Raw genomic sequence first — 50827 nt, forward strand, 5'->3', positions numbered from 1 at the left:
AGATCGAGTCCGTGCTGCTGACCCACCCGGAGGTGGTCCAGGCGGCGGTGGTCGCCCGTGAGGACTCGCCCGGCGACAAGCGCCTCGTCGCCTACGTCGTCGCCGATGCCGACACCGACACGGCCGGAGTGCGTGACTTCGTCGCCGCGCGGCTGCCCGAACACATGGCCCCGGCCGCCGTCGTCACCCTCCCGGAACTCCCGTTGACCGCCAACGGCAAACTCGACCGCAAGGCGCTTCCGGCACCCGACTACACCGCCGGCGCCGGCGGTGCGGACACCAGGCGCAACCTGGCGACCAGCCTGGAGTACATCGTCGGTGAGGCGTTCGCCGAGGTGCTCGGGGTCGAGGAAGTCGGCTACGACGACGACTTCTTCCGGCTCGGCGGGCATTCCCTGCTGGCGGTCACGCTCGTCACGCGGCTGGCGGAGAAGGGCATCTCCACGTCCGTGCGGAATGTGTTCGCCGCGCCGACCGTGAGCGGAATCGTCCGTCAGCTGAATCTTGCGTCCGTCGGTGACTCGCTCAACAGGATCCTGCCGATCAGGACAGAGGGGGATCGGCCGCCGTTCTTCTTCGTCCACCCCGCCTCCGGCCTGAGCTGGTGCTACCGGCCGCTGGCGCGGTACGCCACCGACGGCATCCCGCTGTACGGACTGCAGGCCGCCGGGATGGACGGCGGTGAGGCGCTGCCCGAGAGCATCGGGGTGATGGCGGAGGAATACATCGAGCAGATCCGAGCCATCCAGCCGCACGGCCCCTACCATCTCGTCGGCTTCTCGTTCGGCGGAATCCCGGTCCACGAGATCGCGGTTCGGCTCCAGGCGGCCGGCGAGACCGTCGCCGCGCTGGTCGTGATGGACTCCTATCCGTCGCCGCCTCCGGGCAGTGAGCCCCAGCGCCCGCCCGGTGCGGGGGAGCCCGGAGGCCCCGATACCGTCCGGCCTCCTGAGGGCGTGGCGCCCCGGCGGCCCGAGGGCGTCGAGGACGACGAGCGGGCCGCGGGCGCGGCACCGGAGGAGCGTGACCCGGCGACGCAGCTGCGGGAGGCCGCGGCGCGGATCCGGCAGGAGGTCGGCGGGATCATCGACGGCATCTCCGACGAGGAACTGCTCCTCATCACGAAGATCTTCCGCAACAACACCACACTGCGAAGGAGGCACGAGTCCGCGGTCTTCGACGGCGATCTGCTGCTGTTCGTCGCCGAGGGCGATGGCGACAGCGACAACTCGCCGGACCTGGACGAACGGCGGCAGCGCTGGGAGCCGTACGTCCAGGGGACGATCTCGGCGGTGGGTATGCCCTGCAAGCACACCGATCTGATGCTCCCCGACATGCTGAGCCAGGCGTGGCAGGCCATCGCGGCCTGGATGGAGGCGCGCGGCACGGCGCCGGGGTCCGGGGCGTGAACGGAAGCCGCCCCGGGCCTGCGGGTCCGGGGCGGTGGTGTGCAGGGGAGACCGTGGGTCGGGCCGGGGCCCGGTGCTCAGAACGAGAAGGCCGGTGTCAGCGTCGGCAGGGCGACCCGCACCGTCAGACCGCCTCCCGCATTGGCCGTGGCGTGCACGGTGCCGCCGTGGGCGTCCGTGATGGCGGCGACGATGGACAGCCCAAGGCCCGCGCCCTCGCCGGGTCCGGTACGGCGCGAATGGAGCCGCCGGAACGGTTCGAACAGCTCCCCGACCTCTTCCGGGGGGACCTCGGGCCCGCTGTTGGAGACCAGGAGCCCGGTTTCGGGCGACAGCTCGACGAGGACGTAGCCGCCCGCGTCGTTGTAGCGGATCGCGTTCTGCACCAGGTTGGCGATCAGCCGGGTGAGCAGCACCTCGTCGCCGGCGACGGAGACCGGCTGGGTGGTGGCGCTGAGGGTGACGCCGCGGCGCTCGGCGAAGCGGAGCTGTTCCGAGATGACCTGGTCGACGGCGACCGCGAGGTCCACCGGAGCGCGGACGTTGAGCCCCTGCTCGCCCTGGGCGAGCACGAGCAGGCCCTCGATGAGCCGTTCGGAGCGCTCGGTGGCGCGCAGCAGTTCGCCGCGGATCTTGGACACCCGCTCGGGCGACGGGTCGGCCAGGCCGATCTCGATCGCGGTGCGCTGGATGGCGAGCGGGGTGCGCAGTTCGTGGGAGGCGTTGGCGACGAAACGGCGCTGGCTGGCCACGGAGCGGTCCAGCCGGTCGAGCATGGCGTCGAAGGTGTCGGCGAGTTCCTTCAGCTCGTCCTGGGGTCCCGTGAGCGCGATCCGTTCGTGCAGGTTGGACAGCGACAGACGGCGGGCCGTGGCGGTGACGTCGTGCAGGGGACGCAGCAGCCGGCCGGTGAGCCACCAGCACACCGCGAAGGCGAGTGTCACGATGACCGTGATGGCGATCAGGCTCACCATGAGCTGGGTGTTGGCCAGTTCCTGCTGGAGCTGTGCCTTCTGCATGAGGACGAACGTCGAGTTGGTGGGTGACCCGTCGACGGGCGCGGTCACGGACGGCTCGTACGGCAGCTCCGAGCACGGGGCGTCTTCCGGCCGCAGATTGCAGGGGACGCCGGCCATCTCGCCGGGTGTGACGAAGTTGTCCACCTTGCCGTCGACGGCCCACTGCTGGAACCGCTGCGCGGCGATCAGTACCGCCAGGCTGATCACCGTGAACCCGCCGCCGTAGAGCAGTGTCATCCGGGCCCGCACGGAGCCGCTGAGCATCAAGGGGATTCGCCTGAGGATCCGTAGCAGCCGCACGACCTGTACCCGCTTCCTGCGATGGTGACCATGGTGGGAGGGCCGCCGCCCTTGCCGGACCTGCCGCGTCACCTGGGAAGCCGGCGGTGACGAGCGGGCCCGATGCTCGCCGGGCCACCGCTCCATGGCCTGCTCACGCAACGGTGGCTCGGCCGCCATTATCCGCATGGTTCATTGGCTCAGAAGGCGGATAAGGACGCGGTTACCGCTTTCGGTCACCGCGCGGAAACTCCCGTCGGCCACGCACCCGGGTGACCGGGAACGCGGCGAGGCCGACGACCCGGTGGGGCCGTCGGCCTGGGAGCGGTGCCGTGGGGCGGAGCGCCGCTAACTGCTGACCTTCATGGCCTCGATGAGGCTCTTGGGCCGCATGTCGGTCCATGACTTCTCGATGTACTGGAGGCACTCGTCCCGCGGTGCCTCGCCGAACACGGTTTTCCAACCGTCCGGCACATTCACGAAGACCGGCCACAGAGAATGCTGGCCTTCGTCATTGACCAGGACCAGATAGTTTGCCTCTGGATCCTCAAAAGGATTGGGCACCGCACTGTCCTCACTTCTCGGCGACAAGGGACCGCAGCGACGGGCTATTTCACGGTGACATAGGGCGCGGGACGAATCAAGGCGACCGCGCATTGTGCTGTTCAACTGCGGCATCGCGCGGTTGAACAGCGGCGGTCGGCCGTTGACGCCCGAGCGGCACTGTGGTGATTTGGTGTCCGCCGAGCGGCGAAGAAGCGTACGCGCGACCAGTTCCTGGCGACCGGGCGGCAGCGAAACGGCAGTTGAAAGTCCTGACGGGAGGGCCAGATGCCTGAAAGCCAAGAGCGGGTATTTCTCCGCTCCAATGCGATCATCGAACCACTGGTCGACAGATTCTATGCGTGGATGCATATCGTCGCGCCGGCTCAGGCGTCCATGAACCTGGCGAACGTACAGGTGCCGTTGCTTGAGTCCTATCTGCACTCGCCGCAGGTGCATGTCGCGGCGAGCAACAACCCCGCGCTGCGCGGCGGCTACTTCATCAATGTCGAAGAGGCGCGGGCTGCGGAGATCAGCGAGCTGCTCGACACCATCAAGCGGGACCGCGCCGACATGCTCGCGTTCGCGGCCGGAGTGGCCGAGGCCGACGATCTGCTGCGGCAGAACGCCACCGGGTTCGACCTCACCCCGCTGTACCCGAAGCTGCCGTCGGCGCTGAACGGTGTGGTGGAGCTGGCCTACGACACCAGCAACCAGGCTTCCGTCCATGTCATCGAGCCGCTGCTGTACCGCAGCACGGCCTTCGACCGGCGCCGTCAGTCCGTCCAGCTGTCCCTGGACGACGGTGTGGAGCGGCCCTTCATCCTGAGCACCCCGCGGCTGCCCCAGCCCGACGTGCTGGATCTGCCGATCCCGTTCGACCACCCGGGCCTGGACGTGCTGATGAGGGCGCGGATCGAGGGCACCACCCTCGCCCGGCTGCGCGAGGCGCTCGAACTCGACGACGCCCAGGCCGCGCAGCTCGGCCGGCTGCTCGCCCCGCAGCCCAGCCTCGCGCCCGACCGGCACATCGAGAGCGGCGGCCGGATCCGCTACTTCGGACACGCCTGCCTGGTGCTCCAGAGCCCCGAGGCCGCCGTCGTGGTGGACCCTTTCATCAGCACCGACAACCGGCACGGCGACCGGTACACGCTCGACGACCTGCCCGACCACATCGACGTGGTGCTGATCACCCACGGGCACCAGGACCACATCGTGCTGGAGACCCTGCTGCAACTGCGCTCGCGCACCGACGCGATCGTCGTTCCGCGCTCCTCCCGCGGCAATCTGTGCGACCCGTCGATCGGTCTCTATCTCAAGTCCATGGGCTTCAAGGTGATCGAGGTCGACGACTTCGACGAGGTGCCGCTGCCCGGTGGCGCGCGCGTGGTCGCCACCCCGTTCCTCGGTGAGCACTCCGACCTCGACATCCGCTCCAAGTCGACCTACGTCGTACAGATCGCCGGTCTGTCGGCGTTCATCGGAGCGGACTCGTCCGGTATCGACCCCGTGCTGTACCAGTACATCCGCTCGCACTTGGGCGACGTCGACAAGGCGTTCCTCGGCATGGAGTGCGACGGCGCCCCGCTCACCTGGCTCTACAAGGGGCTGCTGACCCGGCCGGTGACCAAGAAGATGAGCGACTCCCGCAAGCTGTCGGGATCGAATGCCGAGCAGGCCGCCGCGATCATGACCGAGCTGGGCTCGGACGAGGCGTACATCTACGCCATGGGCGAGGAGAGCTGGCAGGGCCACGTCATGGCGACGACGTACACGCCGGACACCTACCAGATCAAGCAGATCGAGGAGTTCCTCTCCTGGTGCAAAGCGAACGACATCACCGCCGAGCATCTTTTCAACAAGCGTGAGTGGCGCTGGTAAGAGGGACGGAACCGGGGATGCCCTATCTGCGCGCCAATGGAATCAGGCTCGCCTACCAGTGCTCGGGGCAGGGCGAGAGCGTGCTGCTCATCATGGGTTCGGGCGCGGCCGGCCATGTGTGGGACATGCACCAGACGCCGGCGCTGCGCCGGGCCGGCTATGCCACGGTGACCTTCGACAACCGCGGCATCCGGCCCTCGGACGCCCCGCCGGGCAAGTACGCGCTGGCGGACCTGGTGGCCGACACCAAGGGCCTGATCGAGGCGCTGGACCTGGCGCCGTGCCGGATCGTGGGCACCTCACTGGGTTCGCTGATCGCGCAGGAACTGGCGGTCAGCGACCCTCATCTGATCCGCTCGGCGGTGCTCATGGCCACCCGCGGCCGGTCGGACGTGCTCCGCCGGGCGCAGGACACGGCGGACCGGCTCCTCCAGGAGAGCGGCATCAAGCTGCCGGCGAAGTACCGGGCCGTCAACTCGGTGCTGCGCATGCTCTCGCCGAGGACGCTCAACGACGACGGGTCGGTGGCCTCCTGGCTGGATGTCTTCGAACTGGCCGGCGACTCCGTCGTCGGCGGTCAGGAGTGGATCGACACCCACCAGGACCGGCGCGAGGCGCTCGGTGCGATCACCGTGCCGTGCCGGGTCATCACCTTCGCCGACGATGTCATCACCCCGCCGCACCTCGGCGCCGAGGTGGCCGACATCATCCCGGACTGCGACCTCGTGGAGATCTCCGGCTGCGGTCACCTCGGCCATCTGGAACGCCCGGAGCCGGTCAACGAGGCGATCCTGGAGTTCTTCGGCAAGTACTGAAGCCCGGCGTGTGAGGGTGCCCCCCGTCGGCGCGGGGGACACCCTCACACGCGTTCAGAGCCGGTATCCGCTTCCCGGCACCGTCACGATGACGGGCGGATCACCCAGCTTGGCCCGCAGCTTGCTCATCGTCACTTTCACCACGGTGGTGAACGGGTCGGTGTGCTCGTCCCAGGCCCGCTCCAGCAGGTCCTCCGTGCTGACGACCGCGCCCTGGGCCCGCATCAGCACCTCCAGCACGGCGTACTCCTTGCGGGACAGCGACAGATACCGTCCGTCGCGGGACGCCTGCCTGCGTGCCGTGTCCAGGGTGATGTCGCCGCACTCGAGCACCGGGGGCAGCGGGGGGCCGGCCCGGCGCGCGAGGGCGTGGATGCGCGCCACCAACTCGTCGAAGACGAACGGCTTGGCCAGATAGTCGTCGGCCCCCAGATTGAGTCCCGCGACCCGGTCGTGCACGGCGGCGGAGGCGGTCAGCATCAGAATGCGCACCCGCCCTCCCAGCTGTGCCAGCCGCCGGCAGACGTCATCGCCGTGCACCTTGGGCAGGTCCCGGTCGAGCACCAGGACGTCGTAGTCATTGACCGCGAGGCGCTCCAGCGCGTCGGCCCCGTCATAGACGACGTCGACCGCCATCGCTTGTTCCCGCAGCCCTTCGGCCACCAGGTCCGCGAGGAAGACCTCGTCCTCAGCCACCAGAATCCGCATGGCGAACATTGCCCCAGACCTGAGATAAGGGGGCGGTTAACGCAGATGGTCACCGGGCGGAAACCCACGGCGGTCCATGCTGGGTCCCATGACGTCGTGCCGCTCGTCCCAACTGCGCCGGGGGCCCTCCCACGGCAGGAGTCAGGCGGCCGCCCCCAGCCTCTGTACGGCTGCTGACGGGCCCCGGTCAGCCGGTCGTGTCCGCCGTCAGCGACAGCAGAAGTTCATTCAAACGGGTGATGAACGTAGCCGGCTCCTCGATCTGGGCGCCGGCGGTGAGAACGGAGTGGTCGAACAGGACATGCGCCCACTCGGGCACCCGCGGGTCGTCCTGGCGGCGGTTGAGCCGCTCGATCAGCGGGTGACGGGGGTCGATCTCCAGGATTGGCTGGTTCGGCAGGCCCGACCCGCAAATGCGCCGCACGACCGCGAAAACGCTCTCCGCCCCGTCGGCGAGGATGCACGCGGGGGAGGTGGTGAGCCGGCTGGTGACCCGGACGTCGAACGCCCTGCCCGCCAGATGTGCCTTGAGCCGGCCGAGCAGCGCGGCGTAGTCGGAGCCGGCCTGGTCGGTGGCCTCCTGCTCCGTCTCGTCGGCCAGCGCGCCGAAGGCCGGCGGGCCCTGGGCGATGGACTGGAGCCGGTGACCGCGGTACTCGCCCGGCGGGCCGGAGACGACGAAGTTGTCGACGGCCTCGCCGAGCGGCAGCACCTCGATGTCCTTGGCGTGAAACCCCTCCAGGTGCGGACTGGCCGCGGCGGCGGAGAGGCTCGGGGCGAGCAGGTAGTAGATCTTGTCCTGGCCGTCCTTCATCCGGGACACGTAATCCGCGAGCGAGACCTCGGCGTCCTGGGTGCCCGAACGGGTGGAGGTGAAGCGCAGCAGCTCGGTGATTTCCTCCCGGTGCGCGGGGTCGTCGGAGATCCCCTGCTTCAGCACACTGCCGAACTCCTTCCAGAATTCCGTGTACTTCGCCGGCTCGTCCTCCGCCAGCTCCTTGAACGGCTTCAGCACCCGTTTGACCGCAGTGCTCCGGATGTGGTCGACGGCTTGGCTGCCCTGAAGGATCTCGCGCGAGACATTCAGTGGCAGATCGACGGAATCAATGACACCGCGCACAAAACGCAGGTAATTGGGCAGCAGTTGGCCGGTGTCCTCCAGAATGAATACGGGCCGGACATGCGGCCGAATGCCCTGGCGCGATTGCTGGGCCCACAGATTGTGCGGTGCGCGGGACGGGACATAGAGCAGCAGCGTGTACTCGTAGCGGCCCTCGACCTTGGTGTGCACATAGGCGAGCGGATCGGCGAAGTCCTGGGTGAGATGCCGGTGATAGGCGTGATAATCCTGCTCGCCCAGTTCGCTCCTGGGGTGCGTCCACAGCGCCGACGCCTCATTGACCGCGGCATCGTCCTGCGCCATGACGATGGGCCGGCCGATGTGGTCCGAGTACCGCCGGATGATCGAGCGCAGCCGGTGCTCGTTGAGCAACTCGTCCTCGTTCTCGCGCAGTTCGAGCACGATCGTGGTGCCGCGCTCGGCGCGCTCGACGACCTCCGGCGCGGACTCGCCCCTGCCCTCCGACGACCAGCGCACGCCCTCGGAGGCCGGCTGCCCGGCCCGCCGGGTGGTCAGTACGACCCGTTCGGCCACGACGAACGCCGAGTAGAAGCCGACACCGAACTGGCCGGTCAACTCGGCGTCGCGGCGCTGGTCCCCGCTGAGCGCCCGCAGGAACTCGGCGGTGCCCGACCGGGCGATGGCGTCGGAGGCATTCGACACCAGTTCTCGCAGAATTATTTCCTTGTTGCTGTAGCGCGAATGCGCCATCAGGTCCAGGAAGATAGGAAGCGCGGCATCGCACGGTCAACCGGCCGCCGCCCGGCCGAGACGGCCCTGAAACCGGGGCCGGTCCGCTCAACCGGCGGCGCGTACCCGTTCCTCGAACTTCACCCAGCTCTCGGCGTATTGCCGGGCCAGATCGGCCGTCGACCTGGTGCAGTGTTCCGGCACCGCGGACACCAGTTCCGGCCACTCCTTCATGACAATCGCGTTGTGGTGAAGGAGCCGCAGCAACTCGCGCCCTGTCTGGTTCTGGCGCAGCGAGGGATCACGCGTCAGCTTTTCCAGGGTATGGCCGGGATCGAGCGGCTCCGGAACGGTCCGGCGCTGGGGCCTCGGCTGTATCGTTTCCGCCGAGACCGGCCGGGTGTGGGTGTCCGGCTCGGTCGAAGGCAGCGTCCCCACCGGGGGTTTGCCGACCGCGAGACGTCTCTTGACATCACTGGCCGTCGCGGGCGAGATCCCCGCGAGTCGGGCCACCTCGCGCAGCGACGCCTGCGGGCGCGCGGCGATCACCTGGGCGGCACGCAGCCGGCCTGCGGCGCTGTTCAGCGGGCGGGCCTTGCCGTCGATACCGACCCGGGCCTTCACATGCGGTGTGGACAGGGCCAGCTGGCGCCGCAGCGCGGCGACCGTCTTCGCCCCGAGTCCTGTGGCGCGGGCGATCGCACGATCCGAGATCTGCGAGTGCGAGACGACGATCCGCTCCGCGGCGGCCCGGCGGTCCGCCAGAGAAAGCGGAAGGCCATGAGCCATATTGGCTTGAACGGCACACAGGAAAGCGTCCTCCTTGCTGCCGCCGAAGAAGATCGCCCTGATCGTTTCCTCACCGCGCAGGATGGCGGCGAAGACGCGGTGCACTCCGTCGATCACCTGCATATTGCGCTTGTTGACCACGATGGGGGGGAGTGTATTTTCGGTTTCTGCCAGGCGAATGATGTGCTCTCGATCCTGGCCCTCGATACGCGGGGACTCTCCTAGGAGAAGGGTCGAGATGGCGACCGTCACGACATCCTTCTCGGGCTCTGACACGACATCCTTCTCGGATTCTAAAGGGTGTCTACGCGTCGAGCTGTTGTGAGATTCTTGCAGGACAGGGGCAGCGGTGGGGGCGTCGTCGTGCTGATGTTGCATGAGATCACCTCGCGTGCGGGCGCTGGCCATTTCGCGGGGGGCAGCCTCAATGTCACACGTGAGGTAAATCCTGTCTAGTACCACAGCCTCAGGTCCTGTTTAGTACCACAGCCTCAGGTCCTGTCTAATACCACATCCTCAGATCTTGATGTGGTGATCGGTCTGCTCGGGTTGCCGCCAGGGGCGGAGGCGGGTGGCCAGCGGGTCGCCGCGCCGGCTGTAGTGGCTGATGGTGGCCCGGGTCTGGTGCAGGGCTCGCAAGTGGTGGTGCTGGAGGTGGTAGGCGTCGCCGTGGTGGGCGGTGAGGGCGGTGGCCGCGAGGAGCATGGCGAGGGCGGGGACGGTCGGCCGGATCAGCGGAAGGCGCTCCTTCCCGCCGTCACCTGTGCTTTCCCCGTCTGCCGGGTCCGGGCCGGTGGGCTGCCCGGGGTACTCGGCCGGAGGTTCGCTTTCCGGGTCGGGGTGGCGGGCGTGCTGGACGGTCAGGAAGGCCAGGGCGAGTATCGCGCAGGTCACCTGCCGGTGCCAGGAGGTCCAGCGGCGGACCCGGTACTGGCCGAGCCCGGTGATCTGCTCGGCGGGCTCGTTGTTCTCCTCGATCTTCCAGCGGACCCGGCCCTCACGATCGCCTCGGTGACCGGGTCGGCGGCGTGGCGTGGATGAGGAAGTACGCGTACTCGTAGTCGAGACGGCCGCCGCCCAGCTGGTTCTTCCCGGTGCTGCGGGCGGATCAGCAGCCGGTGGGCGAAGCCGTCGGCCGGCGTCTGTGCGGGCAGGGCGACGATCAGCACCGATCACCAACGCTCGCCACGGCCGGCAGTGCGTCCGCAGCCGCCGGCCGTGCCGAGCACACCGGCTCAGCCCGCCGGAGCCGGAGGACCGTCCTGACCCCTGGCGAGACTCGGCGACTGGACCACCCGCTCGTCCAGCGCCTGGGCGATCTCCAGCCAGGTACCCGCGTTCTGCCGCGCCAGGGCTATCACCAGAGCGTCGCAGTGCGCCGGTACCGCCTCGGCCAGCTCGAACCACTTGTGTCCGCCGATGACATTGAACTGCAGGAGCCTCAGCAGCCGCCGCCCCAGTTCCGCGTTGCGCACGGCCGGGTCGTGCAGCAGCGGCTCCAGCAGGGACGCCGCCTGCTCGCCCGGCTCCTCCCGCGGCCCGCCGCGCCGGTGTTCCGGCTGCGGCGGCACGGCGCCCGCCGCCGGCCGCGGCGGCTCACCGACGATGTTTTCGCCGGAGAGAAGCCGCTTGCGTACATCGCTCGCCGTGGCCGGCGAGATTCCGGCCAGCCGGGCCACCTCCCGCAGGGACGCCTCGGGGTTTCGGGCGATCACCTCCGCCGCCCGCTGCCGGCCCGCCGCCCGGTCCACCGGGCGCACCCGTCCATCCCTGCCGACGCGGGCGTTCAACTGTGACTCGGAGACAGTTGAACGCCGGATCGCGGCCACGCTCTTCGCCCCGAGGCCGGACACCCGGGCAATCGCCCGGTCGGACATATGGGGATGAGAAATGACCAGCCGGGCCGCCGCCGCACGCCGGTCCGCCTGTGACAGCGGCAGACCGTGCTGCGTATTGGTTTCGACGGCGAGCAGGAACGCGTCATTCCGGGAGACGTCCACCAGGCGGGCCGGGATGGTCTCCCACCCTCTGAGGATCGCGGCCAGGACGCGGTGCGTGCCGTCGACGACCTGCATGGTCCGCCGGTTCACCAGGATCGGCGGAAGCGGTGTCTCACTTTCCGCCAGCTGTTCGGTGTATTTCTTGTCCTGTCCCCCCAGACGGGGCGAGTCGCCGAATTGCAGCAGCGCGATGGGGATATCGGTCAATTCCCCTGCCGCGGCCACCCTTCCGCTTCCGGTGGCAGCCGATCCGTTCGCCGAGTCAACGAGATCGTCATTCGATCTCGTATCTAACAACTTCTTTCCGGAATCCAGCTTTTTCACACCATCCCCCTGTGGTGTAGTGATGTGCGGGAAGAATCGACGCATACGTATCAGCGCAAAAAAATACCCGCACTGCAAGAGTGGGGTATGGGTAGTTGAACGCGTCGGATGAGAGAATGGCTGCGCGTAAACAAAAAGGATCGCTTTTTGACTGTTTATGCGGCAGCTGTCAATAATGGTTGTCCAGCCGAACACTTCTCGAATACCCCGTAGCCCCGTAACGTATGGCCGCTATGTGCGACGCCCGTTTGGTCCGATGTTAGTCGGGGTTGTTGCGATGTCAATGGCGAGGGTCGGCCGAGGGAATGGATATGGTCACTATGGAAGACGTTCTAGTTGTCGGCGCCGGATTGATTGGGACCTCGGCCGCGCTCGCCCTCAAAGCCCGCGGCACACGTGTGCATCTGCGGGACGCCGACCCGGCCTCGGTCCGGATCGCCGCGTCCCTCGGCGCCGGCACGGCGGACACCCCGCGCGGGACCGTGGACCTGGCCCTCGTCGCCGTACCGCCGACGCTGGTGCCCGAAGTCGTCGCCGGGCTCCAGGCCGAGGGAGTGGCACGGCACTACACCGATGTCGCCAGCGTGAAGGCCGGACCGCAGCGCGACATCATCGCCCTCGACTGCGACACCACGAGTTATGTCGGCGGTCACCCGATGGCCGGCGGTGAGCGCAGCGGGCCGCTCGGCGCCCGGCCGGACCTCTTCGACGGGTGCAACTGGGTGCTCACACCGACCCCGGACACCGACACCGAGACCCTGAACACCGCGCTCGAACTCGTCACGATGTGCGGGGCGGTACCCGTGATGATGGAGGCGACGGCGCATGACCGGGCGGTCGGCCTGGTCTCGCACGCCCCCCATGTAGTGGCGAGCCTGGTCGCCGTCCTCCTGGAGGAGGCCGAGGAACGCGCCGTGAGCCTCGCCGGTCCCGGCGTGCGCGACCTCACCCGGATCGCCGCCGCCGACCCGAGACTGTGGATGGACATCCTCGGCGCCAACGCGCTCGTGGTGGCCGACCTGCTGGAAGAACTGTCCGGGGACCTGGGCGACGCCGTCGCGGGACTGCGGGCCATGGCGGCCACCGACGAGGACAAACGCAGCGGCGGCGCGCGCACGGTGGAGACCCTGCTGCGCCGCGGGCGGTCGGGGCGTGCCCGGATCTCTGGCAAGCGGGGCACCCGGCCCGAGCAGTACGAGACGGTCACGGTGGTGATAGGTGACCAGCCGGGCGAGCTGGCCAGGCTCTTCACCGACGCCTCCCGCGCCGGGGTGAACGTCGAGGACGTACACCTGGAACACTCCGCGGGCCAGCCGACCGGACAGGTCCATCTGAGCGTGACCCGGGATCTCGCCGAGGTGCTCGTGGAGGCCCTTCGCGAGCGCGGCTGGCGACAGCGCTGAGCGGGTCCGGCCAACTCCGCGGTGCTCTGCGGGGCGCCGCGGAACCGTGCGCGACCGGTCTGCGCCGGCGGCGCATCACGGCACGTCAGGCGACGCACACCGAGCGGTGTTTCGGATGGCGCACTTCGCCGTCGCGCCGGGGGAGACTACGATCAGTGCGCGGCGGGCAAGGGGCCCGGGTGGTTGGCTGGGGATGTGCTTATGGCGACTGGGCGTGTGGTGCGGTTCGACAGCATGCGGGGTTACGGGTTCATCGCTCCGGAGAGCGGTGGCGAGGACATCTTTCTCCATGTGAATGATCTGCTGATTCCCGAGGACTATCTGCGCTCGGGGCTGGCGGTCGAGTTCGAGATCGCGGACGGTGACCGCGGGCAGCGGGCGTCACACATCAGGCTCGCCGAGGGGGCCGAGGTGCCCGTCGTACCCGCCCCGGGCAGGTCCGCGGCGCCCTCGCACGCCCGCATCGCACCGGCCGGGACGGCTCAGGCGGCGAAGTCGCCCGACGGGAGAGCGGCGGAGGGCGCCACGTCGGCGGACGGCGACTATCCCGTGTGCGATGTGCTCACGGGCGAGGAATTCACCCGGGACATCACCGAGCTGCTGCTGAAGGCGGGACCCGGTCTCACCGGGGAGCAGATCCTGCAACTGCGCCATGAACTCAAGAAGTTCAGTGAGAGCCACGGTTGGATCGAGGACTGAGCCGACCGGACGGGACACCAGAGGAGACAGTGACCGGACGCGGCGCCGCGTCCGGTCACTGAAGTCTTCCGCCTCGATCACCGAGCGGCGGAGGAACCGCGCCGCGAGGTGAGGGGCGGCGTTGGCCGGCGCGTTCACGCCGTGCCGTCGGTGCCGGTCCCCGGACCGTCCGCGAGCAGGGCGTCAAGCCGGCCGGCGGCGACGCCGGGGGTGAGGAGCGCCTGCATACCGGCGGGTATCGGCTCACCGCTGTACGGGGGGAAGTGCCGACCTGCTTCCGGCGCGGGAAAATGCGCTGGGCGAAGAACGCGGAGAGATTCCCGGCGCGTTCAAGTGCGTGACGCGCCAGTTGAACAACCCGGTCCAGCCTTGATCCCCCGAACCGTCCCACGCCATAGTGCGGAGGACGAGCACCTCGAATCCTGGCGGCGCCGGCTCGGCGCCCGATTGCCCAGAACCGTCGGGTGCTGGTTCTCTTCCGCGAGATTGAGGGCGCACATGGTGGATGAGCTGAGGTTTCCCCCGCAGAAGGCGCCAGTCGAGCCATTGGCGGAAAGGTCCCCTGTCCGGTCTCACCCAGTGAGATCGGTACCCGATGCGGTGCATCCGATATTCCTGCGGAATCTCATATTCCCGCCATTTCCCGTACTTGAATCGCAGGCGCGTTCCACCGAAGCGGACAGTTCCCACGGGCATTCCCCGGGAGCGCGCATCCCGTATGCACGGCAGGCGCAAGCGCCCGCACCCACGGTGCAGTACCCGCAACGGAACGCTCCCCTCATGTCCTGTCACGCCCCCGTGGCGCCCCCGCAAACCCCTGTCACGGCCGGCCGGAATTCAGAACGGCACGACGCGTTTCTCCACTTACGGCGGACCCGGGCGCCGGCAATGCTCAGCCGGCTGGGCGAAGCACTCGGCCTGGACGACGCCCAGGCGGAAAACCTGGCTGTGCTGCTGGACCAATCGGCGCCGCCAAGGCCGTACCGGCATATCGAAGGCGGGGGCCGTATCCGCTATTTCGGCCACTCCTGCCTGGTGCTGCAGACCCCCGGGGGCGCGGTGGTGACCGACCCCTTCATCAGTGCGGACGGCGGGGCGAGCGACCGCTACACCCTGGACGACCTGCCGGACTTCATCGATCTGGTGCTCGTCACCCATGGGCACCGCGACCCGATCGTGCTGGAGACGCTGCTGCAACTGCGGGGCCGTATCGGCACGATCGTCGTGCCCCGTTCCTCACATGCCCGGGAAACCCCTTCGACCGGCCTGTATCTCAGCCGCCTCGGCTTCCCCGTGGTCGAGGCCACCGACTACGACGAGTTCGCCTTCCCCGGCGGCAGGGTCGTGGCCACCCCGTTCCTCGGCGAGCGCGGTCTCCCGGACCTGCGCGGAGAGTCGACGTACTGGGTGGAACTGGCCGGCCGGTCGGCGTTCATCGGCGCCAACTCCTCGGGCCTCGACCCCCTGCCCTACCGCTGTATCCGGCAGCATCTGGGCATCACCGACTACGCGTTCCTCGCGGTAGGGTGCGACAGCGCCCCGCCGGCCCGGCTCCACCACCCGCTGCTGACCCGGGGCCGGAGCGCGGGCGACCCGCCCCGGGCACCGGGCTGGAGCGCCGGACAGGCCGCCGCGATCATGATGGCGCTGGGCGCTGGCCAGGCATACGTCCACCCCGTCGGCGCCCGTCCCGCGCCGGCGCACTTCATGTCCACGGTCCACCCCGCCGACCCGCAGCAGGTCCAGCAGATCGACGGGTTCATGGCCTGGTGCGCGGACCACGGCATCAAGGCCGGACACCTGCTGCACCAGCAGGAATGGCGCTGGTGAGGACCGGCAGGAACCCGACCGGCAAGGACCGGAGGCAACGGCGCCGGTAAGGACCGGCAGCACGACGGTCCCGGCCAGGCACCCACCAACCCACCCTCGTATCACGGCATACGCCCGCCCAGGAGGCACCCCATGGTTGTGCACGACGTCGCGTATATCGAGTTGTATACGAGCGACAGGAAGTCCGTCGTCGACTACTTCGTCTCGTCGATGGGATTCACCCACACCGCCGAGGCGGTGGGTGTCGACCGGAGTTCCGCGCTGCTGCGGCAGGGCACCGTGCAACTTGTCGTCACCACCGGGCCGGCCACCTGGAAGTTTCTGAGCGCCCATGGCGACGGCATCGCTGATATCGCCCTGACCTGCGATGACGTCAGTTTGAGCGCTCGCGCGGCCGTCGCGGCCGGAGCCACCGTCACCGGCTCCGCGCGGGGTACCACGACGGTGTCCGGATTCGGCAGCGTCACCCACACCCTGGTCCCGCGTGACGAAGCACCGCTCTCGGGCCCGCCGCCCGGCCGCAACTGGTCCCCCGTGACGGACGCACCGGGCGCCGCGCCGACCGGCCGCATCCAGCTCCTCGACCACATCGCGATCTGCCTCGAAGCCGCCTCGATCGACACCTACGGCGACTTCTACCGCGAAGCCTTCGGACTGACCAGCTACTCCTCCGAGTACGTCGACGTCGGCGCCCACGCGATGGACTCCCTCGTGGTGCGCAGCGCCTCCGGCCGGGTCACCTTCACCCTCGTCGCCCCCGACCCGCGCAAGGGGCCCGGCCAGCTCGACGCCTTCCTGGAGCGCAACGGCGCCCCGGGCGTGCAGCATCTGGCCTTCCTCGTCGAGAGCATCATCCCGGCCGTCCATGAATTCCGGGACCGGGGCGTGGAGTTCCTCACCGTGCCGGAGACCTACTACGACAGCCTGGTCGAGCGCCTGCCCGGCATGCAGGCCGAGATCGGCAGACTCCGCTCGGCACAGGTGCTCGCGGACCGCGACGAGTGGGGCGACCTGCTGCAGCTGTTCAGCCGATCGCCCTACGAGCGCAACACGCTCTTCTACGAGCTGATCCAGCGTCGCGGCTCGCGAGGCTTCGGCAGCGCGAACATCCGCGCCCTGTACGAAGCGGTGGAGCGCGACCGGCTGGCCGCCGAATGATGCACGAAGGCAGCGGCGCCGACCGCCCGCTGACCCTGGCCGACTACGCCGACCTCGCGCGCCGCCGCCTGGAGCCGGACGTCTGGGACTTCGTCGCCGGAGGCGCCGGCGACGAACGCACCCTCGCCGCCAACACGGCCGCCTTCGACCGCGTCCGGCTCCGCCCGCGCGTCCTCACCGGCGTGGCGCGGCCCCGGCTCGGCACCCGGATCCTCGGCCGCGCCTGGGACGCACCGGTGGCCGTCGCACCGCTGGCGTACCACACCCTGCTCCACCCCGACGGCGAGGTCGCTACGGCCGCCGCCGCGGGTGCGGCCGGAGTGCCGCTGGTCGTCAGCACCTTCGCCGGACGCACCTTCGAGGACATCGCCGAGGCCACCACGGCCCCCCTGTGGCTCCAGCTCTACTGCTTCCGCGACCGCGGCGTGACCCGCGGCCTGATCGAGCGCGCCGCGCGCGCCGGGTTCGAGGCGCTGGTCCTCACCGTCGACGCGCCCCTCCTCGGCCGCCGGCTGCGGGACCTGCGCAACGACTTCCGGCTGCCACCGGGGATCGGGCCCGCCAATCTCACCGACCCGGGCACGGATTCCAGTTCCGGACCGGGTTCCGGCTTCGCCTCGCCCGGCGACCACGCCCGCGCGGAGTTCGACACCGCGCTCGACTGGAACATCGTCGAATGGGTGCGCTCCGTCAGCCCGCTGCCCCTTCTCCTCAAGGGCGTCCTCACCGCCGACGACGCCCGCAGGGCGGCACGCGCGGGCGTGGACGGCATCGTGGTGTCCAACCACGGCGGCCGGCAGCTGGACGGGGCCCCGGCCACGCTCGACGTACTCCCGGAGATCGCGGCGGAGACCGCCGGCCGGTGCGCGCTGCTGGTGGACGGCGGGGTGCGTCGCGGCGGCGACGTAATGGCCGCCCTGGCGCTCGGCGCGGACGCCGTACTGCTCGGCCGCCCCGTGCTGCACGGTCTGGCGGCGGCCGGACGCGAGGGCGTCGCGGACGTGCTCGGCATCGTCACCGGGGAACTCGCCGAGGCGATGACCCTCTCCGGCTGCCCCACCGTCGCCGACGCCGCCCCCGGACTGGTCCTCGGCAGCGCGCCGACCCTCCCGTCCCGGACCCCGGCGCCGCTGCGCCGTACGGACGGCACCGGGCTGCTGAAGGAGGAACTGCACGGCAGCGTCTCCGACCCGGTGCTGGACACCATGAACTTCCTGAACGAGATCACCCAGCGCTACCCCGACGCGATCTCGTTCGCCCCCGGCCGGCCCTACGACGGCTTCTTCGACCCCGAGCAGATCCTCACCCACATCCGCCGCTACATGGAGCACCTGGAGACATCCGGCCGCACCCCCTCCCAGGTCCGCGACGCCCTGTTCCAGTACGGGCCGACCGGCGGCCAGATCCGTGAGCTGATCGCCAGGTCGCTGTGGCTGGACGAGAACATCGATGTGCCGGCCGAGTCGATCGTCGTCACCGTCGGCTGCCAGGAGGCGATGCTGCTCGCGCTGCGGGCCGTGATCGCGGGCCCCGACGACGCGCTGCTCGTCTCCAGCCCCTGCTATGTCGGCATCACCGGCGCCGCCCGCCTGCTCGACATCGAGCCCACCGCGGTCGGGGAGGGACCCGACGGGTTCCGCTGCGCCGGCCTCGAAACGGCGATCCGGGCCGAGCGCAGCCGGGGCCGCCGTCCCCGCGCCTTCTACGTCATCCCCGACCACTCCAACCCGTCCGGCGCCACCATGGGCCTGGACGAACGGCACGAGCTGCTCAAACTCGCCGCCCGCGAGGACTTCCTCATCCTGGAGGACAGCCCCTACCGGCTGGTGAGCCCCGGGCAGCAACTGCCCACCCTCAAGTCGCTCGACCGGGAACGCAGCGTCGTCCAGCTCGGCTCCTTCGCCAAGTCCCTCTTCCCGGGCGCCCGCGTGGGCTACGCCGTCGCAGACCAGCTCGTCACCGACCGCTCCGGCACCACCGGACTGCTCGCCGACGAACTCACTCGCATCAAGAGCATGGTCACCGTCAACACCTCGGCGCTGAGCCAGGCCGTGGTCGGCGGGATGCTGCTCGCGGGCGACGGCGGCGCCGCCGAGCACAACACCGACACCGCCCGCTACTACGGCGACGCCCTGCAGACCACCCTCCGGCAACTCGACGCCTCACTCCCCGAGGCCGAGCGGAAAGCGCTCGGAGTGAGCTGGAACCGGCCGAGCGGCGGCTTCTTCCTCACCGTCAACGTCCCCTTCCCAGCCGACAACACCGCGCTCGCGCGCTCGGCCGAGGAATTCGGCGTCATCTGGACGCCCATGTCCTACTTCTATCCCCAGGGCGGCGGAGAGCGCACGCTCCGGCTGTCCGTCAGTTACCTCACCCACGCCGACATCCACGAGGGAACCGCCCGCCTGGCGCGGTTCATCAGGACGACGGCCCAGCACTGAGAGGACGAGAACGTGTTCACTGCCGTACGCCGCTTGCGCAGCAAGCCCCGCATGTGGGGGTGGACCTACCGATGACCCCCACCCTCGCCACCCGCCCGGGGACGACGCTCGAACCCGAGCCGAAGCACACCACCCACCCCAGCCGGGTCATCGGCATCGGCACCGCCGTGACCGGGTACTCCTACACCCAGCGCGAGCTGCTGGACCTGTTCGACATCAGCGACCCCAGGGTCCGGTCCATCTTCCTGAACAGCGCGATCGAGCGGCGTCACCTCACCCTTCCGCCCCGCGCCGGCGACGGCTCCTTCGTCCAGGAGACCCAGAAGGACCTCCTCGCCAAGCACACCCGGCTCGCCCTCGACATGGGCGCGCGCGCCGTACGCACCTGCCTGGACGACGCGGGCCTCGACCTCGCAGACATCGACTACCTGTGCTGCGTGACCACCACCGGCTTCCTCACCCCCGGTCTCAGTGCCCTGCTCATCAAGGACATGGGCATCAGCGCCGGAACCAGCCGGGTGGACGTCGTCGGCATGGGCTGCAACGCGGGCCTCAACGCGCTGAACGCCACGGCCGCCTGGTCCTCGGCCCACCCCGGACAGGTCGCCGTGCTGCTCTGCGCCGAGGCGTGCTCCGCCGCCTACGTCATGGACGCGACCCTGCGCACTTCCGTCGTCAACAGCCTCTTCGGTGACGGAGCCGCCGCCATCGCCCTGCTCGCCGACCCGCCCGACGCCGCCGGGCCCGCTCCCCACGCACTGCCCGACGGCGCCGGTTCCCAGGCCGGCCCGCGCCTGCTGGGCTTCGCCAGCCATCTCATCACCGACGCGATCGGCGCCATGCGCTACGACTGGGACGACAGCCAGCACAAGTTCAGCTTCTACCTCGACCCCGACATCCCGTACGTGGTCGGCGCCCACGCGGAGCGCGTCGTGGACCGGCTGCTGGACGGTGCAGGGCTGCGCCGCAGCGACATCGCCCACTGGCTCGTGCACTCCGGCGGCAAGAAGGTCATCGACGCGGTCCGGGTCAACCTCGGCCTCACCCGCCACGATCTGCGCCACACCACCGACGTCCTGCGCGACTACGGCAATCTGTCGAGCGGTTCGTTCCTGTTCTCCTACAAGCGGCTGCTCCAGGAGGGCCGCGCCAGAGCCGGCGACTACGGAGTGCTGATGACCATGGGACCGGGCTCCACCATCGAAACGGCGCTGGTCCAGTGGTGAGCGCGACGGAAGCGGGACCGACCGCGCCCACCGGACCGGCTCGGCTGCGCATCGACGGACGGCAGCCGCCGACCCCGGAGACCGTCGCGGCGGTCGCGGCGCTGTGCGACGGCGCCGAGGACCCCGGCGGGCACGGCCCCATCGTTGTCGAACTGTCCGGCACCCCGGCGCGCGGCTGGACAAACGGGCTGACCGTGGGGCTGGTCAGCAAGTGGGAACGGGTGCTGCGCCGGCTGGAGCGGCTGCCCACCACCACGATCGCCGTCGCCGACGGCGACTGCGGCGGCACCGCCCTGGACGCCCTGCTGGTCATGGACCTCCGTATCGCCACCCCCTCGCTGCGGCTGGTGCCACCCGTCACCGACGGTGCCACCACCTGGCCCGGCATGGCCCTGCACCGGCTCGCCCAGCAGACGTCCGGCACGGCGGCCGTCCGGCGCGCGGTGCTCTACGGCACCCCGCTCGACGCGGAGCAGGCGCTGGCCCTGCATCTCGTCGACGAGGTCACGGACGACCCGTCGGGCGCGGTGGCGGCGGCCGGGTACACCACCGCGTTCACCGGATCCGAGCTGGCCATCCGGCGGCAGCTGCTGCTCGACGCCCGTACCGTCGCCTTCGAGGAGGCCCTCGGGGCGCACCTGGCCGCCTGCGACCGGGCGCTGCGCCGTGCAACGGCCGAGAAGCCCGACGAGTCCGGGGTGACCGCATGACGGCCGCTGCCGACAGCACACCCGCCGTTCGACGGACCACGCAACCGGAGGAGTTGCGGGCGGACCTGCCCAGGGCGCGGGCGGCACTCGCGCGGGCGGCGCGGCAGCATGCCACGTCGCCCCCCGGCCGGCTGAGAGCGCTGCGCGCCGCCTTCCTGGACACGCACACCGACGTCGTCTACGCCGAACTGACCGGGGACCGCACCCGCAGGCCCCGGCTGGAGGCGCTGGCCGCCGACGCGGAACGCGCGTTCCAGGGTCTCGTCCCGACCGCGGCCGAACTGGCCGCGGACCGGGCGCTGCCGCAGGCCGACAAGTCCGGGCACGAGATCGACCTGGGACTCTTCTTCAGCCGGATCCTGGGCTCGCCGCTGTCCGGCGGTCATCTGATGGACAGCCTGCTCAGCCCCACCGAGCGGGCCCTGCGGCTACTGGCGGACTTCACCGCCACGGGCCACGCCGACCTCGGCTCCGTACGGCTGGAACGCCGTGACGGGGTCGCCCGGCTCACCCTGTGCCGTGACGACTGCCTCAACGCCGAGGACGACCGGCAGGTCGACGACATGGAGACCGCCGTCGACCTCGCCCTGCTCGACCCCGGTGTCGAACTCTGTCTGCTGCGCGGCGGTGAGATGACGCACCCGCGCTACACGGGCAAGCGGGTGTTCAGCGCCGGCATCAACCTCAAGAGCCTGCATGCCGGAGGCATCTCGCTCGTCGGGTTCCTGCTCCGCCGGGAACTCGGCTACCTGCACAAGATCTGGCGCGGTGTCCGTGCCGACGACGACGCGTCCTGGCACACGCCGCTCAGGGCCAAACCCTGGGTCGCCGCCGTCGACGCCTTCGCGATCGGCGGCGGGATGCAACTGCTGCTGGTCGTGGACCACGTCCTCGCGGCGTCGGACGCGTACCTCAGCCTTCCCGCCGCCCAGGAAGGCATCGTCCCCGGTGTCGCCAACTTCCGGCTGCCCCGCTACACCGGGCCGCGCTTGGCCCGGCAGATCATCCTGGAAGGGCATCGCGTCCGGGCCACGGACCCCGAGGCCCGGCTCCTGATCGACGAGGTACACGACCCGGACGCACTGGACGCCGCCGTGGAACGCAGCCTCGACCGGCTGCGGGGCCCGGCCGTCACCGCCAATCGCAAGATGCTCAACACCGGGGAGGAGGACCTGGACGCGTTCCGCCGCTACATGGCGGAATTCGCGCTGGAGCAGGCGTTCCGGCTCTACAGTGCCGATGTGATCGGCAAGGTGGGCCGCTTCTCCACGCGGGCCGGCTGACCGACCCGGAGCCGGGGGAGTGGCCGGGAGTCAGTACGACGCCCCGGCCACTCCGGACCTCGGCGTGGGCTCAGCAAGTGGGCGGCTCGGGGCTGAGGGGCATCCGCGTCCGATGGTGTGCTCAGCCTTCAGCCGCCGGCGGTGCTCAGCGCGTGTGGGCGTGCAGTTCCTCGATCAGCTCGATGACGGTGGCCGGCTGGCTCAGCGTGGGGAAGTGGTTCGCAGGCGGCCAGCCGGATCAAGCGGCAGCCGGGGATCCGTTCCGCCATCTCCTCGTTGCAGCGCACTACCTCTGGCTGGTCCAGCTCGCCCAGTGCGTCGGCAAAGGCGTGCCGCAGGTGGGCGAACACGAGCCTGAGCAAGGCCGGTTTCGGCGGGCGAGGTTGCGCACGAGCGGGATGCGGCCACCCATGCCCGTGCTGCGCTGCTGCGGCTCCGGATACGACCTGCTCAGGCACTGCAGGCGCAGGTGTACGAAGAGGGTCTGGAAGTCCAGTATCTGGCCGGCTTCGGGGATGCCCGCGCTCCATACCGCGATCAACTCTCCGGTGAAGGCGTGTACTTCGCCTCCAGCGGTGCCAGGGCGGTCCGGGTCGGCGCGGTTGCGGTCATAGTGCAGGCGCCCTCGATGAGAGCGCGCTCGGCGACTTGCGTAGCAGAGGTGGCCATTTCGGAACCGATGGCGCGGCCGCTGAAGCAGCAGTCCAACAGCAGCACCTTGCGGGTCGCGCGTGTACGCAGGAACGCCTGGCGCACCTGATCGAACTCCAAAGCGGTCCACAGCCGGTCCGCACGGGTGGCAGAAATCGTTGGTTGGTCATCCCGACAAGGTCGGGTGAGCGGGTCCGCCATGATCGGCTAGGGTCTGGGCTTCTGGGCTGAGCCTTGTTCGGTGAGTGACCCGTTCGGCGTGGGGGAGTTTGTCTTGGCTGTTCCGTGGGAGCTGGTGATCTCGAGCGCGGGTGGTGTTGCCGCCACGGTCGTAGGTGTTTTCGCCGGTGGTGTTGTCGGACGGCGGGGCCAGAATCAGCAGTGGATCAGGGACAACCGGACGGCGGCGTATGCGGCCTTCTTGCAGGCGTTCGCCACGCTGGAGATGGAACTTCGTGAGGCGTTCCTTGAGGACAGGCCCCATACGGCTGATTGGGTGCCGTGGCACTCGGCTCTGACCACGATCAGTCTGGTTGCGCCGCGTGAAGTGGCGGCGGCTGCTTCAGAGCTGACGGGGGCCGTGGGACGCTTTGCGGAACTGGTCGACAACTCGCCCAAGACTCGCGGGGACTTGTGGGGGATCCACACCGCCCTGGTTGAGGGCCAGATGCGTTTTGTCAATGCGGCCCGTGCCTCGCTGGACGGATCGCAGTTGCCGCTCGACTGGCAGCTCGGAGGCCCGCCGCCGTGGCATGAGATCGAGCCGTATGCCCCAGCTCCGTCAGTGGACGGATCCGCATAGGTCAGGAGCCGTCAGGTCTGCCGTCGCTCGGACCGGCGGCGGGCCGGTCGTCGCACTCCGCCATCAGCAGCTCGGCGAGGAAGCCGCGGTAGGTCGTCTGGTCCTTGGCCGCCCGGTCGGCGATGTCGGCGAACTCGTTGCGGATCGACGGCAGCCGCAGCAGACGGCAAGCGGTGTCGATGGCGGTGGTGGCGGCTTGCTCGGTCAAGCCTCGCTGGCGGGGCAGGGTCCCTGAGCTTCTCCCTCTCGGTGGTCACCGCCGCTGGCGCGACGACGTCGGAGCAACTGGTCATGGGGCGTCACCGAGGGAAGCGGCCTGGTGTCCGGAGGAAGGTGGTGCAGCTTCCACTCGTGCAGGAAGGGCCTGGCTGACAGTGCGAGTGGCGACCACGTGATCACCGGGGCTGTGTGGACTTCTGAGGATTGCGGGATGGCCGCAACCCGCGGTATCGACCCAGCCCCGCTGGCAGGTGAGGTTCGACCAGGCCATGGCTCGTATCGCGGACCGGTTCCGGCGAGTGGAGCCGCGAGCGAGCGGATACGCAGGCGGTGCAAGCCGTGCAGCCAGGCGAGCTGAACCGCCCCGGCTTTGATGGAGGCGGCGGACTGTCTCGAGTTGGGTGGAGTCGAGTTGCTCGGGTCCAGGCTACTGGCGGGGTGGGGAGTTCGTACTCTACCGGGCTGAGCATGGGCCAGCGCGGAATGCCTGCGACGCCAGACCTTGCAGTCGCCGAAGACGCGGGTACGGCTACACGGCCAGGCAGGCCTATTGCTGTTGGCGCCGCCGAACTGCCCGGCGTGGAAGGCGTTCTTCTGTCGCCCGAGAGTTTGGACGACGAGCTGTGGCAGCGACTGACCGGGCCGACGCGGTTGTCTTCGGCACTCCGGCCTACACGGGCGGTTCGAGCCTTCCGCGCCTTCGTCGAGGCACCGGCCAGTTCTGGGGAGACAACCTCCGCTGGAGGGACAAGATCGCGGCCGGCTTCACGAACCGGGGTCGGCCACGGCTGTGTATGGCGGTGCCCTATATGAAGAGGGCGATGCTGTGTGGATCACGCCCATGGCGTTTTTGTCGTGTACGCCACAGGATCTTCGGTACCGCACACTGCGCCACGGGATCTTTCCGGGCCTCACCCCCACAGGAGGTCACTCGATGACCACGGCGCCCCCGCAGGAGCCGAAGCAGACGGTGAGCAGGGACAACTGGCCGGCGGGCATGGCGCTGCGCTTCACTGCCTTCACCGACAAGTGGCTGCCTGACGCCCTCGGCTTCGTGCTGGTGGGCACGTTCGCGGTCTTCGCGCTCGGCCTAGCATCCAGCGAGTTGCTGCTGGGCTTTCAGTCTCATCTTCACGGCAGTCCTGGCCAAGGAGATCGGGCGCCGGATCCCGGGCGTGGACTACTGGGCGCTTGGCACGATGGCCTTCCTGGGCCTCGGCACCGTATGGGCGCAAGGCCTGTCCGGGGCGGCGGCCCTCCAGGTGGTCGGCGCGACACGGCTCGCTCTGACCGGCCACACCGACGGGCTGCGGCCGGTGGCGACGACGGTGGTGGTACGGCCGGCCCGTCGCCATCACCCGCAGCAACGACCAGACGGCCCGGGTCTGGGACCTGACCACTGGTGAGCAGATCGGCGAACCCCTCACCGGCCACACCGACAAGGTGCGCCTCGGTGGTGACGGCGGTGGTGGACAGCCAGCCTGTCGCCATCACTGACACCTTCCCCGGAGTCAAATTTCGAAAATATACAGCACGGCGAGCGGCATGGCTACCTCGCACCACCCCCCACCCAGGAGAGTCCCATGCGGGCGCATTCCCCCCACCTGCTCCCAGGCTTACGGACCGACACGGTCATTGCGGTCAATCCACTCCATCACCCGTCGCCGCGGCTGACCGCCGCCGCATGCCACGCCGGCGCACTGGGCGTACTCGAACTGCCCGACGGCCGCCCCCGGCAAGCCACTGAGGTCCTCGCGCGCGCCGCCACCTGGTGCGCCGCCCGCCCCTTCGGTGTCCGCATACGCACCGGATGCCCGGTAACCGCCGCCGAACTCCCTGAGAACGCACGGACGGTGCTGCTCGCCGACCCCGAGCGGTCGCCCGCCGAGTTCCCCGGCCGCCGTGTCCTGGTCGAGGTGACGGGCCCGGCCGAGGCCGCCGAAGCCGCCACATCCGGTGCCGACGGGCTCTTGCTGCGGGGCAACGAGTGCGGCGGCCGCGCGGGCGAACTCAGCACCTTCGTGCTGCTCCAGCGCGTGCTCGCCGATCCGGATCTCACCGTACGGGTCTGGGCCTGGGGCGGCATAGGCCCGCGCACGGCCGCCGCCGCGATGGCGGGCGGCGCCGCGGGCGTGGTCCTCGACGTGCAGCTGGCACTGCTCGACGAAGCAGAACCCACCGCGGAGACCTCCGCGGCCCTCGGACCCCTCGACGGCTCGGAGAGCGTCCTCGTGGACGGAGTCCGGTTTCTGCGTCGCCGCGGGCCGGGAGCCCCCACGAGCCCCGCCGACCGGGCCGCGGCCCAGCGGGCCTTCGCCGCGGACGACCCCGGGGCGCGACTGCTGCCGGTGGGTCAGGACGGCTACCTGGCGGCCTCATTCGCGGCCCGCGCACAGACCGTCGCCGAAGCGGTGCGCCGGGTGCGGGACGCTCTCACCCCGTCCGCCGCCGACGGAGCCGCCGCGGCGGCCCTCGCGGAAGGCTCGGCGGGAGCCCGCGCGCTCGGCACCCGGCTCCCGCTCGCGCAGGGACCGATGACCCGGGTCAGCGACGAACCCGCCTTCGCGGCGGCGGTGGCCGCCGAGGGCGCGCTGCCCTTCCTCGCCCTCGCCCTCGCCGACGCCGCACGCACCCGTTCCCTGCTTGAACGCACCCGCGAGTCACTCGGTGCGGGCGCTTCCTGGGGAGTCGGCATCCTCGGCTTCGCCGACGAGCAGATCAAGGAGGCCCAGCTCACCGTCGTAAGGGAGTTGAAGCCCAGTCACGCGATCATCGCGGGGGGCCGTCCCGCCCAGGCCGCGGCCCTGGAGGCCGAAGGGATCTCCGCCTTCCTGCACGTGCCGTCGCCGGGCCTGCTGCGGCAGTTCCTCGCCGCGGGCGCGCGCAAGTTCGTCTTTGAGGGTGCCGAGTGCGGCGGCCACATCGGTCCGCGCAACAGCTTCCCGCTGTGGGAGGCGCAGACCGAGGTGCTCAGCGCCTTCATCGCCGAGTCCGGCGAACGAGCCGCCGCCGAACTGACCGTGCTCTTCGCGGGCGGTATCCACGATGCGCGCTCGGCCGCCATGGCCGCCACCGTCGCAACCCCGCTGATCCGTGCCGGAGCCGCCTTCGGCGTCCTGATGGGCACCGCCTACCTGTTCACCGACGAGGCGGTCACGACGGGCGCCATCCAACCCCTGTTCCAGCGCCGGGTCCGCGCCGCCGAACGTACCGACCTCCTGGAGACCGCCCCCGGCCACGCCACCCGCTGCGCGGCCAGCGACATCACCCGCGACTTCACCGACCTGCGCGCCGAACTGGCCGCAAGCGGCGTCCCCGACCGAGAAGCCTGGCAGCGACTGGAGCGCTTCAACGTCGGCAGGCTCCGCCTCGCCTCCAAGGGAGTCGAACGCGTCGGCGCCGAACTGCGCGAGGTCGGCGAACAACGCCAGGCCGCCGAGGGCATGTTCATGGCCGGCGAGGTGTGCGTACTGCGCTCCGGCACCACCACTCTCGCCGCCCTCCACGAGAACGTCACCGAAGGCGCCGCCGACTGGCTGCGCGAGCACAATGCCCGCCTGCGCCCCGGCACCCGGGACGAGCAGGACGAGCCCGCGCCGGCGCCGCTGCGGATCGCCGTGGTCGGCATGTCCGCGATGTTCCCCGGCGCCCAAGACCTCGCCGAGTTCTGGACCAACGTCGTCACCGGCAAGGACAGCGTCACCGAAGTACCCGCACACCGCTGGGACCCCGAGCTGTACTACGATCCGGACGGCGACGGCGAGCGCACCCCCTCCCGCTGGGGCGGCTTCCTGCCCGAGATCCCCTTCGACCCGCTGCGTTACGGCATCCCGCCCGCCTCACTGCCCAGCATCGAACCGGTCCAACTGCTCGCCCTGGAGGCGGCCCGCCGCGCCCTGGCGGACGCCGGGTACGAGGGACCGGAGGCCGACCACCGCCGTACGTCCGTCATCTTCGGCGCCGAGGCGGGCAGCGACCTGTCCAACGCCACCACCCTGCGCACCGTGCTGCCCGCCTACACCGGCACCCTGCCGCCCGGCCTGGACGAGCAACTGCCGCGTCTGACCGAGGACTCCTTCCCCGGCATGCTCGCCAACGTCATCGCCGGACGCATCGCCAACCGGCTCGACCTCGGTGGCGCCAACTACACCGTGGACGCGGCCTGCGCCTCCTCCCTCACCGCGGTGGACGCGGCCTGCAAGGAACTCGCCACCGGCACCAGCGACCTGGTGCTGTGCGGCGGCGCCGACCTGCACAACGGCATCAATGACTACCTGCTGTTCTCCTCGGTCCACGCCCTCTCCCTCACCGGCCGCTCGGCGACCTTCGACGCGAACGCCGACGGCATCGCACTCGGCGAGGGAGTCGCCTGCATCGCCCTCAAGCGGCTGGCGGACGCCGAACGCGACGGCGACCGGATCTACGCCGTCATCGACGGGGTCGGCAGCGCCAGCGACGGCCGGGCCCTCGGCCTCACCGCCCCCCGCCCGGAGGGCCAGCGCGCCGCCCTGATGCGCGCCTACCGCAACGCCCGCGTCTCCCCTTCCGAGGTCGGCCTCGTCGAGGCGCACGGGACCGGCACCGTGGTCGGCGACCGCACCGAACTGGCCGCGCTCACCGAGGTGTTCGGCGAAGCCGGCGCCAGCGCCGGCGCCTGCGCGATCGGCTCGGTCAAGTCCCAGATCGGGCACACCAAGTGCGCCGCGGGCCTGGCCGGACTCATCAAGGCCTCCCTCGCCCTGTACCACGGCATCAAGCCGCCGACCCTGCACCTGAGCAACCCCAACCCGGCCTGGGAGGAGGGCAGCAGTCCCTTCGCCTTCCACACCTCCGCCGCTCCCTGGACGGCCGAGCCCGCCGCACGCATCGCCGGCGTGAGCGCCTTCGGCTTCGGCGGCACCAACTACCACGTGGTGCTGCGCGCCCACGAGCAGGCCCCCGAAGCACACGCCCTGCACGCCTGGCCCGCCGAGCTGTTCACCTTCCGTGGCCGCGACGAGGAGGCCGCCCGCGCCGCCGTACGGTCCCTCGGCGACCTCGTCGCCAAGGGCGGCCCCTGGCGGCTGCGTGACCACGCCCGGCACGCCTCCTGGCGCAGCGACCAGGCGGCGCTGCGCGGCGAGCCGGTGCTGATCGCCGTGGTGGCCCGCGACCTGGAAGAACTGCCGGAGCTGCTGCGCCGGGCGGCTGAAGGCGAACACGCGCCCACAGAGGGCGTGCACGCCGCGTCCGCCGTCCCCCAGGAGGTACGGGAGGGCGAACTCGCCTTCCTTTTCCCTGGCCAGGGCAGCCAGCGGCCCGGCATGTTCGCGGACCTGTTCGTCGCCTTCCCCGAACTCCACCGCCACCTGCACCTCGGCGCCCGCTGGGCCGATGCGGTCTTCCCGCCCGCCGCACTCGACGCCGAGACCGAGAAACGCAGATGGGCGCGCGTCACCGACACCACCGTCGCCCAGCCCGCCCTCGGCCTGACCGCGCTGGCCGCCACCGACCTCCTCGAGGCCCTCGGCGTACGCCCCGGCATGGCGGGCGGACACAGCTACGGCGAACTGGCCGCCCTCGCCGCCGCCAAAGTCCTCACCCCCGCCGAGCTCCTCGACGCCAGCGCCGCCCGCGCCGAGGCCATCCTCGGCCGGCTTGCCGACCGGGACCCCGGCACCATGGCGGCCGTCGGCGCGCCCGCCCTGCGCGTGGAGGAGGTGCTGCGGCTCGCCGGCGTGGACGGGAACGTCGTCGCCGCCAACCACAACTCGCCCGAGCAGACGGTGATCTCGGGCCCGACCCACGCGGTTGCAGCCGCGGTGACGCACCTCAAGGACGCCGGACTTCAGGCCAAGCCGCTCAGGGTGGCCTGTGCCTTCCACAGCCCGTTGCTCGCCGGCGCAGGCGAGGACTTCGCCGCCCGCTTGGCCGAACTACCGCTGCCCGCACCGGACTTCCCCGTGTGGTCCAACCGCTCCGCCGCCCCCTACCCCGCCGAGGCGGCCGGGATCCGCGAGGAACTGGTTCGCCAGATCGCCTCCCCGGTGCGCTTCGTCGAGCAGATCGAGGCGATGTACGCGGCCGGTGCCCGAGTCTTCGTCGAAGCAGGACCCGGATCGGTGCTCAGCCGTCTGGTCACCGCCGTCCTCGGCGACCGCCCGCACCGCACCGTCCCTCTGGACGAAGGGGACCGGGGGACCGGACTGCCCGGATTCCTCACCGCCCTCGCCCGGCTCGCCGTGAACGGCGTCGACGTGCGCACCCGGCGGCTGTTCACCGGGCGTGACACCGTCGACCCGGCGACCGCCGGGGCCGTACGGCCCGCGGGCTTCACCGTGGACGGCCAGCTGCTGCGCCGCGCCGACGGCACCATCCCGCCGCGCGCCCTCCAACCCGCCCGACGCGTGAAGGAGTTCACCGTGCCCGACCAGCCCAGCGTCCACCAGGCGGCCTCCGGTCCCGAAGCGCTGATCACGGAATTCCTGCGCAGCAGCCGGGACATGGTAGCCGCCCAGCGCGACGTCCTCCTGTCCTACCTGGACACCCCCGAACTACCTTCAGCGGACGCCGAGGTCACCCTGGCAGGCGCTGCTGTCGGCGCTGCGGCGCCCGTTGCAGCCGCGCCTGTCGCGCCCTCTGCCTTGCCTGCCCCGGCAGCCCCGGCAGCCCCGGAGCCGCCGCGCGGCGTCGGCGTCCTCGAGACCGTGCTCGCGGTGGTCGCGGACCGTACCGGCTACCCGGTGGACATGCTCGACCCCGGCCTCGATCTGGAGGCCGACCTGAGCATCGACTCCATCAAACGCGTCGAGATCGCGGGCGAGCTGGCCGCCCGACTGGGGCTGCCCACCGAGGGCGGCGAACAGCTCGACGAGCTGAGCGCGGCCCGTACCGCCGAGGGCATCGCGGCCCTGCTCTCCGACCGCCTCGGCACCACTGCCACCGCTGCGCTCGCCGCCCGGGACGCCGAGGAACCCGCGCATGGTCGCGCGGTCGGTGGCGTCCCGCTCCTGGAGACCGTGCTCGCCGTGGTGGCCGACCGTACCGGCTACCCGGTGGACATGCTCGACCCCGGCCTCGACCTGGAGGCCGACCTGAGCGTGGACTCGATCAAGCGGACCGAGATCGCCGGTGAACTGGGCGCCCGCTTGGGCCTGGACACCGAGACGGCCGACCTGGACCAGCTGAGCACCGCCCGCACAGTGATCGGGCTGGTGGAACTCCTTGCCGCCGCGCTCGGCCGGGCCGGAGCAGCCGCCGGGTCCGGCTCGTCCGCACCAGCAGCAGCTTCGTCCGCACCCGTGCCCACCGCAGCGCAGCCCGCTCCCGGCGACACCGACCTCAGCGCCCACATCGTCGCTCCAGAGCGGCTCACCTTCACCGAACGCCCCCTGGAGCCGGTAACCGCGAACCCGGAGCGCGGCAGCCGAGTACAACTCCTCGGCGGCGGCACCGTCGCCGAGGAACTGGCCGGACTGCTGTGCGAGGCCGGGGTGAACACCGAACTGGTCCCCGCCGGACGACTGCCGCAGTCCGCCGCCGACGCCGTGGTGCACATGACACCACTGAACGCCGAACACCCCGTCCTGCCCGAGGCCTTCCCGCTCTACCAGCATGTCCTGGCCAACGCACCCCGCCGCCTGCTCTCCGTCGACCGGCGCGGCAGCGGATCGCCCAGCGGACTACGCGGCTTCTTCCGCACGGTGGCACGTGAGTACCCGCAGGTCCGGGCCACCCTGGTCGAGGTCTCCGCCGCGGCAGGCCCTGCCGAGGTCGCCGAGGCGCTGCGGGCCGAACTCGCCTCCACCGACGCCGAACCCGTGGTGCTCAGCCACGGCGGCGGACGCCGCGCACCGCACCTCACCCCCGCCCCCCTCGGCGTGCTCGCCACGACCGGCGCCGGACCCGCCGGCGACGGCGCGGCGGAGGCCGAGGCCGCGGGACTGGACCGCGAGTCGGTGGTCCTCCTCGTCGGCGGAGCCCGCGGCATCACCGCGCGCTTCGCCCGTACCCTCGCCGCCGCCTCCCGCTGCCGCCTGGTCCTGGTCGGCCGCACCCCCGAGCCCGCCGGCCCGGAGGATCCGGCGACCGCCGCAGCCACCGACCGCGCCGCACTGCGGTCCGCCCTGCTTGCCTCGGGCACGACCAGCACCCCGGCCGAGACCGAACGCCGGGTGAGCGCGCTGCTCGCCGAGCGCGAGGTGCGCGCAACCCTGGCGGCCCTGCGCGACCTCGGCAGCGAGGCCCAGTACCACCGCGTCGACGTGCTCGACACGGAGGCTGTCAGCGCACTGGTCAAGGAAGTGCACGCGCACTACGGGCGGTTCGACGGACTCGTCTACGCGGCCGGCGTCATCGAGGACAGACTCATCTGCGAGAAGACGCCGGACTCCTTCGGCCGGGTCTTCTCCACCAAGGTCGACGGCGCCGGAGCAGTGCTCGACGCCGTGGACCGGCTGCCCGCAGGGCCGCGCTTCGCCGTCCTCTTCGGCAGCATCGCCGCCGCCGTCGGCAACCGGGGCCAGAGCGACTACGCCGGCGCCAACGACGTCCTCGAGGAGCTGGGCCGCCGCTGGTCCACTCCTCAGCGCCGCGGCCTGACCGTGCACTGGGGCCCCTGGGCGGCCTCCGAAACCGGCGGCGGCATGGTCACCCCGGAGCTCATGCGCTCGTACGCGGCCCGCGGCATCAAGCTCATCGACCCCGATGAAGGTCCCCTCAGCCTGCTGCGCGAACTCGCCTACGGCGCACCCGACCAGCACACCGTCGTCTACACCGCCTCCGGCTGGTGACCGGCATGGCTTCCCCCACCGCGCGCGCCCCCGAGGGCGGGCAGACAGCGGTCGCCGTGGTCGGCATGGAGGTCTTCCTGCCGGGCGCCCCCGATCTCGCGGCCTACTGGCACAACATCCAGCACGGCGTGGACGCGATCTGCGAGGTGCCGCCGGACCGCTGGGACACGGGGTTCTACGACCCCTCGGGCGAGCGGCGCAGCGACCGCTTCTACTGCCGCCGCGGCGGATTCGTGGACTCCGCCACTGAGTTCGACCCCGCCCGCTTCGGAATCATGCCGAACTCGGTGCCCGCGATCGAGCCCGACCAGCTCATCGCCCTGAACGTGGCGCACCGCTCCCTCGAGGACGCGGGCGGTGACCCCGTGCTGCCCGACCGGCGCGAACGCGCCGGGATCGTCCTCGGACGCGGCGGCTACCTGACGCCCGGACTCGTCCGCCTCGACCAGCGGGTGCGCACCGCCAACCAGCTCGTGCACACCCTGCGCGAACTCGCCCCGCAACTCGGCAGCGCCCAACTCGAAGCAATACGCGCCGAGTTCACCAGCCGCCTGGGCCCCGAGCAGCCGGAGTCGGCCATCGGCCTGGTGCCCAACCTGGTCGCCTCCCGGGTGGCCAACCGGCTCGACCTGCGCGGCCCCGCGTACACCGTGGACGCGGCCTGCGCCTCCTCCCTGGTCGCAGTCGACCACGCCGTGCGCGAACTCGTCTCCGGTCGCTGCGACCTGATGCTCGCCGGAGGCGTCCACCACTGCCACGACCTGACCCTGTGGAGCGTGTTCACCCAGCTCGGAGCGCTGTCGCCCAGCCAGCGGATCCGCCCGCTGCACCGGGACGCGGACGGCGTGCTCATCGGCGAGGGCACCGGGGTGGTCGTCCTCAAGCGGCTGGCGGACGCCCAACGCGACGGCAACCGCATCTACGCCGTGGTCCGCGGCACCGGCATCGCCGGCGACGGCCGCTCCGCCAGTCTGTTCAACCCCGATCCGGACGGCCAGATCCGCGCCGTACGGCAGGCCTGGCAGGCTGCCGGAATCGACCCGCGCGCCGCCGACGCCCTGCAGCTCCTCGAGGCGCACGGCACCGCCACCCCCGCCGGCGACCGGGCCGAACTCGCCACCATCGCCGAGGTGTTCGGCCCGGCTGCCGGTGAGCGCGCCGCAATTGGCTCGGTGAAGTCGCAGATCGGGCACACCATGCCCGCCGCCGGGATCGCCGGACTGATCAAGGCCGCCCTCGCGCTGCACCACGGTGTGCTACCGCCCACCCTGCACTGCGACGACCCCAACCCGGCCCTCGCCCACACCCGGTTCGCCCCGCTGGACCGTGCCCGGAACTGGGGCGAAGTGGCCGGCGGCGCCCCGCGCCGGGCCGCCGTCAACGCCTTCGGCTTCGGCGGCATCAACGCCCACGTCGTTCTGGAACAGCCCGTCCCCGCCACCACCCGCCGCGCCCGCACCACCGTCACCGAGCCCGAACGTGTCCTGCGGCTCGCCGCCGCAAGTACCAGGGAACTGGCCGCCCAACTCGCCGACGACGACGCTGTTGTGCTCACCGCAGCCCTGCCCGAGACCGGCCCGGCCGCGGACGACGCGGGCCCGGTACGGCTCGGCATCGTCGACCCCACAGCCCGCAGGCTACAGCTGGCCCGCAAAGCCCTCGCCAAGGGCGAACCCTGGCGCGGGCGCGGCGACGTGTGGTTCACCTCCCGCCCGGTGCTCGGCGGCACCGGCGGCCGCACCGCTTTCGTCTTTCCGGGCCTGGAAGCCGAGTTCGAGGCGAAGGTGGACCAACTCGCCGAACGGCTCGGCATGGACGGGCAGTTCGGCGCCGATGCGAAGGTCGGTGACGTCGGACGGCATGGCGCCGCCGTCTTCCAGCTGGGCCGCCTCCTCGACACGGCGCTGCGCCGCATCCGCGTCGTCCCGGACGCGGTGGCCGGACACAGCGTGGGGGAGTGGACCGCAATGGCCGCCGCGGGTGTGCACGCACCCGAGGAGGTGGACGCCTTCCTGGCCGGTTTCGACCCGGACGCGCTGAGGGTGCCCGGCCTGGCCTTCGCCGTAATCGGCACCGCCGCCGATCGGGTCCTCGAGCGCCTCGCCCGACGCGAGGACGTGGTCCTCTCGCACGACAACGCGCCCAACCAGTCGATGATCTGCGGCCCCGAGGAGGCGGTGGCCGCCCTGGTGGGCACCTTCCGCGCCGAGGGCGTCATCGCCCAGGTGCTGCCGTTCCGCTCCGGTTTCCACACCCCGATGCTCGCCCCCTACCTGGACCCGATCCGGCGGGCCGCGGAGGAGTACACCCTGCATCCCCCGCACGTCCCGGTCTGGTCCGCGACCACCGCCGCCCCCTTCCCCACCGCGCCCGAGGCGGTACGCGAACTGTTCGTGCGGCACCTTCTCGAGCCCGTACGATTCCGCGAACTGATCCTCGCGATGTACGAGGCGGGATTCCGTGCCTTCGTGACGCTGGGCGCCGGACAACTCGGCTCCCTCATCGACGACACACTGGCCGGGCGGGACCGACTCGTGGTGCCCGCGCACTCCGCCACGCGCGACAGCCTCGCCCAACTCCGCCGTGTCGCCACCGCCTTGTGGGCCGAGGGTGCCGCCCCCGACGTGACCCCACTCCATCCCGGCGCGGCCCGGGCACGGCCCGCGGCAACAGCCGGCAACCGCCGCACGGGCGTCCGACTCCACCTCGGCGGGTCCCTCATCTCGCTCCCGGAGACGACCCACGGAATGCTGGCCGCACCCGCGGCCACCCCCGGCCGATCCGCAACGGCACCGGCTCACCCGGCTGCTCCGCGTACCACCCCCGCCCACGCCGGCATGCGCCGCAGCCAGGCAGGCCACACGTGCTCGTGCGACCCGGCCGCCCTCCTGCACGCAGCCGGCCGCTTCCCCGTTGCCGCCGAACTCTCCGCCCTGCTGAAGGACACCGCCGCCTTCACGGAGGAACTTCTCGGCGCCGCCGGCTCCGGCAGAACCACCGGGGCGCGCACATCCCGCCCGGGACGGCGCCGCCCGACCGCGGGCCCGCCGGCCGTCCCACACCCCACCCCCGCACCAGGCGACGGCGCCTCCGCGCCTGGGGCCAACTCACCGCCTCCGCAGAGTACTTCGGCGCCCTCTGCAGGGTACGGGGCCCCGCTCGCCCCGGTACCCGCCACGCTGCGCGTGGACGTGGCCGACATGCCGTACCTGCTTGACCACTGCTTCTTCAGGCAACGACCCGGCTGGCCCGACGAAGCCGACCGCTGGCCGGTGGTCCCCGCGACCACGGTCATCGACCACCTCATGCGGATCGCCGAACAGGCCCTGCCGGGACGCCGAGTGGTCGCTGTGCACGAGGTGCAGCTGAAGAAGTGGATCGCGGCCGTCCCGGCCTCGGACATCCTCGTCACCGTGCGCCGCCTCGGCCCCGACCGGGTCGAGGTACGGCTCACCGGCTACGCGGGTGCCGTCGTACAACTCGACCCGGACCACGGCCCGGCACCCACGCCCTGGCCGGTCGACCAAGCAGCCGAACACCCGCCCGACCTCAGCGCCGAACAGCTCTACACCGAGCGCTGGATGTTCCACGGCCGCAGCTTCCAGGGCGTCAGCACCCTCACCGCACTCGGCGACCGCCATGTACGCGGAGTGCTGACCGCGCCCGGCGCACCGGGCGCGCTGCTCGACAACGCCGGCCAGCTGCTCGGCTACTGGATCATGGCCACGCTCACCGAGCGCACCACCGTCTTCCCGGTGGGCATGCGCCGGATCGACTTCCACGGCCAGGAACCCGACCCCGGCAGCACGCTCGACTGCCACATCCGGATCACCGAGCTCACCGACACCACCCTGACCGCCGACATGCAACTGGTGCACGACGGCCGGGTATGGGCACAACTCACCGGCTGGAGCGACCGCCGCTTCGACACCGACCCGGGCATCCGCCGCATGGACCGCTTCCCCGGACGCAACACGCTCTCGCAGACACAGCCCGGCGGCTGGACCCTGGTGCACGAGCGCTGGCCCGACCTCGCCACCCGTGAACTCATCATGCGCAACATGCTCGGCGGCGAGGAACGCACCCGCTACGACGCCCAGCCGCCGGGGCACAGGCGCCGCCACCTCCTCGGCCGCATCGCGGCCAAGGACGCGGTGCGCGGGCTGCTGTGGGCGGAGGGCGCGGGCGACATCTACCCCGCCGAAATCGCCCTGCACAACGATGGGCAGGGCCGCCCCGTGGCTACCGGAGTGCATGGCCGGGACATCGGCGAGAACCTCACCGTCACCCTCGCGCACTGCGGCGAGGCCGCTGTCGCCCTCGCCCGCCGCGGCCCGTGCGGCATCGACATCGAAGAGGTCACCGCCCGTCCCGCCACCACAGTGCGGACGGCCTGCGGACCGGACGAACGCGCCCTGCTCGCCCGGATGGTGGCCGCCTCGACGGACAGCGAAGAGCTGTGGTTCACGCGCTTCTGGGCGGCGAAGGAGGCCGTGGCGAAGGAACGCGGCACGGGCCTTCGCGGCCGCCCCGAGACGTACGAGGTGACGGCCGCCCGCCCGGACCGGCTGCGGGTGGAACACGCAGGCAGCGCCTGGGAGGTGCGCTGCAGTCAGCTGGCAGCCCCGTACGGGCTGCCCGAGCGGCAGTACGTCGTCGCCTGGACCGCAGGCGCCAACGAGTCAGGAGAACGGCATGACCACTGAGGCGACCACCACGGCCCCCGCGGGAACCGCCGCCTACGACGAGAACACTGTTTTCGCGCAGATCGCCACCATGCTGAGGGAACTGCCCGACGCCGGACTCGACGACGCGGAGATCGACCGCGACACCCTCTTCCACGACGACCTGGAGCTGGAGAGCATCGACCTGGTCGCTCTCGCCGGCGCCCTGCGGGAGCACTACGGCGAGCAGGTCAATGTCGCCCTGTTCATCGCCGACCTGGAACTCGACGAGATCATCGCGCTCACCGTGGGCCGGCTGGTCGACTACGTCGCCGCCTCCCTGCGCAGTGCGGAAAGAGGCTGACCCGATGGCCGAAATACGCACCGGCGACCTCACCACGCACGTGCAGCTGCTGCCCGCGGGCGCCGCGGGCGGCGGTGTCCCCGAAGGCGAGCCGCCCGTCGTCGTCTTCGTCCACGGGCTGCTGACCGACAGCCTCGCCAGCTACTACTTCACTCTCGGACCCGCCCTCTCTGCGGCCGGCGTCGACACCGTCATGTACGACCTGCGCGGACACGGCCGCACCGACCGGCCACGCACCGGCTACCGGCTCGAAGCCTTCGTCGAGGACCTCGCACTCCTCCTCGACCAACTCGGTGAGCGGCGACCGGTCCACGTGGTCGGCAACTCGTTCGGCGGCACGGTCGCCGCCGCCTTCGCCGCCTGGCATCCGGAGCGCAGCGCCACCGTCACCATGATCGAGTCCGAGCCGCCGGTGGCCGCCTGGACCCGCCACATTGCCGAGGGCCTGGCCCACGCGCAGCGCGAACTCGTCCACGACGAGGCCATCGACTGGATCGCCGAGCGATACGGCGCGCACACCGCCCGCCTCTCCCGCGGCGCGGGCCGCATCCTGAACACCACCACCCTGGCCGAGGACATCCCGCGCGGCCGCGTCATCGACGACGACCTGACGGCGATCCGATGCCCGCTGCTCGCGGTCTTCGGCGACGAGTCCGGCCTCAGTTCCCAGGTACCCGAACTGGAGGCGAAGCTCCCGCGCTGCCGCACCGTCGTCCTGCCCCGGCAGGGCCACTCCGTCCTGGTGGAACAGCCGGCCCGTACCCGCGATCTCGTCCTGGACTGGGTCCGCTGCCACCACGCCGCGGGCACCGCCCGCCGGGATGTCGGCGCGGGAGCGGCCCGATGAGCCGCTTCCTGCTCGTGGTGCCGCCGCTCGTCGGCCACATCAACCCGCTCGCCGGGGTGGCCGCCGAGCTCGGCAGACGCGGACACGAGGTGGCCTGGTGCGGCCACGCGGACCGCATCCGTTCCCTGACGGACGCGGCGGCACGGGTGTACGACTGCCGCCTGCCCGAGGCCGGCGGCAGGGCCCGCCCGCCCGGACTGACCGGACCGGCCGCCTTCCGCTTCCTGTGGGAGGAGTTCTTCGTCCCGCTCGCCGAGTCGATGGCGCCCGAGGTCGAGAAGGCTGTCCGCTCCTTCGCGCCGGACGTCGTAGTCACCGACCAGCACGCCGTCGCGGGCGCACTGGTCTGCGAACGCCTCAACATCCCGTACCTGAGCTCCGCCAGCACCTCTGCCGAACTCGTGGACCCACTGGCCGGGTTGCCGAAGATCGCCGCCTGGCTCACCGACCGCCTCACCGCCCTCCGGGCGCAGTTCGGGGACCCCGGTGCCACGTACGACCCCCGCTTCTCGCCGTTCGGCATCCTGGCCTTCACCAGCCGCGCACTCCTCGGTGATGCGGACCTGCCCTGGGAACGGGTCCACCTGGTCGGCCCGGTCATCGCGGACCGCCCTGGGGACCCGGACTTCCCCTGGGACGACCTCCACCCGGACCGGGCCCTGGTGTTCGTGTCGCTGGGGACCGCGAACACTGATGCTGGGCAGCGTTTCCTGCGCGAGAGCGTGAAGGCGCTCACGCAGCTGGGGGACCGTGTGCAGGGTGTGTTCGCCGACCCGGGCGGTCATCTCACCGATCTGCCGCCGGGCATGCTCGTACGCCCGCAGGTGCCCCAACTCGACCTGCTCGGCCGGGGACAGGCCGTGATCAGCCACAGCGGCCACAACACCGTCTGCGAATCGCTGTGGCACGGCCTTCCCCTCGTGCTCGCGCCGATCCGTGACGACCAGCCCCTCGTCGCCAGACAGGTGGTGGAGGCGGGTGCCGGAATCAGGGTGCGCTTCGGGCGCGTTCAGGCGCCCGCGCTCGCCGAGGCCGTGTCCACCGTCCTCGACAACAGCGGCGGCCACCGCACCGCTGCGGCCGCCATCGGACGTGCACTCCGTGTCGCAGGCGGTCAGCACACCGCCGCCGACCACCTGGAGCGGCTCGCCACCCACGGCGCTCGCGGCCTGTCAGGTACTCGTGCCCGTCCGGCACATCCCCCGCGGGAGACGGTGCTCTGAGCCGGCCGCCCGGACATGGGGCCGACCCCAAGAAACTCACCGACCGGCCCACGGAAAACGGTGGCACGTTACCCGGTGAATAATCACCGGAAGGCGCGCCACCGAATTTCCGTACCCTTTTTCTGTGCGCGTCGACACGTATTTCTGCGCGCTGCTTCCGTACGCCCAGATCCGGGATTCCCTCAAAGCCTCTCCGGGAATTCTCCGCACCGTATCGTCGAACGAGTAGCGGGCCACCCGGACCAGGCGGACGGCCCGCTCCCGGTCAGCCGCTGATCGCGTTCAGGAGCGGCAGGTACCCGTCACGGTGTCCGGACTGGTTGGGGTGGTAGGACTCGTTGATCTTGCTCCATTCCAGACTGGTCACCCAGGTCTCGCCGCCGGAGCAGATGCTGTGCGGGTCAAAGGCTGCACGCGGGTCGAGGAAGGTGAAGCCGGCCTTCGCGGCCTGGTCCGCCAGCACCCCGTCGAGCGTGTCGGCAGCCGAGTTGAGCGCGGTCCGCTCGGTGTCGCTCAGCCCGAGAATGCCGCAGCTGCCACCGATGGTGTACATCCGGGGGTAGCCCACGACGATGACCTTGGCGTTCGGCGCCTTGCCCCGCACCGCCGAGTACGTGCTCGCCAGCGCACCCGGCAGGCTGGTGGTGGCGGCTGCCTTGGCGGCCTCCACCCCGGCGACGCAGTCCTTGTCGTCGATGGTGAGGATGCAGTTCTTCAGCACGTCGACGAAACCTACGTCGTTGCCGCCCACCTGCACCGTCACCAGCGTGGTGTCCGAGGTGAGCTGCGTGAGCTGTTGGCTCGTCAGGTCTGCGGTGGTGGCCCCGGAGCAGGAGGCCTCCACGAAGGAGAACGCGGGGTGCTGCTGCGCCCACAGCCGGGGGTACGCCAACGGGCCCCGGCGGCACGGGTCGTCGGGGTTGTCGTAGCTGCGAGTACCGGGTGCAGTCGCGTAGGAATCACCGAGAGCGACGTACTTGCCCGCGGCCGCTGCCTCGTCGTCGGCGGCGTACGCACTCGGCGCCGCCGTGAATGCAAGACACGTTGCGGCGACGGCGAGACAAAGGGACGTGAGCGGTCCGCGGGCTCGTAAAGAGCGCATTCTTCACTCCTGGAGTGTGGGGGGGCCTGTCACTCCTGGAATATCAGATCCGGGCAGAGAAAAGGAGAGGTCCGGCAAATAAAAGGATGCCGTTCACGTGATGTGTCCGGAAAGACGGAAAAGTTCTCCCGGAATTCTCGTCGGAATCTCCGTGCCGGCCCGGTGGGACACACGCGACGCCAAGATCGAGAAGGGTATGACGGAGTCCTGCGAGGAACGGTCATGGGAATTACGCAACCGTATACGTATTCCGCGTGCTCGTGGTCATCAACGGCCCTGATCGTCGTAGGCGTCGACTGCGGTTGTTGCCATGCCTGGCAGCCCGGCGCCGCACCCGCTGGTGAAGGGCATACCGCCGATCCGAACCCGGCACGGACGCCGACGGCGTAGGCCGGCCAAGCTCCACGCCGACAAGGGATACGACCACGACCAGCTGCGGCGATGGTTGCGCAAGCGGGGCATCAGGCACCGCATCGCACGCAAGGGCATCGAGTCCTCGACCCGCCTGGGCGGCCATAGTTGCGTGTCGGTGCAGCCGACGGCCATGAGCGCCACGCAGAGGACGGCACCGATCCGAGGGACGACACCTTTGGTCACGGGCGTGCCGGTTCTCCCGGCCAGGCCGTGTCTCATTGACGAGCTGGCCCAGAACATCGGGCTGCTTGCCCGATCAGCGGACGGTGACTGCCGGCCGTCACCGCCCGCTGGAAGCGATCGACCGAGAGCAAGCCGGCTTCTCGCGCTCACGATGCCTGCTCGACCACCTTGGTTCGCTGGGCGGTCGGCCCCGACGGAGCCCCCTTTGAGATCAGCATGGCTGCGGGACACGACCACCAGGGTCAGCCGGCGCGCCGAGGGGTCGTTGGCGCCAGATCTGTCCGAGAACAGGCGGGGTGAGCGATGCAGCGCCCGCAGAAGCCAGAGACACCTCGGCTCGCCGGTGGCGATGAACCGCGGTCCGTCCGGCGTCAGCGGCCCTTGCGTACCCGGGCCGCCGCGCGGGCTTCCGCTGTCTTGCGGGCCTCGGCGGCTTTGCGGGACTCCTTCGCGGGGCGGCCCGCGCGGGTCCCGAGGCCGCGGAAGGGTGCGTTGCCGGCGGCCTTCGCCCCGGCCGGCGGGCGTTTCGCCCCGGTGATGGCGGTCAGCTTCTCCTCGCCGGAGCGCACTTGTGTGACCGTCGGCCGGATCCCGGCGTCGGACATCATCCGGTTCACATCGCGGCGCTGGTTGGGGGTGACGAGAGTGACCACGTTCCCGGACTCCCCGGCGCGCGCGGTACGCCCGCCGCGGTGCAGGTAGTCCTTGGCGTCGGCCGGCGGGTCGACATTGACGACGAGGTCGAGTGCCTCGATGTGAATGCCCCGCGCCGCGACATTGGTGGCCACCAGCACGGTGATCTCGCCGTCCTTGAACCGGCCGAGCGTGTGCGTGCGCTGCGGCTGCGACTTCCCGCTGTGCAGGGCGGCAGCCCGTACGCCGCTGGCCCGCAGGTGACGGGTGAACTGGTCCACGCCGGCCTTGGTGTCCAGGAACATCAGTACCCTGCCGTCGCGCGCGGCGATTTCGGTCGCGGTCGCGTACTTGTCGGCGGCGTGGATGTTCAGCACGTGGTGTTCCATCGTGGTGACCGAGCCCGCCGACCGGTCGACCGATGCGAGCACCGGGTCGTGCAGGTAGTTCTGCACCAGTTGGTCGACGTTGCGGTCGAGCGTGGCCGAAAACAGCAGCCGCTGCCCGTCGGAGCGGACCTGGTCCAGGAACTCCGAGACCTGCGGCAGGAACCCCAAGTCGCACATCTGGTCCGCCTCGTCCAGCACCGTGATCCGCACGTGATTCAGGTGGCAGTCCCGGCGCGACACCAGGTCGGCCAGCCGCCCCGGCGTCGCGATGACCACGTCGGCGCCGGTTCGCAGAAGCGCCGTCTGCCGGTTCATCGACAGCCCGCCGACCACTGCCGCCAGTCGCACGTTCAGTGTCTGCGCGTACGGCGCCAGCGCGTCGCTCACCTGCTGTGCGAGTTCCCGGGTCGGCACCAGGACCAGTGCGAGCGGCCGCTTCGACTCCGCTCGCAGGCCCGCCGTCCGGACGAGCAGCGCAAGCCCGAAAGCCAGCGTCTTGCCGGAGCCGGTTCGCGCCCGGCCCAGGACGTCGCGCCCGGCCAGCGCGTTGGGCAGGGTCGCTGCCTGGATCGGGAAAGGCTGCGTCACCCCGAGGCCGATCATGGTCTGCATCAGCTCCGGCGGCAGCCCGAGCGCCTCGAAGGACGCGGCCGGCGGCAGGCCCGGGGACACCGTCTGCGGCATCGAAGGCTCCCCCTTCAGTCCTGCCGCCTGCTGCGGTCTGCCGGCGCGGGAGTGTCCAGGGGCCGACTGCTTCGCGTTCATGGGGAACCTTCCTGATCTGGCGCCCGGAACGCGCCGGGGCCCGTACCCCTTGGTACGGGCCCCGGCGGTGTCGCAGCGTGCCCCCATTTTACCAGCGGGCGCGCGGATGCCCGCCGGTCAGGCCGGCCCGCGCACCGGACGCCGGTCCATGGCTGCCGCACAGACGGCAGACGCTTGATCGATCGGGCGCACCGGCAAGCCGCCGGTTAGAAGCTGCCGTAGTTGACCTGCCAGGTCGGCAGACCCATACGGCGCCACACGGCGACGACGCGGTCGCGGTCGTCGAGGGAGACCCGTACCGCGAAGCGGTGGCGCACATACCGGTCGAAGAGCTCGGCTTTCACCACGTCGTCGCGGCGCCCGTCGCCGACGGCGCGCATCCACAGTTCGTCGTACGGGACCTCGTGCGCACGCAGCCAAGCCTCCGTTCGCTCGCGGTGCTCCTCACCGCGGCCGGAGAGCAGGACGATGACATCGCCGTCGGCGCTGCGGAAGGAGTGCAGCGCCCCGCGCACCGACACGTTGAGCAGGTCTTCCTCGCAGCGGGTGAAGTCGTAGGGGCCCCGAGCGCCCCTGAGGGCGAGTGTGCCGTCGATGTCACACATGACCGCCGAGGGAAGCGACGGGTCGGCGGTGTACGGCTCGACGGAGGGCTCGTCGTTCAGCCACTCAGCGGTGAGCCGCCAGCCGCCCTTGCGGGCCTTCGCGTGCTTGTCGGCGAGGATCCGGATGATCTCCTGGCCGACCGCCTGGTCCCGCTCGGCGTCGCGCCGTATGCACTCCTCCACCGGTACGTCGGTGAAGTCGTGCACGACGAAGGTGGCCTGTCCCGCCACCGCGGCCTTCAGTCTCTTCGGGATATGCGGTGTCATGTGCGTGTTGTCCACCACGACATCGAAGCCGTCGTCGACGGCAGCCCGCACCGCCGCGTCCTGGATCGCCAGCACGGTCTGCTCGTGTGCGTGCGTCCGGCCGCGCTCGGGTACCGGGATGTCGAGCATCGCCCGTAGATCGTCGAGGTTGACGCGGCGCATCCGGCCCTCGGACTCTGCCTGCAGTCTGCGCGCGGCGGTCGTCTTCCCCGAGGCAGGCAGCCCCGTCATGACGTGTACAACGGGCACGGTCAGTTCTCCTCGTCGGTCTTGAACGGGTCGGACGCCTCCGGGCGGGCGGACCGATACGTCACGAACTCGGTCGGGCGCCCGTCCAGGCGCAGGAACATGGCGGGGCGGAGGGCTGCGTCGGCCAGCGTGCTCGCGGCGCGGGCGAAGGTCGCCCGGTCGCCGGCGAGGTGGGCCAGGGAACGGAACCCCTCGTCGATCGCACGCTCGCGGTCGTCCACCTGCTTCTCGATTCCCGCGATGACGCCGCGCACCCAGGCGTCGAACTCGTCGGGCACCTGCTCCAGCAGCGCGTCCAGGGGTCTGCCATCGGAGGCGTCGATGTCCTTGGGCGAGCAGCCGAGCGCCTGGGCCACCTGCTTGGCGGGCAGGCCCGCGAACCGCTGGATGCCGTGACTGCGCCAGATGTCCCGTTCGGTCACGCCGGTGAGCACCTTATGGAGGCGCACGTATTCGGCGAGCTTGGCCTTGGCCCGTACGCCCGAGGCGAAGCGCAGCACGAAGCCCTCCGCGTCGGTACCCGTGGCCGCCCGGCCGCCGGGCAGCCGGTTGGCCTCGGCCATGGCCAGCAGTTCGGGGAGCGGCATGGCGGGCCAGACGGTGACCACCGAGCCGATTCCACGCCAGCTGGTCGCGGCCTCGGCCAGGGCGACTTCCGTGCCGTCCTTGGCGAACGCGGCCAGCAGCACCAGATCACGGCGGTCGCCGTAGTCGACGACGATACGGTTCTGCGGGTACAGGATCTCGGCGAGGTAGGTCACCCCGGGAACGAGGTCGGACGTGTCCTTCCCGTCCAGCAGACGCTGCGCCCAGGCGGCCTGGGTGCTGATGAAGGAACCCTTGGACGCGACCCGCCACCGGCCGGCGTAGTGGAAGACCACGGCCAGGCTGCCGTCGACCTTGTCGTACACCTCGAACGGCTCGTCCGGGAGGCCGGGCGCGTATGGCTGACCGGCCTCGTGCTCACCGACGTTGAAGAACTTCGGCAGCGGAAGCGCGACGACCTCACCGGTGCTGTCGTCGGCCACGAGGCCGCGGCAGCGCGTGGTCACGCGGTTCCACACCCGCTCGTACTGGCATGTCCTCGTGTACGTGTAGATGGACAGCGGCAGTTCCGGGTGCGGTTTGCGCGTGACGTGCCCCGCATCGAGCGCTGCCGCCAACTCCTGCGGAGGCAGCAGCTCATGAAGAGTCAGGTAGGCCTGGCTCATGTGTTCCTCCCCTTTGCTGGTGCCTGATTGTCACGTGGAGGGAGGGCCGATGAACACCGAATTTGCTGCGGGCACCCGGAGGGGAGAGGCACAGGTCACAGCGTGCGCCGGCGGGCGGCACACGCGGGGCACCGCTGGCCCGCCCACGGCTCCACCCCGCCACCCCAGCCAGGCCGGGGCCGGCCGCCGCGGAAAGAGCCTTGCGGGCCCCCCCGGGGAGCAGGGCGCAGGTCCGGGAGAAGGGCAGCGGGCAGCCGGGGATGCCGACGGTCGGCCGGCGGTGCGCGGTCGCTTCGACGACGGCGCAGGCGGTCCTGCTCGGCCGCCGCAAGGCCCTCGGCTTCGACTTCGCCGTCGCCTCGCCGAAGAATGCGGCGTCCACGATGTATGCGGGCAGTACGCCTCCGCATACGCCGACCGCGTCCTCGTCATCGGATACGACCGGGACGCCTTCGACACGACGTGCGGCGCCCGGGCAAAGAGGCGCTCCGTGGTCCTCCGCGACCGGGACGTCAGCCCTACCCGGGAACCCGGCCACTCCTTCGCCTCCTGCTGACCCTGCGGGCCTGACCTCAGACCCGGAAGCAGTCGTGGACGGTCATGCTGCCATGTGTGTCGAAGTGCCGGATACGCAGACCGGCCTGTTCGGTGTACTCCACCTCCAGCCGCTCGCCGGAGCCGGTGCCCGACTCCCCGGGCGGCTGCCAGGGCAGGAACACCGAGACGGAGTCCCCGACCGTCGCCGGCACGTTCTCGGCGGCGGCGTCGTACAGCTCACCCTCGTCGTCGCCCAGCTGCTCGGGCACCCGCAGCGCCAGCCTGCCGCCTTGGAGCGACCAGGTGCCGTTCGGCGGCTCGCCGCTGCCGTCGTCCATCCGCCAGGTCCCGTCGCCGACGGCCACCGTGTAGGTGTACGTCATGCCGCTCGCGCCCGCCTGCGTCGAGGTGATTTTCCAGGACCCGCGCACGAAGGCCGCGAACGCCTTGCCGACGACACCGGACGTCGCCGACACACCCCCGCTGCTCCCGCCCTTGCCCTTGCCTCCGTCTTGGCCCTTGCACGCGGCGAGCAGTGAGGCTCCGACGCCGATGGCGAGATAACGCAACGTGGTGCGGCGACCCACCACCCGGGAGGCCGCCCGGACCGCGTCCAGACCCATGTTCTCCCCGTTCCGGCCGACTGATGATCAAGTGGCAGACTACAGCGGCTCGTTGGATGCCCCCACTTGCATCCTTGCCCCCAGCCGCCGGCACCGGGTCCGATTCCGTCGCCTCCCGGCTGCCCTTGCTTATAGGCTCCACCTATTAGAGCTGGAAGAGAAGCGGAGGCGGCGGCGATGGACGTGCGGCAACTGGAGTACTTCCTGGCCGTGGTGGACCACGGCGGGTACAACCGGGCAGCCTCCGCCCTGTATCTGTCGCAACCATCCCTGTCCCAGGCGATCCGGGCTCTGGAGCGCGACCTGGGCAGCGACCTCTTCCACCGGATCGGCCGCCGGGTGGTGCTCACCGTAGCGGGCCGCGCGCTGATCGAGCCGGCGCGGCAGGCCGTGCGCAGTCTGCACCTGGCACGGGCGAGCGTGGAGTCCGTACAGGGTCTCCACACGGGGCGGGTGGACATCACGGCCACCCCATCACAGGCCATCGAACCGCTCACAGGCATGATCCGCCGCTTCACCGGAGCTCATCCCGCGGTCTCGGTCCGGGTACAGGCCGCCTTCACTCCCGGGGATGTGACCGAGATGGTGCGTACCGGAGTATCCGAGCTGGGACTGCTCGCCTCGTCAGGCGCGCCGGCGTACGGGGATGTGCTGGTCCACGCGCTCCCCGAGCAGCGATTCGTCCTGCTGGCGCCACCGGACGGGCCGTTCCCACGCGGCGTGCCGGTACGCCGCGAACAGCTGTCGGGGCACCGGCTGATCGTGGGCCAGGAAGGCACCGGTCTGCGCAAGTACGTCGAGGACCTGCGGGCGGGCGGAGTCGAGGTGGTGGCCGCGGTGGAGACCGAACACCGGGTGACGATCGTGCCTCTGGTCCTCGGCGGCGTCGGACTGGCAGTCGTCACCGACGCCTGGCGCGGCATCGCCGAGCGAGCGGGCGCGCTGGTCCTGGACATCGAGCCCCAGGCAAGCCTGTCCATCGCCCTGGTCAGCCGGCGTGCTCCGCTGACCCCGGCGGCCGAGGCGTTCCTGGAGGCCGCCCTCCCGGCAGGACGGCCCGACATCTGATAGGCGCTGCCTATAAGACACATGGGAAATGTCTGTTGGACCCGGGAATCACACCGTTGCTGTAATTGCAGGCGTGATCAACCACCGCATCGCCCTGATCCCCGGCGACGGCATCGGCACGGAGGTGCTCCCCGCCGCCTGCCGTGTTCTGGACGCCGTGGGCGTTCGGCACGGCCTGCGCTTCACCTACGACTCGTTCGACTGGTCCTGCGAGCGTTACCTCCGCCTCGGCGCGATGATGCCCGACTCCGGTCTGGCCCAACTCCGCGGCCACGACGCGATCACAGCAATCCTCGCGACGACCCCGGTCCGCACCCCGGACCTCGGCGGCACCGCCGCCACCGAGGAGTTCACCGACGCGCTCCTCGAACACCTCTGAGCGGCAGCCGCACACACTCCCCGAGCCGGTTCACCCTTTTTCGGAAGGGCCGTGCGCCGCGCAGGGTCCCGCACATACCGCACGCACCCACAACCGCGAGGTCCGACGAGTGATGCCAAGGCCAGCGGCGAGCCCCTTCATTGCCCGCCGTCCCGCCGAGGCCCGACAGCGTCACCGTGTCCGCCCGAAACCCCGGGGAGCTGTATCCGCCCTGCCCTTCGAACCATCCTCCCGGCCGGACCACCACGAACCACAACCACTCGTCCACAACCGCAGGACCTCTCCACCTCAGTGACGGGAGGAGCCGCACAGATCATGGAGACGCACATGCCGCCCTGGGAAGCCCTCGCCGTCTTCACGGCCGGAATCGGCGCCGGCACCATCAACGCCGTCGTCGGGTCGGGAACCCTGATCACCTTTCCGGTGCTGCTCGCCGTAGGCCTGCCGCCCGTCACCGCCAATGTGTCCAACGCCCTCGGCCTCGTCCCCGGCTCGTTCACCGGCGCCCTCGGATACCGGCGCGAGCTGGAGGGCCAGCGCGCCCGTCTGCTGCGTCTCGGGGGCACCGTTCTGGCGGGAGGTCTGTGCGGGGCGATCCTGCTGCTGGCGCTGCCGCCCAAGGCCTTCGCCACCATCGTCCCGGTGCTCATCGGCCTCGCGCTGGTCCTCGTCGTACTGCAACCCCGCCTGTCCAGGACACTCCAGGCCCGGCGGGAGGGCAACGGAGAGCACGCCCCCGAGCACGGCGGCGCCCTCCTGACCGCCGGCCTCTTCCTCGCCAGCGTGTACGGAGGCTACTTCGCCGCCGCGCAGGGAGTGATCTACCTCTCCCTGATGGGCGTACTGCTCGACGATTCCTGGCAGCGCCTCAACGCGGTAAGGAATGTGCTCAGCCTGATTGTCAACAGCGTCGCCGCGGTTTTCTTCCTCTTCGTCGCCGCCTTCGACTGGGCCGCCGTCGGTCTCATCGCGGCCGGCACCGCCCTCGGCGGCGTCATCGGCGCCCGCGTCGGCCGCCGGCTCCCGCCCAGCGCCCTGCGGAGCCTGATCGTCGCCGTGGGACTCGTGGGGATCGCCCGGCTGCTCCTTCTGTGACCGCGCTCGCGGATGACGTCCCGAGCCCCTTCAGGACGTACGCCGGCATGACGGTCGACGTCACCGTCAGGTCCCTGGCGCTTATCGGCATCGCCAGGAGCAGCACGCCCCCTGACCAACGGCCCCGACCACCGTGAAGCAAGCAACCGACTCGGGATGAGCCTCCGCCCGGACCGAGCGAACGAGCAGCCAGAAACCGAGGAACGCATGCCCCGCATCCTGATCACGACGGACTACCTGCGGCCCGGCGACGAAGTCGACCGGTATCTTCGAACCCACGGCCACACCACGGTCCACTCGCCGCTGGTCGGCCGACGCGACCAGGAACGACTCGTGGCCGCTCTCGACGGAGTCGACGCGGCGCTCGTCGCAGCGAACGAACCCCTGACCGCCGAGGTCCTGTCCCGAGCGCCCCGGCTGCGCGTCATCGTACGGACCGGCGTGGGCTACGACTCGATCGACGTCGTCAGCGCAGCCAGGCTGGGTATCACCGTGAGCAACCTGCCGGGGATCAACGCCAACGCCGTGGCCGAATACACCATCGGTCTGCTCCTGGCGGCGGCGCGGCGACTGGTGCAGAGCGCGGCCGGAGTCGCGGCCGGTGGCTGGCCGAGGGAGGACGGCCACGAACTGCGCGGGTCGACTCTCGGCCTGCTCGGCTACGGGGCGGCCGCACGAGCCGTGGTGCCGTTGGCTCAGGCATTCGGAATGGCGGTCCTCTGCACGACCGGCGTACCCGAAGCCCAGCGAACCGATCCGTCGGTGCGGTTCGTCGAGCTTCCCGAACTGCTGGAGACCGCCGACTACATATCGGTGCACACCGCGCTGACGGAGCGGACGCGGGGCCTGCTCGACGCCTCCGCCTTCCGCCGGATGAAACCGACGGCGGTCCTGGTCAACACCGCGCGCGGAGCCGTCGTCGACGAGCAGGCCCTCGCCGACGCCGTGCGCACAGGACAGATCGCCGCGGCGGCTCTCGACGTGGTGAGCGAGGAGCCGCTCGCGGCCGACGACCCGTTGCGAGACGTGGACGGGATCGTCGTCTACTCCCACCTCGCGGGACAGACCGCCGAAGCCCGAGCGGCCGCCGGCCTCGCCGGCGCAGCCGAGTTGGTGGCCGCACTCGCCGGACGACCCCGGTTCGCTGTGAACGCCCACCTCCTGCCGGGCACCCTTCACCAGCCCCGCCACGCCACCGCCCGCCGCGAGGGATGATCCTCTCCGGCTACAGCGGGCGGACGGCGAGACGTCGCCAGCCCTCGGGATGCGGATCGTCAAGCGGACGCCTCTCCGCTGCTGCCGAGGTCGAGCCGGGTATGGACTCCCCAGCCGCCGCCCGGGGCTTTCGCGCCGATCTCGCGCGAGGCGAGCGTGACGCCGTCGCCGTGGCGGACCGCGGACAGCACGAAGACCCGGCTGCCGTCCGGTCGCTTCGCGCC

General features: G+C 70.8%; 35 protein-coding genes and 3 pseudogenes. 24 read left to right on the plus strand and 14 right to left on the minus strand.

Going from position 1 to position 50827, the window contains the following annotated elements; all coding sequences use genetic code 11:
• Window positions 1-1409, plus strand: a 1409-nt coding sequence (locus ACZ562_RS36625) for an alpha/beta fold hydrolase (RefSeq protein WP_471188635.1), incomplete at its 5' end; no start/stop codon positions are given.
• 77 nt (window positions 1410-1486) lie between these two features.
• On the opposite strand, the gene ACZ562_RS36630 is transcribed toward ACZ562_RS36625, so the two are convergent.
• Both ACZ562_RS36630 and ACZ562_RS36635 read right to left on the minus strand, forming a co-directional pair.
• Window positions 1487-2692: a sensor histidine kinase gene (locus tag ACZ562_RS36630; RefSeq protein ID WP_471188637.1), complete on the minus strand. Its 1206-nt coding sequence runs from the start codon at window positions 2690-2692 to the stop codon at window positions 1487-1489.
• A 363-nt stretch (window positions 2693-3055) separates the two neighbouring features.
• A complete protein-coding gene (locus ACZ562_RS36635) occupies window positions 3056-3271 on the minus strand; it encodes an MbtH family protein (RefSeq protein ID WP_471188708.1) in 216 nt (71 codons plus the stop codon).
• Between the two features lie 345 nt (window positions 3272-3616).
• Here ACZ562_RS36635 and ACZ562_RS36640 point away from each other — a divergent pair, with 345 nt between their 5' ends.
• Together ACZ562_RS36640 and ACZ562_RS36645 are read left to right on the plus strand one after the other, a co-directional pair.
• Window positions 3617-5131 carry an MBL fold metallo-hydrolase gene (locus tag ACZ562_RS36640; RefSeq protein WP_471188640.1) on the plus strand — a complete coding sequence of 505 codons (1515 nt, stop codon included), beginning with the start codon at window positions 3617-3619 and terminating at the stop codon, window positions 5129-5131.
• Window positions 5132-5148: 17 nt separating this feature from the next.
• Window positions 5149-5946, plus strand: a complete 798-nt coding sequence (locus ACZ562_RS36645) for an alpha/beta fold hydrolase (protein WP_471188643.1) — start codon at window positions 5149-5151, stop codon at window positions 5944-5946.
• Window positions 5947-6000: 54 nt separating this feature from the next.
• Here the strand turns inward: ACZ562_RS36645 and ACZ562_RS36650 are convergent, their stop codons facing one another.
• From ACZ562_RS36650 to ACZ562_RS36670, 5 genes are all read right to left on the minus strand, one after another.
• Window positions 6001-6654, minus strand: coding sequence for a response regulator transcription factor (locus ACZ562_RS36650; RefSeq protein ID WP_471188644.1), 654 nt, complete (start codon window positions 6652-6654; stop codon window positions 6001-6003).
• A gap of 187 nt (window positions 6655-6841) precedes the next feature.
• Window positions 6842-8485, minus strand: coding sequence for a molecular chaperone HtpG (gene htpG / locus ACZ562_RS36655; protein ID WP_471188645.1), 1644 nt, complete (start codon window positions 8483-8485; stop codon window positions 6842-6844).
• Window positions 8486-8572: 87 nt separating this feature from the next.
• Window positions 8573-9529, minus strand: coding sequence for a transcriptional regulator (locus tag ACZ562_RS36660; RefSeq protein ID WP_471188647.1), 957 nt, complete (start codon window positions 9527-9529; stop codon window positions 8573-8575).
• Between the two features lie 240 nt (window positions 9530-9769).
• Window positions 9770-10147 (minus strand): hypothetical protein, encoded by a 378-nt coding sequence (locus ACZ562_RS36665; protein ID WP_471188649.1) that lies wholly within the window; start codon window positions 10145-10147, stop codon window positions 9770-9772.
• 341 nt (window positions 10148-10488) lie between these two features.
• Window positions 10489-11772 carry a ParB/RepB/Spo0J family partition protein gene (locus tag ACZ562_RS36670; protein ID WP_471188652.1) on the minus strand — a complete coding sequence of 428 codons (1284 nt, stop codon included), beginning with the start codon at window positions 11770-11772 and terminating at the stop codon, window positions 10489-10491.
• Between the two features lie 116 nt (window positions 11773-11888).
• Here ACZ562_RS36670 and ACZ562_RS36675 point away from each other — a divergent pair, with 116 nt between their 5' ends.
• The 9 genes and pseudogenes from ACZ562_RS36675 to dpgC all read left to right on the plus strand — a co-directional run bounded on the left by ACZ562_RS36675 (window position 11889) and on the right by dpgC (window position 22327).
• Window positions 11889-12980, plus strand: a complete 1092-nt coding sequence (locus ACZ562_RS36675; protein WP_471188654.1) for a prephenate dehydrogenase — start codon at window positions 11889-11891, stop codon at window positions 12978-12980.
• Between the two features lie 201 nt (window positions 12981-13181).
• A complete protein-coding gene (locus tag ACZ562_RS36680) occupies window positions 13182-13679 on the plus strand; it encodes a cold-shock protein (RefSeq protein WP_471188657.1) in 498 nt (165 codons plus the stop codon).
• Between the two features lie 888 nt (window positions 13680-14567).
• Window positions 14568-15509 carry an MBL fold metallo-hydrolase gene (locus ACZ562_RS36685; RefSeq protein ID WP_471188659.1) on the plus strand — a complete coding sequence of 314 codons (942 nt, stop codon included), beginning with the start codon at window positions 14568-14570 and terminating at the stop codon, window positions 15507-15509.
• Between the two features lie 132 nt (window positions 15510-15641).
• Complete coding sequence (gene hppD, locus ACZ562_RS36690; protein WP_471188662.1) at window positions 15642-16667, plus strand: 4-hydroxyphenylpyruvate dioxygenase; 1026 nt, start codon at window positions 15642-15644, stop codon at window positions 16665-16667.
• Window positions 16667-17689 (plus strand): annotated as a pseudogene (locus ACZ562_RS36695) (alpha-hydroxy acid oxidase); the annotation flags it as partial. The gene hppD and the pseudogene ACZ562_RS36695, both read left to right, overlap by 1 nt.
• A 183-nt stretch (window positions 17690-17872) precedes the next feature.
• Window positions 17873-19108 (plus strand): aminotransferase-like domain-containing protein, encoded by a 1236-nt coding sequence (locus ACZ562_RS36700; RefSeq protein ID WP_471188711.1) that lies wholly within the window; start codon window positions 17873-17875, stop codon window positions 19106-19108.
• A gap of 71 nt (window positions 19109-19179) precedes the next feature.
• Entirely contained in the window at window positions 19180-20334 is a 1155-nt protein-coding gene (gene dpgA, locus ACZ562_RS36705; RefSeq protein WP_471188664.1) for a 3,5-dihydroxyphenylacetyl-CoA synthase DpgA, read from the plus strand.
• Window positions 20331-21044, plus strand: coding sequence for an enoyl-CoA-hydratase DpgB (gene dpgB, locus ACZ562_RS36710; protein WP_471188667.1), 714 nt, complete (start codon window positions 20331-20333; stop codon window positions 21042-21044). The genes dpgA and dpgB overlap by 4 nt, the downstream gene beginning before the upstream one ends.
• The gene (gene dpgC / locus ACZ562_RS36715; RefSeq protein ID WP_471188669.1) at window positions 21041-22327 is read left to right on the plus strand and encodes a (3,5-dihydroxyphenyl)acetyl-CoA 1,2-dioxygenase DpgC; all 1287 of its coding nucleotides are present in this window, start codon (window positions 21041-21043) and stop codon (window positions 22325-22327) included. Before dpgB ends, dpgC begins: the two co-directional genes overlap by 4 nt.
• 537 nt (window positions 22328-22864) lie before the next feature.
• On the opposite strand, the gene ACZ562_RS36720 is transcribed toward dpgC, so the two are convergent.
• The gene (locus tag ACZ562_RS36720) at window positions 22865-23179 is read right to left on the minus strand and encodes a hypothetical protein (RefSeq protein ID WP_471188672.1); all 315 of its coding nucleotides are present in this window, start codon (window positions 23177-23179) and stop codon (window positions 22865-22867) included.
• A 40-nt stretch (window positions 23180-23219) separates the two neighbouring features.
• On the opposite strand from ACZ562_RS36720, the gene ACZ562_RS36725 reads away from it, so the two are divergent.
• Window positions 23220-23780 carry a hypothetical protein gene (locus ACZ562_RS36725; protein ID WP_471188675.1) on the plus strand — a complete coding sequence of 187 codons (561 nt, stop codon included), beginning with the start codon at window positions 23220-23222 and terminating at the stop codon, window positions 23778-23780.
• Between the two features lie 20 nt (window positions 23781-23800).
• On the opposite strand, the pseudogene ACZ562_RS36730 reads toward ACZ562_RS36725, so the two are convergent.
• Window positions 23801-24006, minus strand: a pseudogene (locus tag ACZ562_RS36730) (IS21-like element helper ATPase IstB); the annotation flags it as partial.
• 1159 nt (window positions 24007-25165) lie between these two features.
• Here ACZ562_RS36730 and ACZ562_RS36735 point away from each other — a divergent pair.
• From ACZ562_RS36735 to ACZ562_RS36760, 6 genes are all read left to right on the plus strand, one after another.
• Complete coding sequence (locus ACZ562_RS36735) at window positions 25166-25405, plus strand: hypothetical protein (protein ID WP_471188714.1); 240 nt, start codon at window positions 25166-25168, stop codon at window positions 25403-25405.
• A 177-nt stretch (window positions 25406-25582) separates the two neighbouring features.
• Entirely contained in the window at window positions 25583-32770 is a 7188-nt protein-coding gene (locus ACZ562_RS36740) for an SDR family NAD(P)-dependent oxidoreductase (protein WP_471188677.1), read from the plus strand.
• A 5-nt stretch (window positions 32771-32775) separates the two neighbouring features.
• Complete coding sequence (locus ACZ562_RS36745) at window positions 32776-37476, plus strand: beta-ketoacyl synthase N-terminal-like domain-containing protein (protein WP_471188678.1); 4701 nt, start codon at window positions 32776-32778, stop codon at window positions 37474-37476.
• Complete coding sequence (locus ACZ562_RS36750) at window positions 37466-37798, plus strand: acyl carrier protein (RefSeq protein WP_471188681.1); 333 nt, start codon at window positions 37466-37468, stop codon at window positions 37796-37798. Before ACZ562_RS36745 ends, ACZ562_RS36750 begins: the two co-directional genes overlap by 11 nt.
• A 4-nt stretch (window positions 37799-37802) precedes the next feature.
• Window positions 37803-38645, plus strand: a complete 843-nt coding sequence (locus ACZ562_RS36755; protein ID WP_471188683.1) for an alpha/beta fold hydrolase — start codon at window positions 37803-37805, stop codon at window positions 38643-38645.
• Window positions 38642-39868 (plus strand): glycosyltransferase, encoded by a 1227-nt coding sequence (locus tag ACZ562_RS36760; protein WP_471188686.1) that lies wholly within the window; start codon window positions 38642-38644, stop codon window positions 39866-39868. The genes ACZ562_RS36755 and ACZ562_RS36760 overlap by 4 nt, the downstream gene beginning before the upstream one ends.
• A 265-nt stretch (window positions 39869-40133) precedes the next feature.
• Here ACZ562_RS36760 and ACZ562_RS36765 read toward each other — a convergent pair whose 3' ends face one another.
• Window positions 40134-40970: an SGNH/GDSL hydrolase family protein gene (locus tag ACZ562_RS36765; protein WP_471188689.1), complete on the minus strand. Its 837-nt coding sequence runs from the start codon at window positions 40968-40970 to the stop codon at window positions 40134-40136.
• A gap of 319 nt (window positions 40971-41289) precedes the next feature.
• On the opposite strand from ACZ562_RS36765, the pseudogene ACZ562_RS36770 reads away from it, so the two are divergent.
• Window positions 41290-41496: pseudogene (locus ACZ562_RS36770) on the plus strand (IS5/IS1182 family transposase); the annotation flags it as partial.
• 442 nt (window positions 41497-41938) lie between these two features.
• Here ACZ562_RS36770 and ACZ562_RS36775 read toward each other — a convergent pair.
• The 4 genes from ACZ562_RS36775 to ACZ562_RS36790 form a co-directional block, all read right to left on the minus strand.
• Window positions 41939-43354, minus strand: coding sequence for a DEAD/DEAH box helicase (locus ACZ562_RS36775; RefSeq protein WP_471188691.1), 1416 nt, complete (start codon window positions 43352-43354; stop codon window positions 41939-41941).
• Window positions 43355-43560: 206 nt separating this feature from the next.
• On the minus strand, window positions 43561-44475 hold the full coding sequence (locus ACZ562_RS36780) for a phosphatase domain-containing protein (protein WP_471188693.1): 915 nt from the start codon (window positions 44473-44475) through the stop codon (window positions 43561-43563).
• Between the two features lie 2 nt (window positions 44476-44477).
• Entirely contained in the window at window positions 44478-45686 is a 1209-nt protein-coding gene (locus tag ACZ562_RS36785; RefSeq protein ID WP_471188695.1) for an RNA ligase, read from the minus strand.
• 572 nt (window positions 45687-46258) lie between these two features.
• A complete protein-coding gene (locus ACZ562_RS36790) occupies window positions 46259-46846 on the minus strand; it encodes a hypothetical protein (RefSeq protein WP_471188698.1) in 588 nt (195 codons plus the stop codon).
• 177 nt (window positions 46847-47023) lie between these two features.
• Here ACZ562_RS36790 and ACZ562_RS36795 point away from each other — a divergent pair, with 177 nt between their 5' ends.
• From ACZ562_RS36795 to ACZ562_RS36810, 4 genes are all read left to right on the plus strand, one after another.
• Window positions 47024-47914, plus strand: a complete 891-nt coding sequence (locus tag ACZ562_RS36795; RefSeq protein ID WP_471188701.1) for a LysR family transcriptional regulator — start codon at window positions 47024-47026, stop codon at window positions 47912-47914.
• A gap of 28 nt (window positions 47915-47942) precedes the next feature.
• Window positions 47943-48293 carry an isocitrate/isopropylmalate family dehydrogenase gene (locus tag ACZ562_RS36800; protein ID WP_471188703.1) on the plus strand — a complete coding sequence of 117 codons (351 nt, stop codon included), beginning with the start codon at window positions 47943-47945 and terminating at the stop codon, window positions 48291-48293.
• 327 nt (window positions 48294-48620) lie between these two features.
• On the plus strand, window positions 48621-49388 hold the full coding sequence (locus ACZ562_RS36805; protein WP_471188716.1) for a sulfite exporter TauE/SafE family protein: 768 nt from the start codon (window positions 48621-48623) through the stop codon (window positions 49386-49388).
• 207 nt (window positions 49389-49595) lie between these two features.
• Window positions 49596-50603: a phosphoglycerate dehydrogenase gene (locus ACZ562_RS36810; protein WP_471188706.1), complete on the plus strand. Its 1008-nt coding sequence runs from the start codon at window positions 49596-49598 to the stop codon at window positions 50601-50603.
• Window positions 50604-50827 lie beyond the last annotated feature (224 nt).

It is taken from the genome of Streptomyces sp. NPDC040410 (assembly GCF_055595715.1).

What these genes read in the sequence shown, in the direction of transcription:
- ACZ562_RS36795 (WP_471188701.1), top strand. Translation starts at nt 47,024, where the DNA reads ATGGACGTGCGGCAACTGGAGTACTTCCTGGCCGTGGTGGACCACGGC.
- ACZ562_RS36765 (WP_471188689.1), bottom strand. Translation starts at nt 40,970, where the DNA reads ATGCGCTCTTTACGAGCCCGCGGACCGCTCACGTCCCTTTGTCTCGCC.
- dpgC (WP_471188669.1), top strand. Translation starts at nt 21,041, where the DNA reads ATGACGGCCGCTGCCGACAGCACACCCGCCGTTCGACGGACCACGCAA.
- ACZ562_RS36790 (WP_471188698.1), bottom strand. Translation starts at nt 46,846, where the DNA reads ATGGGTCTGGACGCGGTCCGGGCGGCCTCCCGGGTGGTGGGTCGCCGC.
- ACZ562_RS36645 (WP_471188643.1), top strand. Translation starts at nt 5,149, where the DNA reads ATGCCCTATCTGCGCGCCAATGGAATCAGGCTCGCCTACCAGTGCTCG.
- ACZ562_RS36685 (WP_471188659.1), top strand. Translation starts at nt 14,568, where the DNA reads ATGCTCAGCCGGCTGGGCGAAGCACTCGGCCTGGACGACGCCCAGGCG.
- ACZ562_RS36640 (WP_471188640.1), top strand. Translation starts at nt 3,617, where the DNA reads ATGCATATCGTCGCGCCGGCTCAGGCGTCCATGAACCTGGCGAACGTA.
- ACZ562_RS36755 (WP_471188683.1), top strand. Translation starts at nt 37,803, where the DNA reads ATGGCCGAAATACGCACCGGCGACCTCACCACGCACGTGCAGCTGCTG.
- ACZ562_RS36800 (WP_471188703.1), top strand. Translation starts at nt 47,943, where the DNA reads ATGTCTGTTGGACCCGGGAATCACACCGTTGCTGTAATTGCAGGCGTG.
- ACZ562_RS36740 (WP_471188677.1), top strand. Translation starts at nt 25,583, where the DNA reads ATGCGGGCGCATTCCCCCCACCTGCTCCCAGGCTTACGGACCGACACG.
- ACZ562_RS36680 (WP_471188657.1), top strand. Translation starts at nt 13,182, where the DNA reads ATGGCGACTGGGCGTGTGGTGCGGTTCGACAGCATGCGGGGTTACGGG.
- ACZ562_RS36805 (WP_471188716.1), top strand. Translation starts at nt 48,621, where the DNA reads ATGCCGCCCTGGGAAGCCCTCGCCGTCTTCACGGCCGGAATCGGCGCC.
- ACZ562_RS36785 (WP_471188695.1), bottom strand. Translation starts at nt 45,686, where the DNA reads ATGAGCCAGGCCTACCTGACTCTTCATGAGCTGCTGCCTCCGCAGGAG.
- ACZ562_RS36630 (WP_471188637.1), bottom strand. Translation starts at nt 2,692, where the DNA reads ATGCTCAGCGGCTCCGTGCGGGCCCGGATGACACTGCTCTACGGCGGC.
- ACZ562_RS36810 (WP_471188706.1), top strand. Translation starts at nt 49,596, where the DNA reads ATGCCCCGCATCCTGATCACGACGGACTACCTGCGGCCCGGCGACGAA.
- dpgA (WP_471188664.1), top strand. Translation starts at nt 19,180, where the DNA reads ATGACCCCCACCCTCGCCACCCGCCCGGGGACGACGCTCGAACCCGAG.
- ACZ562_RS36745 (WP_471188678.1), top strand. Translation starts at nt 32,776, where the DNA reads ATGGCTTCCCCCACCGCGCGCGCCCCCGAGGGCGGGCAGACAGCGGTC.
- ACZ562_RS36750 (WP_471188681.1), top strand. Translation starts at nt 37,466, where the DNA reads ATGACCACTGAGGCGACCACCACGGCCCCCGCGGGAACCGCCGCCTAC.
- ACZ562_RS36775 (WP_471188691.1), bottom strand. Translation starts at nt 43,354, where the DNA reads ATGAACGCGAAGCAGTCGGCCCCTGGACACTCCCGCGCCGGCAGACCG.
- ACZ562_RS36760 (WP_471188686.1), top strand. Translation starts at nt 38,642, where the DNA reads ATGAGCCGCTTCCTGCTCGTGGTGCCGCCGCTCGTCGGCCACATCAAC.
- ACZ562_RS36650 (WP_471188644.1), bottom strand. Translation starts at nt 6,654, where the DNA reads ATGCGGATTCTGGTGGCTGAGGACGAGGTCTTCCTCGCGGACCTGGTG.
- hppD (WP_471188662.1), top strand. Translation starts at nt 15,642, where the DNA reads ATGGTTGTGCACGACGTCGCGTATATCGAGTTGTATACGAGCGACAGG.
- ACZ562_RS36675 (WP_471188654.1), top strand. Translation starts at nt 11,889, where the DNA reads ATGGTCACTATGGAAGACGTTCTAGTTGTCGGCGCCGGATTGATTGGG.
- htpG (WP_471188645.1), bottom strand. Translation starts at nt 8,485, where the DNA reads ATGGCGCATTCGCGCTACAGCAACAAGGAAATAATTCTGCGAGAACTG.
- ACZ562_RS36720 (WP_471188672.1), bottom strand. Translation starts at nt 23,179, where the DNA reads ATGGCGGACCCGCTCACCCGACCTTGTCGGGATGACCAACCAACGATT.
- ACZ562_RS36700 (WP_471188711.1), top strand. Translation starts at nt 17,873, where the DNA reads ATGAACTTCCTGAACGAGATCACCCAGCGCTACCCCGACGCGATCTCG.